Annotated in this window: 56 protein-coding genes and 4 tRNA genes (2 of these 60 cut by a window edge); 34 read left to right on the plus strand and 26 right to left on the minus strand. The window is 61.4% G+C overall.

Annotation, left to right across the window (positions count from 1 at the left end; translation table 11 throughout):
* The 3 genes from ACTJKM_RS12805 to tgt form a co-directional block, all read left to right on the plus strand.
* Positions 1–344, plus strand: the 3' portion of a protein-coding gene (locus ACTJKM_RS12805; protein WP_057250311.1) for a peptidylprolyl isomerase. Its footprint begins 166 nt before the window's first position; 344 of the gene's 510 nt are visible here — the last part of the coding sequence; its start codon lies off the left edge, out of view; its stop codon occupies positions 342–344.
* A gap of 73 nt (positions 345–417) precedes the next feature.
* Entirely contained in the window at positions 418–1500 is a 1083-nt protein-coding gene (gene queA, locus ACTJKM_RS12810; RefSeq protein ID WP_057250312.1) for a tRNA preQ1(34) S-adenosylmethionine ribosyltransferase-isomerase QueA, read from the plus strand.
* Positions 1501–2631 (plus strand): tRNA guanosine(34) transglycosylase Tgt, encoded by a 1131-nt coding sequence (gene tgt, locus ACTJKM_RS12815; protein WP_057250314.1) that lies wholly within the window; start codon positions 1501–1503, stop codon positions 2629–2631. It begins immediately after the preceding gene.
* Positions 2632–2664: 33 nt separating this feature from the next.
* Here the strand turns inward: tgt and ACTJKM_RS12820 are convergent, their stop codons facing one another.
* Positions 2665–3087: a DUF4864 domain-containing protein gene (locus ACTJKM_RS12820; protein WP_057250316.1), complete on the minus strand. Its 423-nt coding sequence runs from the start codon at positions 3085–3087 to the stop codon at positions 2665–2667.
* A gap of 419 nt (positions 3088–3506) precedes the next feature.
* Here ACTJKM_RS12820 and ACTJKM_RS12825 point away from each other — a divergent pair, with 419 nt between their 5' ends.
* Both ACTJKM_RS12825 and ACTJKM_RS12830 read left to right on the plus strand, forming a co-directional pair.
* Complete coding sequence (locus tag ACTJKM_RS12825; protein ID WP_058328305.1) at positions 3507–4235, plus strand: sulfite exporter TauE/SafE family protein; 729 nt, start codon at positions 3507–3509, stop codon at positions 4233–4235.
* Positions 4236–4472: 237 nt separating this feature from the next.
* The gene (locus ACTJKM_RS12830) at positions 4473–5420 is read left to right on the plus strand and encodes a phosphoribosylaminoimidazolesuccinocarboxamide synthase (RefSeq protein WP_057256106.1); all 948 of its coding nucleotides are present in this window, start codon (positions 4473–4475) and stop codon (positions 5418–5420) included.
* Between the two features lie 32 nt (positions 5421–5452).
* On the opposite strand, the gene ACTJKM_RS12835 is transcribed toward ACTJKM_RS12830, so the two are convergent.
* The 3 genes from ACTJKM_RS12835 to metG are packed head-to-tail and all read right to left on the minus strand — an operon-like array spanning position 5453 to position 8636.
* The gene (locus tag ACTJKM_RS12835) at positions 5453–6289 is read right to left on the minus strand and encodes an MBL fold metallo-hydrolase (protein ID WP_057256049.1); all 837 of its coding nucleotides are present in this window, start codon (positions 6287–6289) and stop codon (positions 5453–5455) included.
* A gap of 1 nt (position 6290) precedes the next feature.
* Entirely contained in the window at positions 6291–7070 is a 780-nt protein-coding gene (locus tag ACTJKM_RS12840; RefSeq protein ID WP_058328207.1) for a TatD family hydrolase, read from the minus strand.
* A 12-nt stretch (positions 7071–7082) separates the two neighbouring features.
* Positions 7083–8636: a methionine--tRNA ligase gene (gene metG / locus ACTJKM_RS12845; RefSeq protein WP_058328206.1), complete on the minus strand. Its 1554-nt coding sequence runs from the start codon at positions 8634–8636 to the stop codon at positions 7083–7085.
* 179 nt (positions 8637–8815) lie between these two features.
* On the opposite strand from metG, the gene ACTJKM_RS12850 reads away from it, so the two are divergent.
* A complete protein-coding gene (locus ACTJKM_RS12850; RefSeq protein WP_058328205.1) occupies positions 8816–9121 on the plus strand; it encodes a hypothetical protein in 306 nt (101 codons plus the stop codon).
* Here the strand turns inward: ACTJKM_RS12850 and ACTJKM_RS12855 are convergent.
* From ACTJKM_RS12855 to ACTJKM_RS12870, 4 genes are all read right to left on the minus strand, one after another.
* Positions 9116–10147, minus strand: coding sequence for a DNA polymerase III subunit delta' (locus ACTJKM_RS12855; protein WP_058328204.1), 1032 nt, complete (start codon positions 10145–10147; stop codon positions 9116–9118). The two genes, ACTJKM_RS12850 and ACTJKM_RS12855, sit on opposite strands and share 6 nt — an antisense overlap.
* On the minus strand, positions 10144–10824 hold the full coding sequence (gene tmk / locus ACTJKM_RS12860; RefSeq protein ID WP_440660437.1) for a dTMP kinase: 681 nt from the start codon (positions 10822–10824) through the stop codon (positions 10144–10146). The genes ACTJKM_RS12855 and tmk overlap by 4 nt, the downstream gene beginning before the upstream one ends.
* A gap of 222 nt (positions 10825–11046) precedes the next feature.
* Positions 11047–12207: a D-alanyl-D-alanine carboxypeptidase family protein gene (locus tag ACTJKM_RS12865; protein WP_440660439.1), complete on the minus strand. Its 1161-nt coding sequence runs from the start codon at positions 12205–12207 to the stop codon at positions 11047–11049.
* A gap of 37 nt (positions 12208–12244) precedes the next feature.
* Entirely contained in the window at positions 12245–13300 is a 1056-nt protein-coding gene (locus tag ACTJKM_RS12870; RefSeq protein WP_440660441.1) for a septal ring lytic transglycosylase RlpA family protein, read from the minus strand.
* A 313-nt stretch (positions 13301–13613) separates the two neighbouring features.
* Between ACTJKM_RS12870 and ACTJKM_RS12875 the strand changes: the two genes are divergently transcribed.
* Positions 13614–13703, plus strand: a tRNA-Ser gene (locus ACTJKM_RS12875).
* A 146-nt stretch (positions 13704–13849) separates the two neighbouring features.
* Here the strand turns inward: ACTJKM_RS12875 and ACTJKM_RS12880 are convergent.
* Positions 13850–14416 carry a hypothetical protein gene (locus tag ACTJKM_RS12880; RefSeq protein WP_058328203.1) on the minus strand — a complete coding sequence of 189 codons (567 nt, stop codon included), beginning with the start codon at positions 14414–14416 and terminating at the stop codon, positions 13850–13852.
* Positions 14417–14578: 162 nt separating this feature from the next.
* A complete protein-coding gene (locus ACTJKM_RS12885; RefSeq protein ID WP_156436915.1) occupies positions 14579–15211 on the minus strand; it encodes a hypothetical protein in 633 nt (210 codons plus the stop codon).
* A 323-nt stretch (positions 15212–15534) separates the two neighbouring features.
* Between ACTJKM_RS12885 and ACTJKM_RS12890 the strand changes: the two genes are divergently transcribed.
* Together ACTJKM_RS12890 and lexA are read left to right on the plus strand one after the other, a co-directional pair.
* Complete coding sequence (locus tag ACTJKM_RS12890) at positions 15535–15831, plus strand: hypothetical protein (protein WP_093232472.1); 297 nt, start codon at positions 15535–15537, stop codon at positions 15829–15831.
* A gap of 246 nt (positions 15832–16077) precedes the next feature.
* Complete coding sequence (lexA, locus tag ACTJKM_RS12895) at positions 16078–16803, plus strand: transcriptional repressor LexA (protein ID WP_058328201.1); 726 nt, start codon at positions 16078–16080, stop codon at positions 16801–16803.
* Between the two features lie 90 nt (positions 16804–16893).
* Here lexA and ACTJKM_RS12900 read toward each other — a convergent pair whose 3' ends face one another.
* The 4 genes from ACTJKM_RS12900 to ACTJKM_RS12915 form a co-directional block, all read right to left on the minus strand.
* On the minus strand, positions 16894–17226 hold the full coding sequence (locus ACTJKM_RS12900; protein ID WP_058328303.1) for a hypothetical protein: 333 nt from the start codon (positions 17224–17226) through the stop codon (positions 16894–16896).
* Positions 17227–17438: 212 nt separating this feature from the next.
* A tRNA-Cys gene (locus tag ACTJKM_RS12905) sits at positions 17439–17512 on the minus strand.
* Positions 17513–17664: 152 nt separating this feature from the next.
* Entirely contained in the window at positions 17665–18387 is a 723-nt protein-coding gene (locus ACTJKM_RS12910; RefSeq protein ID WP_058328200.1) for a thermonuclease family protein, read from the minus strand.
* Positions 18388–18512: 125 nt separating this feature from the next.
* Entirely contained in the window at positions 18513–18809 is a 297-nt protein-coding gene (locus ACTJKM_RS12915; RefSeq protein WP_375293108.1) for a hypothetical protein, read from the minus strand.
* A 156-nt stretch (positions 18810–18965) separates the two neighbouring features.
* On the opposite strand from ACTJKM_RS12915, the gene ACTJKM_RS12920 reads away from it, so the two are divergent.
* From ACTJKM_RS12920 to ACTJKM_RS12940, 5 genes are all read left to right on the plus strand, one after another.
* Positions 18966–19040: transfer RNA gene (locus ACTJKM_RS12920), tRNA-Asn, on the plus strand.
* Positions 19041–19136: 96 nt separating this feature from the next.
* Positions 19137–20585: a cryptochrome/photolyase family protein gene (locus ACTJKM_RS12925; protein WP_058328199.1), complete on the plus strand. Its 1449-nt coding sequence runs from the start codon at positions 19137–19139 to the stop codon at positions 20583–20585.
* A gap of 93 nt (positions 20586–20678) precedes the next feature.
* The gene (locus tag ACTJKM_RS12930; protein ID WP_113512759.1) at positions 20679–21932 is read left to right on the plus strand and encodes an SAM-dependent methyltransferase; all 1254 of its coding nucleotides are present in this window, start codon (positions 20679–20681) and stop codon (positions 21930–21932) included.
* Positions 21933–22012: 80 nt separating this feature from the next.
* Entirely contained in the window at positions 22013–22384 is a 372-nt protein-coding gene (locus ACTJKM_RS12935) for an SMR family transporter (RefSeq protein ID WP_440660446.1), read from the plus strand.
* Positions 22371–22697, plus strand: coding sequence for an SMR family transporter (locus ACTJKM_RS12940; protein WP_057255992.1), 327 nt, complete (start codon positions 22371–22373; stop codon positions 22695–22697). The genes ACTJKM_RS12935 and ACTJKM_RS12940 overlap by 14 nt, the downstream gene beginning before the upstream one ends.
* Here ACTJKM_RS12940 and ACTJKM_RS12945 read toward each other — a convergent pair.
* Positions 22685–23524, minus strand: coding sequence for an SDR family NAD(P)-dependent oxidoreductase (locus ACTJKM_RS12945; protein WP_058328197.1), 840 nt, complete (start codon positions 23522–23524; stop codon positions 22685–22687). The two genes, ACTJKM_RS12940 and ACTJKM_RS12945, sit on opposite strands and share 13 nt — an antisense overlap.
* A gap of 304 nt (positions 23525–23828) precedes the next feature.
* Here ACTJKM_RS12945 and ACTJKM_RS12950 point away from each other — a divergent pair, with 304 nt between their 5' ends.
* The 5 genes from ACTJKM_RS12950 (at position 23829) to ACTJKM_RS12970 (ending at position 27624) form a co-directional block, all read left to right on the plus strand.
* Positions 23829–24869 carry a cysteine synthase A gene (locus ACTJKM_RS12950; RefSeq protein WP_057255987.1) on the plus strand — a complete coding sequence of 347 codons (1041 nt, stop codon included), beginning with the start codon at positions 23829–23831 and terminating at the stop codon, positions 24867–24869.
* Positions 24870–24876: 7 nt separating this feature from the next.
* Positions 24877–25626 carry an alanyl-tRNA editing protein gene (locus ACTJKM_RS12955; protein ID WP_058328196.1) on the plus strand — a complete coding sequence of 250 codons (750 nt, stop codon included), beginning with the start codon at positions 24877–24879 and terminating at the stop codon, positions 25624–25626.
* Between the two features lie 16 nt (positions 25627–25642).
* Positions 25643–26497, plus strand: coding sequence for a 3-mercaptopyruvate sulfurtransferase (sseA, locus tag ACTJKM_RS12960; RefSeq protein ID WP_057255981.1), 855 nt, complete (start codon positions 25643–25645; stop codon positions 26495–26497).
* Between the two features lie 4 nt (positions 26498–26501).
* The gene (locus ACTJKM_RS12965; protein ID WP_057255979.1) at positions 26502–27065 is read left to right on the plus strand and encodes a GNAT family N-acetyltransferase; all 564 of its coding nucleotides are present in this window, start codon (positions 26502–26504) and stop codon (positions 27063–27065) included.
* 91 nt (positions 27066–27156) lie between these two features.
* Positions 27157–27624: a DUF1203 domain-containing protein gene (locus ACTJKM_RS12970; RefSeq protein WP_057255977.1), complete on the plus strand. Its 468-nt coding sequence runs from the start codon at positions 27157–27159 to the stop codon at positions 27622–27624.
* A 48-nt stretch (positions 27625–27672) separates the two neighbouring features.
* On the opposite strand, the gene ald is transcribed toward ACTJKM_RS12970, so the two are convergent.
* A complete protein-coding gene (gene ald, locus ACTJKM_RS12975) occupies positions 27673–28791 on the minus strand; it encodes an alanine dehydrogenase (RefSeq protein ID WP_057255974.1) in 1119 nt (372 codons plus the stop codon).
* A 156-nt stretch (positions 28792–28947) separates the two neighbouring features.
* Here ald and ACTJKM_RS12980 point away from each other — a divergent pair, with 156 nt between their 5' ends.
* Positions 28948–29409, plus strand: coding sequence for an Lrp/AsnC family transcriptional regulator (locus ACTJKM_RS12980; protein WP_057255972.1), 462 nt, complete (start codon positions 28948–28950; stop codon positions 29407–29409).
* A gap of 15 nt (positions 29410–29424) precedes the next feature.
* Here ACTJKM_RS12980 and ACTJKM_RS12985 read toward each other — a convergent pair whose 3' ends face one another.
* Complete coding sequence (locus ACTJKM_RS12985) at positions 29425–30672, minus strand: GGDEF domain-containing protein (RefSeq protein ID WP_058328195.1); 1248 nt, start codon at positions 30670–30672, stop codon at positions 29425–29427.
* A 239-nt stretch (positions 30673–30911) separates the two neighbouring features.
* Between ACTJKM_RS12985 and ACTJKM_RS12990 the strand changes: the two genes are divergently transcribed.
* On the plus strand, positions 30912–32885 hold the full coding sequence (locus tag ACTJKM_RS12990; RefSeq protein WP_058328302.1) for a bifunctional 2',3'-cyclic-nucleotide 2'-phosphodiesterase/3'-nucleotidase: 1974 nt from the start codon (positions 30912–30914) through the stop codon (positions 32883–32885).
* A 176-nt stretch (positions 32886–33061) separates the two neighbouring features.
* On the opposite strand, the gene ACTJKM_RS12995 is transcribed toward ACTJKM_RS12990, so the two are convergent.
* Both ACTJKM_RS12995 and ilvA read right to left on the minus strand, forming a co-directional pair.
* Positions 33062–33382, minus strand: a complete 321-nt coding sequence (locus ACTJKM_RS12995) for an HlyU family transcriptional regulator (RefSeq protein ID WP_058328194.1) — start codon at positions 33380–33382, stop codon at positions 33062–33064.
* Between the two features lie 76 nt (positions 33383–33458).
* Entirely contained in the window at positions 33459–34706 is a 1248-nt protein-coding gene (gene ilvA, locus ACTJKM_RS13000) for a threonine ammonia-lyase (RefSeq protein ID WP_058328193.1), read from the minus strand.
* A gap of 258 nt (positions 34707–34964) precedes the next feature.
* On the opposite strand from ilvA, the gene ACTJKM_RS13005 reads away from it, so the two are divergent.
* From ACTJKM_RS13005 to ACTJKM_RS13025, 5 genes are all read left to right on the plus strand, one after another.
* On the plus strand, positions 34965–36419 hold the full coding sequence (locus ACTJKM_RS13005) for a TrkH family potassium uptake protein (protein WP_058328192.1): 1455 nt from the start codon (positions 34965–34967) through the stop codon (positions 36417–36419).
* A gap of 81 nt (positions 36420–36500) precedes the next feature.
* Positions 36501–37091: a hypothetical protein gene (locus ACTJKM_RS13010; protein ID WP_058328301.1), complete on the plus strand. Its 591-nt coding sequence runs from the start codon at positions 36501–36503 to the stop codon at positions 37089–37091.
* A gap of 4 nt (positions 37092–37095) precedes the next feature.
* Positions 37096–37800 (plus strand): HAD family hydrolase, encoded by a 705-nt coding sequence (locus ACTJKM_RS13015; RefSeq protein WP_058328300.1) that lies wholly within the window; start codon positions 37096–37098, stop codon positions 37798–37800.
* A 180-nt stretch (positions 37801–37980) separates the two neighbouring features.
* A complete protein-coding gene (locus ACTJKM_RS13020; RefSeq protein ID WP_156436913.1) occupies positions 37981–38238 on the plus strand; it encodes a hypothetical protein in 258 nt (85 codons plus the stop codon).
* Between the two features lie 70 nt (positions 38239–38308).
* A tRNA-Leu gene (locus ACTJKM_RS13025) sits at positions 38309–38393 on the plus strand.
* 82 nt (positions 38394–38475) lie between these two features.
* On the opposite strand, the gene ACTJKM_RS13030 is transcribed toward ACTJKM_RS13025, so the two are convergent.
* From ACTJKM_RS13030 to wrbA, 3 genes are all read right to left on the minus strand, one after another.
* On the minus strand, positions 38476–38694 hold the full coding sequence (locus ACTJKM_RS13030; protein ID WP_057255959.1) for a hypothetical protein: 219 nt from the start codon (positions 38692–38694) through the stop codon (positions 38476–38478).
* A gap of 80 nt (positions 38695–38774) precedes the next feature.
* Complete coding sequence (locus ACTJKM_RS13035) at positions 38775–39017, minus strand: DUF2188 domain-containing protein (RefSeq protein WP_057255956.1); 243 nt, start codon at positions 39015–39017, stop codon at positions 38775–38777.
* A 228-nt stretch (positions 39018–39245) separates the two neighbouring features.
* Positions 39246–39845: an NAD(P)H:quinone oxidoreductase gene (gene wrbA, locus ACTJKM_RS13040; protein WP_057255954.1), complete on the minus strand. Its 600-nt coding sequence runs from the start codon at positions 39843–39845 to the stop codon at positions 39246–39248.
* Between the two features lie 166 nt (positions 39846–40011).
* On the opposite strand from wrbA, the gene ACTJKM_RS13045 reads away from it, so the two are divergent.
* Positions 40012–40764, plus strand: coding sequence for a competence/damage-inducible protein A (locus ACTJKM_RS13045; protein WP_058328190.1), 753 nt, complete (start codon positions 40012–40014; stop codon positions 40762–40764).
* Between the two features lie 174 nt (positions 40765–40938).
* Positions 40939–41436, plus strand: a complete 498-nt coding sequence (gene gpt, locus ACTJKM_RS13050; RefSeq protein WP_058328189.1) for a xanthine phosphoribosyltransferase — start codon at positions 40939–40941, stop codon at positions 41434–41436.
* A gap of 79 nt (positions 41437–41515) precedes the next feature.
* Here gpt and ACTJKM_RS13055 read toward each other — a convergent pair whose 3' ends face one another.
* Complete coding sequence (locus tag ACTJKM_RS13055; RefSeq protein ID WP_058328188.1) at positions 41516–42991, minus strand: bifunctional ADP-dependent NAD(P)H-hydrate dehydratase/NAD(P)H-hydrate epimerase; 1476 nt, start codon at positions 42989–42991, stop codon at positions 41516–41518.
* Between the two features lie 344 nt (positions 42992–43335).
* Between ACTJKM_RS13055 and ACTJKM_RS13060 the strand changes: the two genes are divergently transcribed.
* The 3 genes from ACTJKM_RS13060 to hspQ all read left to right on the plus strand — a co-directional run bounded on the left by ACTJKM_RS13060 (position 43336) and on the right by hspQ (position 45770).
* Entirely contained in the window at positions 43336–43674 is a 339-nt protein-coding gene (locus ACTJKM_RS13060) for a P-II family nitrogen regulator (protein WP_003528058.1), read from the plus strand.
* A 64-nt stretch (positions 43675–43738) separates the two neighbouring features.
* Complete coding sequence (gene glnA, locus ACTJKM_RS13065; protein ID WP_057255946.1) at positions 43739–45148, plus strand: type I glutamate--ammonia ligase; 1410 nt, start codon at positions 43739–43741, stop codon at positions 45146–45148.
* Between the two features lie 292 nt (positions 45149–45440).
* On the plus strand, positions 45441–45770 hold the full coding sequence (gene hspQ, locus ACTJKM_RS13070; RefSeq protein ID WP_057255944.1) for a heat shock protein HspQ: 330 nt from the start codon (positions 45441–45443) through the stop codon (positions 45768–45770).
* Positions 45771–45846: 76 nt separating this feature from the next.
* On the opposite strand, the gene ACTJKM_RS13075 is transcribed toward hspQ, so the two are convergent.
* Positions 45847–46476, minus strand: a complete 630-nt coding sequence (locus ACTJKM_RS13075; protein ID WP_058328187.1) for an invasion associated locus B family protein — start codon at positions 46474–46476, stop codon at positions 45847–45849.
* A 307-nt stretch (positions 46477–46783) separates the two neighbouring features.
* Between ACTJKM_RS13075 and ACTJKM_RS13080 the strand changes: the two genes are divergently transcribed.
* Complete coding sequence (locus tag ACTJKM_RS13080; protein ID WP_058328299.1) at positions 46784–48565, plus strand: extracellular solute-binding protein; 1782 nt, start codon at positions 46784–46786, stop codon at positions 48563–48565.
* A gap of 90 nt (positions 48566–48655) precedes the next feature.
* Positions 48656–49318 (plus strand): DsbA family oxidoreductase, encoded by a 663-nt coding sequence (locus tag ACTJKM_RS13085; RefSeq protein WP_058322468.1) that lies wholly within the window; start codon positions 48656–48658, stop codon positions 49316–49318.
* Between the two features lie 52 nt (positions 49319–49370).
* Here the strand turns inward: ACTJKM_RS13085 and mfd are convergent, their stop codons facing one another.
* Together mfd and ACTJKM_RS13095 are read right to left on the minus strand one after the other, a co-directional pair.
* The gene (gene mfd / locus ACTJKM_RS13090) at positions 49371–52874 is read right to left on the minus strand and encodes a transcription-repair coupling factor (protein ID WP_058328298.1); all 3504 of its coding nucleotides are present in this window, start codon (positions 52872–52874) and stop codon (positions 49371–49373) included.
* Positions 52875–52881: 7 nt separating this feature from the next.
* Positions 52882–53187 carry an FAD assembly factor SdhE gene (locus ACTJKM_RS13095; protein ID WP_058328186.1) on the minus strand — a complete coding sequence of 102 codons (306 nt, stop codon included), beginning with the start codon at positions 53185–53187 and terminating at the stop codon, positions 52882–52884.
* 330 nt (positions 53188–53517) lie between these two features.
* Here ACTJKM_RS13095 and recG point away from each other — a divergent pair, with 330 nt between their 5' ends.
* Positions 53518–55283: the 5' portion of an ATP-dependent DNA helicase RecG gene (recG, locus tag ACTJKM_RS13100; RefSeq protein ID WP_058328185.1), read on the plus strand. It continues 340 nt past the right edge of the window; 1766 of the gene's 2106 nt are visible here — the first part of the coding sequence; its start codon is at positions 53518–53520; its stop codon lies off the right edge, out of view.

Below are 55283 nucleotides of genomic sequence, written 5' to 3' on the forward strand. Positions count from 1 at the left end.
ACTTCATGGCGCAGACCGGCGACGTTCAGTACGGCAAGACCGGCGGCGAGCACTTCAACCCGGCGCGTGCCGGCATGGGCGGCTCCTCCAAGCCGGATCTGAAGGCCGAATTCTCGAACGTCAGCCACGTTCGCGGCACCTGCTCGATGGCCCGCAGCCAGATGCCGAACTCGGCAAACTCGCAGTTCTTCATCTGCTTCACCGATGCCCCCTGGCTCAACAAGCAGTACTCCGTTTGGGGCCAGGTCATCGAAGGCATGGACAATGTCGACAAGATCAAGCGCGGCGAACCCGTGCGCGATCCCGACTCGATCGTCACGATGCGGGTTGCCGCAGACGCCTGATTTGCGCTAATGCACGGACCCGCCCCGGTCGCCAACTGCGCCGGGGCGGGTTTGCTTTTGTCTGAAGATAACAATGCGCGTAGACCTGTTCGACTTCGACCTTCCGGAAACCTCGATTGCGCTTCGGCCCGCAAGCCCGCGCGACAGCGCCCGCATGCTTGTCGTTCGCCCTGATGGCGCGGAAGTTCTGTCCGACAAAGGTGTGCTCGATCTGCCGTCGTTCCTCAGGGAAGGCGACGCACTGGTCTTCAACGACACCAAGGTGATTCCGGCGCAACTGGAAGGCATCCGCCGCCGCGGCGAGGAGATCACCACACCGGTTTCGCTGACGCTGCACATGCGCACGGCACCCGATTGCTGGAAGGCTTTTGCCCGCCCGGCGCGGCGCCTCAAGGTCGGCGACCGCATCGCCTTCGGCCATGGCGGTTCGAGTTGCCTGCTGGGCACACTCGACGCGACGGTCGAGGAAAAGGGCGATGCCGGCGAGGTGACGCTGCGCTTCGACCTCTCGGGCCCGTCGCTCGACGAGGCGATCATGGCGGTCGGCCACATTCCCCTGCCGCCCTACATCGCCTCCAAGCGCGCCGAGGACGCCCAGGATCGCGCCGATTACCAGACGATGTATGCCCGGGAGGAGGGCGCCGTAGCCGCGCCCACCGCCGGACTGCACTTCACCGACCGTCTCTTCACCAAGCTCGACGAGGCCGGCATCGAACGGCATTTTGTGACGCTGCATGTCGGGGCGGGCACGTTCCTGCCGGTCAAGGCCGACGACACCGACGACCATGTGATGCACCAGGAGATCGGCCACGTCGACGCCCGCACCGCCGAGCGGCTGAACGCCGTGAAGGCGAGGGGTGGCCGCATCGTCTGCGTCGGCACGACTTCGCTCCGGCTGATCGAAAGCGCGACCTCGGCAGAGGGTATCGTCAAGCCGTGGTCCGGGCCGACCGGCATCTTCATCACGCCCGGCTACCGCTTTCGCGCCGTCGACATGCTGATGACCAATTTCCATCTGCCGAAATCGACGCTGTTCATGCTGGTTTCGGCCTTCTCAGGCCTGGAAACTATGCGCGCGGCTTACGCACATGCGATCGAAACCGGCTACCGCTTCTATTCCTATGGCGACGCCAGCCTGCTTTTCCGGAAAGACTAGATGACCGAGACCTTCCAGTTCAAGCTTCACAAGACCGACGGCAAGGCCCGTCGCGGCGAAGTGTCCATGCCGCGCGGCACGATCCGCACGCCGGCCTTCATGCCGGTTGGCACGGTCGGCACGGTCAAGGCGATGTATCTCGACCAAGTGAAGGATCTCGGCGCCGACATCATTCTCGGCAATACCTACCACCTGATGCTACGCCCCGGCGCCGAGCGCGTCGCACGGCTCGGCGGTCTGCACGGCCTGATCCGTTGGCAGGGACCGATCCTCACAGACAGCGGCGGCTTCCAGGTCATGTCGCTTGCGGGCCTTCGCAAGCTCGACGAGCAGGGCGTCACTTTCAAGAGCCATGTCGACGGCGCGCTCTTCCACATGTCGCCGGAACGCTCGATCGAGATCCAGGGCCTGCTCGACAGCGATATCCAGATGCAGCTCGACGAATGCGTGGCGCTGCCGGCCGAGCCCAAGGAAATCGAGCGCGCGATGGAAATGTCGCTGCGCTGGGCAGAGCGTTGCAAGGTGGCCTTCGGCGACCAGCCAGGCAAGGCGATGTTCGGTATCGTGCAGGGCGGCGACATTCCAAAGCTGCGCGAACGCTCGGCCGAGGCGCTGAAGGGGCTCGATCTCAAGGGCTACGCTGTCGGCGGTCTGGCCGTCGGCGAGCCGCAGGAAGTGATGCTGCGCATGCTCGACATTACCTGCCCGATCATGCCGGTGGACAAGCCGCGTTACCTCATGGGGGTCGGCACGCCCGATGATATCCTGCGGTCGGTGGCCGAGGGCATCGACATGTTCGACTGCGTGATGCCGACCCGCTCGGGGCGCCATGGCCTCGCGTTCACGCGTCATGGCCGCATCAACCTGCGCAATGCGCGGCACGCCGAAGACATGCGCCCGCTCGACGAAGAATCCTCGTGCCCGGCGGCGCGCGACTATTCGCGCGCCTATCTGCATCACTTGATCCGTTCGAACGAGTCGCTCGGCGGCATGCTCTTGAGCTGGAATAACCTGGCCTATTACCAGGAGCTCATGGCCGGCATCCGTCTGGCGATCGACGAAGGTCGCTTCGCCGACTTCATGGCGGAAACCCAGGAAACCTGGCGGCGAGGGGACCTTCCGCCGGTCTGACGGTTGGAGGACGCTTGGCGCTTTGTGCAGGGCCTAGATCGCCGGCCCCGGTGCTGCCTGCAGCATCATGACGCCGTTGATCTTGTAGCTCCCGTCCGGTTGCTTCACCAGTTGGTAGATTGCCGTCCAGTCCTTGCCATCAGGGGCCGAGATCAACACCTCCTGCAGGACCTGATCGCCGACGACCTTCGACCGGCCAAAGGCGAAGTTGCCGGGCCGGTAGACGGGCTGGTAGCCGCGTTTGACCATGTCGAAGAATGTGGTCTTGTCGGGAAACTTGCCGCGGACCGCCGGTGAGGCGAAGAAATAGGCGGTTTCTGCATCATCATGCAGAAAGGCTGCGATCTGCTCCTGAATGATCGCGCGCGCGGTATCGACAGGTTCATCGGCGCGGACCGCACTTGCAGTGAAAAGTTGGGTCGTCAGTCCGAGGGCAATGGCAAAGGTCCTGAACATCGCCGATCTCTCCATCCAAGCCAGCTAAGATGAGCATAGGATAGCCGAGCGCTTTGGAAATGGTCGTGCCGGCCAGGCATGGGCCATTCAATCCAAATTCCGTTCGGTATTTACCATGAAAATCAATTGATTAAAAAGCATTTCGAATAATATACTTTGTATATCATAAGTTGGTGATTTGCAGCATTGGCCGATCGGGCAGGGCTGCCCGATCACCAAAATGGCGTTGGAAGTGGCGCAAGCTTCATCGCTCTCGGCTTTCAGCATGCGGGAAAGGTGGCGACTGAGTTCGGGTCTGCTGAGCGCCTCACCAAGAAACTGGAATGACAGCAACGCAGAGCAGCCCGCCGCCGGGCATTCTGCAAACCACCGGCGAGGGTGGCGTTCGCGCTTTTCTATCCGCGATGGGTCGGAAACTGATGGAGCCTGAATTGCTTCTTGTCCTCATCGTTGGTCTTGTTGCCGGGGTCATTAGTGGCATCATCGGGACGGGGTCCTCGATCATGCTTTTGCCAATCTTGACGTACGTCTATGGCCCGAAGGAAGCGATCCCGATCATGGCGGTGGCGGCGGTGATGGCAAATGTCTCGCGCATTCTTGTATGGTCGCGCTCCGTCGATTGGCGCGCGGTTGCGGCCTATGCAGCAACCGGGATACCGGCGGCGGCATTGGGCGCGCGGACCATGCTTGTTCTGCCTCCACACGTGGTGGATGCAACCATTGGAATTTTCTTCCTGGCCATGATCCCGATGCGTCGACGGTGTGCCGCATATTTGCGGCAACTGAGCTTGCGGCACCTGGCCTTTGCCGGAGCCATCATCGGCTTCCTGACGGGTATCGTTGTTTCTACCGGCCCCATATCCGTTCCGGTGTTCCTGGGGTATGGATTGACGAAGGGGAGCTTCATTGGCACCGAAGCCGCAGCCTCGCTGACGATCTACATCACCAAGACGCTCACATTCCAGAGTTTCGGCGCGCTGCCGTTTGCCACGCTGGCAAAGGGATTGACGGTCGGCGGATCGTTGATGGTTGGTTCGCTGCTGGCCAAGCCGTTTCTTCTTCGCCTCACACCTGAAACGTTCAGGCACGTTATGGACGCGCTTTTGCTTGGCACGGGCGCAAGCCTGCTATGGGGCGCCGCAAGCTGAAATCTCCCAGGTCAGCAAAACCCGGGGAGAGTGACATTCCAACTTTGCAGGATCAGGACACTTTAACTTTGCGGCTACACACAAGGATCGCATAAGATAGATTATGGAACTACCGGATATGCCGGAAAACATGGATTGCGGCTGATCCTTGCCTTGCCGCGCTTGACCCGGCCTTTCCGGCCTGCTTAGCGTTCCAGCACCGAAGCACCACTTTCAAGGCCAGATGTGATGAGCGAATTGCGCGTTCTTTCAGATGCTTTCATTCCAGAACTGCCAAACCGCTACAAAGGCAAGGTTCGCGAAAACTACGATCTGCCCGATGGCAACCGTATCATCATCGCCACGGATCGGCTGAGCGCCTTCGACGTCATCCTGACCTCGATCCCGAACAAAGGTCACGTGCTGACGCAGACCGCGCGCTACTGGTTCGAGGAAACCGCCGACATTTGCCCTAACCATGTGGTCAGCTATCCGGACCCCAATGTCGTCATCGGCAAGCGGCTCGACATTCTGCCGGTTGAGGTCGTCGTGCGCGGTTATCTTGCCGGCACCACCAGCACCTCGATCCTGACCAAGTACCGCAATGGCGAACGTGAGATGTACGGCATCACCTTGCCGGACGGCATGCGCGACAACGAGAAGCTGCCGCAGCCGATCATCACGCCCACCAGCAAGGCTTTCGACGGCGGTCACGACGAGCCGCTCTCGGCCGAAGCGATCCTCGAGCAAGGACTGCTGACGAAAGAGCAGCTGGATACGGTCTGGCAATATGCGCTGGCTCTGTTTGCCCGTGGCCAGCAGCGCGCCGCCGAACGTGGCCTGATCCTCGTTGACACCAAATACGAGTTCGGTACCGACGAAAACGGCACGATCATTCTTGCCGACGAGATCCATACGCCCGATAGCAGCCGCTATTGGATCGCCGACAGCTACCAGCAGAGCTTCGAACGCGGCGAGCGCCCGAAAAGCTTCGACAAGGATTTCGTGCGCGCCTGGGTCACCGCGCGCTGCGACCCTTACAAGGATCCGATCCCAGAAATTCCAGTCGATCTCATCGAGCAGACATCTGCGGTCTATATCGAGGCTTTCGAGACGATCACCGGTCAGCGCTTTGTCCCGGACCTTTCAGGCGCATCGGTTCTGGAGCGTATCCGCACCAATCTGGCGCCCTATTTCTCCAAGTGAATCCGTATATTAGATAAGAATGCTAATCTGATTTACGCGTCACCAGACGTCGGATCGCCGACGTCGAATTCGAGCCGCATCATGTCGTAGGCCGGCTCGATATGATCGGGCGTTTCGCCCTGAACCGTGTCGTAATCCAGCGGCACATGCATGTGCGTCAGTACCGCCCGCTTCGGCTGCAGTCTGGCGATCCAGCCGAGCGACTGCACTAGCGACAGATGGCTCGGGTGGAACTTATACTGCAGGGTGTCGAGAACCAGCAGATCGAGACCGTCGAGCTTGGCGACGGTTTCGGCGGGAAAGTCGCTGACATCGCTGCAATAGGCAAAGTCGCCGACTCGGAACCCGAGCGAATGGATGTTGCCGTGAAACTGCATCAGCGGCCGGAACGGGATCGGCCCGCCGGCACCGTTGATCACCACAGGCGATAGATCGTCGGGAATGATCCGCGGCTCTACGATCGGTGGGTAACCGCTGCCGGGCGGTGATTCCAGGCAATAGCCGAATCCCTCGCGGATTCGCCCCATCGTATAGGCATCGGCCCAGATCGGCACCCGCCTCCGGTTTTCAATGACATAACCGCGCAGATCGTCGATGCCATGCAGATGATCGGCATGGGAATGGGTGTAGAGCACCGCATCGATGTGGTGCACCCCTGCTGCAACCATCTGCGCGCGAAAATCCGGACCAGTGTCGATGACGACGGTCGTCTTGCCACCATCGGGCGCGGTCTGCTCGACCAGCAAAGCGGCGCGCATGCGCCGGTTCTTCGGATTGTCCGGATTGCAGGCGCCCCAGTCACCGGTGATGCGCGGCACGCCCGGCGACGAGCCGCAGCCGAGAATGGTGAAGGCGCGCCGGAACGCCACGTCAGACCCTCGGCATCTTGGAGAAGATGCGGAAGGCGTTTTCCGTGGTGATCCTAGCGATCTCCTCGTTGCTCACACCGATCGTTTCGGCGAGCACGGCAGCCGTATGGGCGACATAGGCCGGCTCGTTGCGCTTGCCGCGGAACGGCTTCGGCGCGAGATAAGGCGCGTCGGTCTCGACGATCATCCGGTCGTGCGGCACGGTCTTGGCGATCTCGCGCAACTCTTCGGATTTCGGAAAGGTCAGGATGCCCGAGAAGGAGACGTAGCCGCCGAGCTCGACGCCGATACGCGCGAGGTCAGGGCCGGACGAGAAGCAGTGCAGAAGGAAAGGGAAGGCCCCCTTCCCTGTTTCCTCGGTCAGGATCGCCGCCATGTCTTCGTCGGCCGAGCGGCTATGAATGACGAGCGGCAAACCGGTTTCGCGCGCTGCGGCAATGTGCCGGCGCAGGCCTTCGACCTGGGCGTCACGCGGAGCGTTGTCATAGAAATAGTCGAGACCCGCCTCGCCAATCGCGACCACCTTCGGATGCACCGACAGCCGGACAAGATCTTCAGTCGTGATGTCCAGTTCCTCATCCGCATTGTGCGGATGCGTGCCGACGGAACAGAAGACATTCGGATAGGCCTCAGCGATCGCAAGGATCGTCTCGAACCGCTTCACGCGGGTCGAGATCGTGATCATCTGCTCGACACCCGCCTCATGCGCCCGCGCGACGATGGCGTCACGCTCCGCTTCGAAATCGGGAAAATCCAGATGGCAATGGGTATCGATCAGCATGCTCAAAGTGCCTTATTGCGCTTCCGGTGCAATGTAGCGCGGGAACACCGGCTTCGGCGCTTCAAGCGGCGTGCCCGACACGAGACGTCCCGCCTCGCCGAGGGCTGCGAAATCGCGCTTGTCGGCGGGCGCCGCCACCAGGTCGAGCAGCTTTGCCGACGAGTCCGGCATGAAGGGCTGCAAGAGGATGGCGATCTGGCGCACCACTTCCGCCGTTACATAGAGCACGGTTCCCATGCGGGCCGGATCGGTCTTCTTCAGGGCCCAGGGCTCCTGGCCGGCGAAGTAGCGGTCCGTCTCGGAGACGACGGCGATGATCGCGGCCAGCGCCCGGTGGATCATCTGCTTGCCCATCTCGTCGCGCGTGATCTCGTGCAGCGCATCTGCGGCCGCCAGCATCGCCTTGTCCTCGTCGGTCAGGGTACCGCAGACCGGGACCTGGCCGTCGCAATTCTTGACGATCATCGACAGCGAGCGGCTCGCCAGGTTGCCGATGCCGTTGGCGAGATCGGAGTTGATGCGGGTCGCGATCCCCTCCTCGCTGTAGCTGCCGTCCTGACCGAAGGAGACTTCACGCAGGAAGAAGTAGCGGATCTGGTCGAGGCCGAAATGCTCGACGAGGTTGAACGGGTCGACAACGTTGCCGAGCGACTTCGACATCTTCTCGCCCTTGTTGAGCAGGAAGCCATGTGCAAAGACGCGCTTGGGCAGCGGCAGCCCGGCCGACATCAGGAAAGCCGGCCAATAGACTGCGTGGAAGCGGATGATGTCCTTGCCGATCACATGGATGTTGGCTGGCCAGAACTTGGCGCGCGGACCCTTGGGATCGTCGAGATAGCCGGTCGCGGTGATGTAGTTGGTGAGCGCATCGACCCAGACGTACATCACGTGCGCCGGGTCGTTCGGGACCTTGATGCCCCAGTCGAAGGTCGTCCGCGAAACCGAGAGATCCTTGAGACCCGATTTCACGAAGGAAATCACTTCGTTGCGGCGCTCGGCGGGACCGATGAAGTCAGGGTTTTCCTCATAGTGCTTCAGGAGCTTGTCCTGATAGGCGGAGAGGCGGAAGAAGTAGCTCTGCTCCTCGACCCATTCGACGGGCGTTCCCTGCGGGCCGTAGCGGACGCCATCGTCGCGCAGTTCGGTCTCGTTCTCCTGGTAGTAGGCTTCGTCCCGCACAGAGTACCAGCCGGCGTAGGAATCCTTGTAGAGGTCGCCCGCCTCGCCCATGCGAATCCAGATGTCCTGCGACGCATCGTGATGGCGCTTCTCGGTCGTGCGGATGAAGTCGTCGTTGGACGCATTCAATAGCACGGCCATCTTCTGGAATTCCGCGGAGTTGCGGTCGGCCAGTTCCTGCGGCGTCACGCCTTCCTTGCGCGCCGTCTGCTGCATCTTCTGGCCGTGCTCATCGGTGCCGGTCAGGAAGAACACGTCACGTCCATCAAGGCGCTGGTAGCGCGCCATGGCATCCGTCGCGATCAACTCATAGGCGTGGCCGATATGCGGCCGGCCGTTCGGGTAGGAAATCGCGGTGGTGATGTAGAAAGGGGACGTGTCTCTCATAGGCGGATTCGATCTATCTCGGATTAAGCTACGCACGCTCTTAGCGCATACGCCGCAAGGAAGAAACATGCGATCCATGAAAAGCCCCGCAGGCGAAAGCGGCCGCCGGGGCTGCCAGCCTTGCGCAATCAGCATGCGCGACCTAGAACAAAACAGAAACAAACGGAAGAGGGTGAATCATGCTGGATCGACTTGGCAGCCAATTTGAAACCGCCTCCGCCGGCTATGCCGGCGCGCACGGCATCGAGCGCGACCCCGACTGGTTCATCCTGAAGATGCAGGAGGAATTGGGCGAGCTAACCCAGATCTGGAACAAGCTCAGCGGTCGCGGCCGGCGCCACGGAATATCAACGGACGAACTCAGGTCCCTGATGGCCGACGAGACCGCCGACCTGCTCGGGCATGTGCTGCTTTTCGCGCACCACCACAAGCTCGATCTGCAGGCGGCAATCGAGCACAAGTGGCGCTTCCAGGCGGCGCTATAGCGCCGCCTTTATATCGTCGAGCAGCGACAGGATGGTCTGCTTGCGGTCGAGATTATAAGCATCGCTGACGGTCAGCCGCTCGGTCACGGAGGCCGAAAGCCGCGCGAAGCGCTCGGCGCGCACGATGTCTCCCGCAATCGCGGCCTCCCGCGCGTCGCGCATGATGCGGTCACTTGCGAGAGCCTGGAAGAATTCGAAGATCGTTTCGCTGTCCTTGCCCGAGAGCACGTCGGCCAGCTTGTGCATGTCCTTCCGGACTGCTGGGCCCTGCCCCGCGAGGATCCCCTCGAATGTCGCGGCGATCTCCAGCCCACCATAATTGATGAGCTTCAGCGCTTCGGCGACGCTGCCATTGGAGGCCGCGACGATGCGCTCGGCGTTCTCGCCCTCGAGATCGAAACCGAGATGCGCCAGAGCCTGACTGAGCGGCGCGACGTCGAGCGGCTTCAGCCGCAGCGGCAGGCAGCGCGAGCGGATCGTCGGCAACAGTTTTCCGGGCGCATGCGTCAGCACCAGGAAGAGCGAGCGGCGCGGCGGCTCCTCGAGGATCTTCAGGATGGCGTTGGCCGCATTACGATTGAGATCGTCGGCCGGGTCGATGATGACGATGCGCCAGTTGCCGGTGCCGGATGTCTGGCTGAAGAATTTGCCGGCGCGCCTGACCTCGTCGACGGTGATCGCGCCCTTCGCCCTGCCGGTCTTCTCATCGATCGGGCGGCTCAGGTGCAAGAGATTGTGCGAGGCGCCCGAGGCGAGCTGCCGCCCGATGGCCGAAGCCGGATCGGGATCGGAAATCGCTTCAGGCGCTTCCGCAGGTTCCGGATGTTTCAGGATGTGATGCGCAAAGCGAAAGGCAAGCGTCGCCTTACCAATCCCCTCCGGCCCTTCGATCAGTATCGCGTGGTGTCCCTTGCCGGAGCGATAGCTCTGCGCCAGGAAGTTTTCCGCCTGTTCGTGGCCGAACAGTCGATTGTTCTCGGCGGGCGCGATGGCGCCATCCAGGACGCCGCCTCTTTCCGCGCTCATGACACGACTTCCTCGGCCGACGCGCCGGTGCCGTCGCCGTGCGGCAGGAGGGCCTCGACGAGGGAAAGTACTTCTGCGGAGATGGCCTCGACAGGCTGCGTCGCGTCGACGATCCGGCATCGCTCGGAATCGCGCCTGGCGATATCGAGAAAGGCGTCCCGCCGTTTCTCATGCGTCTCCAGCTGCTCCTTCTCGAAACGATCAGGATTGTCGTCCCCGGCACGGCGTTGCGCCCGCTCGAGGCCGATGCTGGCCGGCAGATCGAAAATCACGGTCCGATCCGGCACGACGCCGTTGATCGCCACACGCTCCAGACTTTCGACGAAGCTTTGCTCCAGGTTGCCGGTGATGCCCTGATAAACGCGCGAGGAATCCATGAAACGGTCGCACAGCACGATCGTACCCTTGTCGAGCGCCGGCCGGATGACCTCTTCGACATGATCGCTGCGGGCCGCTGCAAAGAGGATCGCCTCCATCCTGACCCCGAAGGCCTCCGCGGCTCCCGAAAGCAGCACGTGGCGCACCGCTTCGGCGCCGGCCGAACCGCCAGGCTCGCGTGTCGTCAACACCTCGTAGCCGCGCGCACGCAGGGATTCGGCGAGAAGACGGAGCTGCGTCGACTTGCCGGCGCCCTCCCCGCCTTCGAATGTTACGAACAGACCTTTTTTCAGCGACACCATGCGTTCCCATATCGGCATGCGACCCAGGTCACGATGCTTTCAGGTCGATTCGACCTGAAAGCATCGTGACCTGTTCTTAGCTAGAGCGGACTGCGGGCGGAAAACCGCGCGCACTTTTCCTCATTCCGCTCCGGCCCTGTTTAGCCGATTGGTCCGCGGTGTGAAACCGTCAGGTGGCGATGAATTGGCGGGAACCGCCCTCGCCGCAACCAGCTGCGGCTAAATCCAGAAGAACAGCAGTTCCTGCAGCGCATCAAGAGCGCGACTGGTCAGCGTGCCCTGCCCGACGGCGCTGGCAGTCTTGACCGGTACCTCGCGCAGCAGCTTCTCGCCGTTCCACAATTTGACAACACCGACTTCCGTCCCCGCCGTCACCGGCGCCCGCAACGGCCACTTGTAGACGATGCGTGCGGTCAGCCGTTCCGGATTGTCGACCGGCAACAGCACGTCGACCGGGCCGCCGGCGACCAAGGCCACATCGGCGGCATCGCCGCCATAGACGGCCGCTTCGCCAATCGCCTCCCCGTCGGCAAAAATCCGTTTCTTCTCGAAGGCGGTCATTGCCCAGTCGAGTACCTTGCGGCTCTCCTCGATGCGCTCCTTCTCGGTTTCGAGACCGCCCATGGCGAGATAGACCCGGCGGTCGCCGCGCTGCAGCGAAGCGGCCAGGGAGAAACCGAAGCCTTCGGCAAAACCGGTCGCCAGGCCGTCCACGCCTATGTTGGCCGAGATCAGCGGGTTCTTGTTGCGTTGCAGGATCTTGTTCCATTCGAACTCCGGCTGCGAATAGAGCCGGTAGAGATCCGGATGTGCCTCATGGAGGTGCCGAATGAGCGTTACCAGTTCGCTCATGGTGATCTGGTTGCCGGGATCCGGAAGCCCCGTGGCATTGCGGAACGTCGCAACCGGCATGCCAAGCTCGCGAGCGCGCGCCGTCATGCGCTCGGCAAAGGCGCCCTCACTACCGGTCATGCCTTCGGCAAGGATGATGCAGGCATCGTTGGCAAGCTGGACCGCGACGCCCTGCAGGAGATCGGCGACGCGGATGCGGGATTTCAATGCGGCAAACATCGTCGAAGTGCCGGCGGGCGCACCGCCGGTGCGCCAGGCGTGCTCGGAGACGTCGAAGGTGGTTTCGGCGGAAAGCGCGCCCTTGCCGAGTGCTTCGGCCACGACCTCCATCGTCATCAATTTGGCGAGCGATGCAGGCGGTATCGGTTGGTTTTCGGCGCGGGAAAAAAGCACGGTGCCGGTTTCGGCATCGACAAGCAGGATCTGCTTTGCCTTGGTGTCGAAAGTGGGCGCCGGTGTCTGCGCGAATACGGCGCCTGTAAACAGCGCAACGCCGAAAAACACTGCCGAGAACATCTTCATGCGCATGGGAAACTCCGGTTTCCCCTTGGGCATAGCAGCGAGGTCATTTTGGCACAACGCCGCCTGCGGTTATCGGACAGAACCGCTTGCTTTCTGGCGTTTGGCGTAATCGACAATCACTTGGGGTAAGCTGCTTCCGGTCGACCATAATCGCTTCAAACGGCGATTCGGCGTCGCTGACGCGGACTTCGACGTAAGCTGCAGCATAGGCCATGTTGCCGTCGGGCATCGGGATGAACTCGGGCCGCTCACGCGGGATCGGGCCGATTTCCGGCAGCATCACGAACTCGTTCAGCGATTGCGGCTGGGCGGACTGCGGCACGGGGGCTGCGAGCGCCGTCACCGGTTCGCCAACATCGAGCGAGGCCTTTGCGGGGACGGTGATCGTGCCAAGGGTCTGATTGCGGAACGGCTCGTTGGAGGCGACCATTACGCCGGTCGCGATCTGGCCTTCCGGCATCACGCTCGGGCCACGTTCGCCCTTCTGGACGTAGGACGCCATCAGATAGGGCATGTCGTTGCCTTCAAGCGGCGCGCGGCCGACATATTGCACGCGCACCTGCGCGCTGCCCTTGCGCTTGATATCGAGCATGTCGGCCGTCTTCGAGGAAACGTCGATGATCCGGCCGAATTCATAGGGGCCGCGATCGTTGACGCGCACGATGACCGACGTACCGTTTTCCATGTTGGTGACGCGCGCGTAGCTCGGCAGCGGGAACGTCGGATGGGCGGCCGACAGATGGGCCTTGTCATAGACCTCACCGTTGGCGGTCAGGCGACCATGAAAGGCCGAGCCGTACCAGGAAGCCGTACCGGTCTTGTTGTAGCCGAAGTCTTCCTTCGGCTGATACCACTTGCCCTTGACCTGATAGGCCTTGCCGACCTGATAGCGTCCGCCGCCCTTGGGGATGTTGTTACCGGTGGCAACGCGCGGGCTCGCCTTCACGCCGTAAACGGATTCGGCGAAGTATTCCTTGCTCCGCGGCTTCTTTTTGATGCTCGACGTGGATCCGCAGGCCGCGAGCGTTACGCACAGCGCAGGAATTGCCGCAAGGCGCAGTCCCTTGACCAGATATGCCGCATTTTTACTGGATGTCATCTGTCCCACAACATCGATCGAATAAGCCGTACTCGAAACCTTCCGCTCGTGCCCCCAGCGGAAATCTCGGCGTCCCGAAACGGAACAGTCGAGTAAACATGACAGCAACAAGGCGAAAATGCGAACTCATCCACAGATCAGCGCCGGATTTCATGCGTTATGGTTTACAGATGATTACCGGCAAAGCGTGCCCGCGCACTCCAGTCCGGCCATCGAGAAAATCTTTCAGCGACGCATGTTAAATCTTGCAAAGCGACGGGGCTTTGCGCAATAACGCCGTGCCCGGTAAGCAGTTGACTGCGAGCTCAGGCAAGGACAGGTGGCCGAGTGGTTTAAGGCTCTGGTCTTGAAAACCAGCGTACGGGAAACCGTACCGTGGGTTCGAATCCCACCCTGTCCGCCATTTTCCCAAGAAATATAGTCCGACGATGGACCGCCATCCCTGGCGGTGCTTCATTTTAACGAGCGCTTGTCGGCAGGCGTCAGCGCCGTGTGGTTCGCCTCGGGCAGACGACGACTGGGCCCTCCGCCTTTCACTCAAGCCGCGGGTTAGAGGCTGAACGGATCACGCGCTGAGCGTTTCTCGTTTGGCGCGTTGAACGGATCGGACTTCTTCTCCTTGGATTTGCGGCCCTCGTCGGCGATGATCTCATCCACGGCTCGCTGGCATTTCAGGAGTTCTTCCGCCGCCGGGCCGGTGCCGCGCAGACTGAGGTTTGCGACAACGCGATCGTCAAAGGCGATCGCCAACGTCCTTTTGCGCACGAACCCCGTCAGGAATTCCGCATCGGTGACGTTCACGAACAGGAACTTGCCGCTCTCGTCGCCGGCGGCGGTCGCCGCCGCACTCCAGGGATCGCTCTTGTCGAAGCGGAACGTCAGGTCATAGTCCTTGCCGACCTCGAGCGACTTCCAATCGTCGCTGGCGAAACTCATGTAGAGTGGCGATTCGGAGCCCTTGGGATAGAACCCCAGGCGCAGCCTGATTCCGCCTTCGAATATCGACGTGATGAAACACGAGCCTTCCATCGACGTGTCGGAAGCAACGGTCCAGCCGCCGACTTCCTTCCATTTGATGATCTCGGACTCCTCAGCCACGGCCGGTCCCGTGGCCATCAGACAGCTCACCAACCCGAACAGCAATCTACGCATGCAAAACCCCCGTTTGCCCGCATTTTGATAGGTCGCCGCGTGACTGTCGAGGGTGGGTGACCCGCAACCCATGCAAAATCTTAGGAATATTCACCTCTCGCAGCGGAACGACGCTCACGCCAAAGATCACATGGCAAAGGGATCTTTCGACGACTTGGTCTGGCCGCCACCAGCAAAGGGGTCATTGTTTGGCGCATTCCCGCCGGCGCCCGCAAACGGATCGGCGGCCGCCCCCTGCCCGCCGTTTGGCATCAACGCAATCACCGCCTCCTGGCATTTGAACATCTCGCTGACGGCCTTCATCGAATCGCGCAGACTGAGGCTCGCCACGACGCGCCCTTCGAACGCCAGCGCCAGCGTGTTCTTGCGCACGAATTCGGTGAAGAAGTCGGTGTTGGAGAAGTTGACGACCAGAGCCTTCGAGCCTGTGAGGTCCACGCCGAACGCGACAGCCGGCCACTGGCGGCCACGGTCGAGCTGCAAGGCGACGTCATACTCCCGCTGCGGCTCGATCGATTTCCAGTCGGCATTGCCGATCGAAAGAAACGCCAGGTTCGCCGATCCTCTCGGATAGAAGCCGATTCGAAGGATCATTCCGCCGTCGTAGCTCGTCGCCGCATAGCACGAGCCGCCCAAGGACGGATCGGAGCCCACCGTCCAGGCATTGACCTCTTTCCAGATATTCGAACGCCCTTCTTCAGCTGAGGCCGCTCCGGCCGCCACCAACAGACCGAGAACCGCCAACGACAATCTACGCATGCAACCACCCCATTTTTCCCGCAAAGTTATCGTTTTTTTACAACCTGTCGAGACGGTGCGACATCTTCACAACACGGATTTGTGCACGCCGGCAGCGAGGCCGCGACTTGGCGCAACCCAAGCGATTGCGGCAAGGACGGCGCGCCAGGCTGAGGCGGCTTTGCCGCTGTGTGCCCCTGGCGCAAAACGGCCACAGCCTGCACTCAAAGAGCTGTTGAACACATGACAGTGATCGCCAAGCTTGCTGGACTTCGGAACGAAAGCGCGGTTCACATCGTTAACCGCCCCGTAGTCCCACCCTTGCATCAAAGTGGACGATCACCGTGCTTGCCGCCCTGCTTCTCGCTTCGATAGTCGCATCGCCCAATATGCCTGACGTCAAGCTCAGCGCCGCCACGGTGGACGAACTTCAGACCGATTTCGAGAGCGCCGTGCCGTGCCATCAGATCGATGGACGCAAGGTGTGGAAGGGTGCGATCGCGTTCTACATCCAGTCGTTCGTCTATGATGGCGACAGGCCGGTCGCGACCGATGCGGCGGACGCCGTACTTCCAGAAGACAACAGCGCCGAGACGGTGAAGGAATTCGAAGACGCCTGCGCCGCCACGCAGCCGGCCTAGCCTCTTTGCACGAAAACGCTCGCGATTCGTTCGAATCGCCGTGCCGTCGCGCAATGCGCTACGCCGCCGCCCTCCGTTTGGGCACGATCATCGCCCAAACCCGCTCTGCTCCCGTAAAAGTGACCAATCGACACGCACAGACGCGCCAATTGTCTGAATTCACGGAATTTTAGGCACTTGCGGAACACATATGGAACAGATAGTGTCTGTTCTTGATTTGTTTCACGCCTCTGGGAGCGACGTGCCATGCTGACCCGCAAGCAACAGGAATTGCTTCTCTTCATTCACGAACGCATGAAGGAGTCAGGCGTCCCACCATCATTCGATGAAATGAAGGATGCGCTCGACCTGGCGTCGAAGTCCGGCATTCACCGTCTGATCACGGCACTCGAAGAACGCGGGTTCATTCGCCGTCTGCCGAACCGAGCCCGCGCGCTCGAGGTCATCAAGCTTCCGGAGGCTTACGCATCCAGCCAGCAGCAGCCCCGCCGCGGCTTCTCGCCCAGCGTGATCGAGGGCAGCCTCGGCAAGGCGCCAGCGGCCGCTCCTGCCGCACCGCCGAAGCCCACGCCCGTGGCCGACAACACATCGGTTTCCGTGCCGGTCATGGGCCGCATCGCTGCCGGTGTGCCGATCTCGGCCATCCAGAACAACACGCACGACATTACCGTTCCGCTCGACATGATCGGCAACGGCGAACACTACGCTCTCGAAGTCAAGGGCGACTCGATGATCGAAGCCGGCATCTTCGACGGCGACACCGTGATCATCCGCAATGGCAATACGGCCAATCCCGGCGATATCATCGTGGCGCTCGTGGATGATGAGGAAGCGACGCTGAAGCGCTTCCGGCGCAAGGGCGCATCGATCGCGCTCGAAGCCGCGAACCCTGCCTACGAAACGCGGATTTTTGGGCCCGATCGGGTGAAGATCCAGGGCAAGCTCGTCGGGCTGATGCGCCGCTACCACTGATTCCGAGGTAAATCTGGCATCCGACCGAGCCTCGCCACCGCTTGCGGTGGCGAGGCTCTGTTTATTGATGGCGACCTGAAGGCGCGCCTCTTATTCGTGGATGGTGTACTCGCCGAGCTCGCAGAGGTCCTGCATGTCTTCGGTCGTATCGAGGTCGGAGCCTTCTTCGAACTCGAAGCGCATGTCGTACTTGCAGACCTCCCGGCCGTCGGCGATGGTGATCTCCATGTCTTCTCCGGGGTTCAGCACCTGCCGGCCGAAAACATCGTCTTCCCACTCATTGACACCCACAGGCGACGTATAGAAGTTCGTCAGCACTGCGTTGGTGTTGTTCTTCAGCTTGAAAACCAGATCCTCCGCCCGCGCCTCGAATGTGGTCGCAGCGAAGAGGGCCAAGGCCGTCAGGACAAGTTTCGTCTTCATATATGCCATTGCCTCCGTTTTGATGATGACGGACGCTACCGATGCGGCTGATGTCAGCGGAGTCATCGTTCCCCCTCTACCGATTTCACCGAAGCGATAAGATCCAACGGATAGCTAATGGACGTGGCTTGCGCGGGCGTGGGGAGGCAACCATGCAATCGCTCTGCCCCGAGGCAGAACGTCTATCCACACTAAAATGAGGTGAGAGTTTTTGGAGGCCTCGCCCGGAATTGAACCGGGGTACAAGGATTTGCAGTCCTCTGCGTCACCACTCCGCCACGAGGCCTCACAGCTCGGATAACCGAGCGTTGGCGCGGATTTAGAATGATTGCAGAAAAACCGCAAGAGGCATTTTCCGAAAAACGCGCCGTCGATTTGTAAGACGGATACTTTCCACAGAGCGATCGCGAACCTCCGCCGATCGCATCTGGGGTGGCCTCAACACCAGGGCGTCGCGTGTCCTGTCCACGGCCGCACCAGTCCCTCGGATACGAGCACACGCCCGATAGACTGGTCGCCGCGGGTGACCAGCCGCAGCTTTTCACCGGCCTTGGCATCCTGACGGCCGCTCGCCGTTTCCAGCCTGAAGTCACCCGCATTCAACAATTCGCGCAGGCGCTGCTTGGCATAGAAGCCGCGCGAACGTTCCTTGTCGCAGCTTGCCTGGCGAATACGCGGCGCATCGACGTCTGCCACGCGGATCGTTTCGCCGTGGTACAGGAAGGTGGCGCCGTCGATCACGCAGTTGTCGTTGCGAATCCCGCAGAAATAAAACTGATCCGTGCGAACGGATGCCGTCTTCACTTCCTCATTGGGCCGCACCACGGGTGTCGGCGCCTTGGCGCCGACGTCGACGGACGGCACCGGAGCGGCGAGGGCAACTCTTGTCATCGGATTCGGCTTCTGCTTCTCCGCCTGCTGCGCGGGACGCGCGTCCGATTTCTGCGCGACACGAACGGGCTTCGGCCTCGACTCGTGTCGGGACGTGAACGCGACCACGTCCGATACCACCGGCCAATGCTGCAGTTCGGCGCGATGATCGTAAGCGACCACGCCGCCGACAGTGAGTGCGGCGGCCAGATACCACGGCGCCATACCGCCTTGTTTGCCCCTGCTCCGACCGGAATTCCGGCTTCGACGTTTCGTAGTGGCTTTGGCCATGCGTCCCCATCCTGATTCGCGACTGCATTATGCGTTTGATGGGTTGCCGAAAAGTTTTCGGCGGCCTCCCTCAACAAAGGGTTCAGCCGCTTCGGGGCGGGTGCTTTGACCGCAATAGCTCCGGTTCACGAGCCGTTCGAAGAATCGGCTCGTCCGCGCCAGCGCGCCCACCAAACAGCCAGGCGACGCCGGCGACGGCGGACGGATGGGATATCGTGCGAAAGCACGATGAGGCCCAGCGGTATCATCCAGAAGCCGAGCACCGGCAGAAAGCCAAGAAAACCAAAGAACACCAGAAGCGAGCCCAACAGGATACGCAGCAGTGGCGATTCCGGCAGCGTGATGCGCCACTTCCCGAGCACGATCTGACGCGTCTGCGGATCAATCCCGAAATGCGGCTGCTTCCTGTTTTTATTCATCATTCCCTATCCGGCATCTTTTCCCACAATTGGGGACTTCTCCACAGCCTCGCAACCGAACTTGTCATTTTTTTTGAAAAAACCGCTTGGCAAATCGGAAAAGCATGCGTATTAGCAGCCTCACTTCTGAAGCGCACAGCGAAACAGCGGCGCGGATGATCCCTGGTAGCTCAGCGGTAGAGCATTCGACTGTTAATCGACAGGTCGCCGGTTCGAATCCGGCCCGGGGAGCCAGTTTCAAAAAGAGCCATTTGCAGAAAATGCGAATGGCTCTTTTTCATTTTGCACCTAAGTTCCCCCGGTGATCAATCCCAGTCCTAGACGGCACCTATGACAAACGCGGCGCCCATCATCGTCTGGTTCCGCAAGGACCTGCGCCTTGGCGACAACAGGGCCCTTGCGGCTGCGGCCAATGAGGCTGCCGTCATTCCGCTCTATATCCGGGAGCCGAACGAAAGCGGCAACGGTCCGCTGGGCACGGCGCAGCAATGGTGGCTGCACCATTCGCTGGAAGCGTTAGGGGCTCGACTGGGCCGGATCGGCTCGCGACTCATTCTCCGCTCCGGCGACCCACTGGACGTCCTCAGCGAAGTGTCGCGCCTATCGGGAGCGAAGCGTGTCCATTGGAATCGCCGCTACGACCCGTGTAGCATTGCCACCGATACGGCCCTGAAGAAAGCACTCGCAGCTCAGGGCATCGCGGCCGAGAGCTTTGCCGGGCAATTGCTGCACGAGCCCATGCGCTTGTTGACGACGACCGGTGGGCCCTATCGCGTGTTCACGCCTTTCTGGCGCGCGCTCGAAGCGAAGGTTGAGCCGGCTCCACCGATCGACGAGCCGCAAAAGATCGCGACGCCGGAAAGCTGGCCCCCTTCAGAACAGCTTGACGCGTGGTCGCTTCTGCCAACGAAACCGAACTGGGCAGCGACGTTCAGCGAAATATGGGCGCCGGGGGAAAAAGGCGCGACCACTCGCCTCGACGAATTTATCGACGAAAAGCTTGCAGACTACAAAGTGCGCCGGGACCGTCCAGAGGCTGACGGCACATCCCTGCTCTCTCCCCACCTCGCCTTCGGAGAAATCTCGCCGGCGCAGGTCTGGCACGCGACGCAGGGAATCGAGACCGATGGCGGTGAAGGTGTTGCCACCTTTCGCAAGGAGATCGCCTGGCGCGAATTCTCCTACCATCTGTTGTTTCACTATCCCGAACTCCCGCGTCGCAATCTCGATCGCCGGTTCGATCGTTTCCGCTGGCTGGACCATGACGGCGATTTTTCCCGCTGGACCAAGGGCTTGACCGGTTTCCCGATCGTCGACGCCGGCATGCGACAGCTCTGGCGGCATGGCTACATGCACAATCGCGTGCGCATGATCGCCGCCTCGTTCCTCATCAAGGACCTGCTGATCGACTGGCGGAAAGGCGAGCAATGGTTTCGCGACACCCTCGTGGATGCGGATCCGGCCAACAACGCCGCAAGCTGGCAATGGGTCGCGGGGTCGGGCGCGGATGCGGCGCCGTTCTTCCGGATCTTCAATCCTGTTCTCCAGGGCGAAAAGTTCGACCCGGATGGAGCCTATGTGAAGCGATTCGTCCCGGAACTTGGTCGGCTGGAGCCACGCTACATCCATCGCCCCTTTGCGGCTCCGGCTGCCGTGCTTTCGGGCGCCGGCATCGAGCTTGGCGCAACCTATCCAAAGCCGATCGTCGACCACGCCCTTGCGCGGGATCGGGCGCTTGCAGCGTTCCGCGAGATCACAAGCCCGCCGAGAGAACCGTAACGGATACAGGCCCCCGGTAGAAATCCATGGTTGGCGTCTCGGGCGATTGCCGCTAGGCTCACCTTACGGATGCAACAGCTGAGGGGGTGGTGTATGCGTGAGCTGGAAGCAAGTCTCGCCGCGTTCAACGGCGCACAGGAGCTTTCCGCCGAGAATCTCTCGATGGTCCTGCGGGATTTCCCATTGAAGGCACGCATGGTGCTCAGCGCGCTCGTGCATCTTCAGGCCGGGACATTGATGCTCACGGTGCCGGATGGCCGCAAACTGGTGATGAGGGGCAAGAGAGCGGGCCCAAGCGCGATCCTCACCTTGAACAACTGGAACCTGCCGCAACGCGCCGTGACAGGCGGCACGATCGGGGCGGCCGAAAGCTATATCGACGGCGACTGGGACAGTCCCGATGTCGGCGCTTTTCTCGAGCTCTTCCTCGTCAATGCCGAGATCGGCAAGCACTTCCCGAACCGGGCGCGTGGCCTGCTTCATCTTGTCGAAAAGTTCCTGCACTGGCGCAACGCGAATACGAAAACCGGCGCACGCCGCAACATCTCAGCTCACTACGACCTCGGCAACGCCTTCTACAGCGAATGGCTGGATCCGAGCATGACCTATTCGTCCGCACTCTACGCCACCGGCGCCAACGACCTTCGCTCCGCGCAGGCGGCCAAATATCGCGCACTGGCGGAAGCCACCAACCTGCGCGCTGGCGACCACGTGCTGGAGATCGGCTGCGGCTGGGGCGGCTTTGCGGAATTTGCAGCGAGCGAGATAGGCTGCAAGGTGACCGGGTTGACGATCAGCCGCGAGCAACTGGCCTTCGCCCGCGAACGCATCCACCGGGCCGGCCTTGCCGACCGCGTCGAACTGAAATTCCAGGACTACCGCGAGGAAAGAGGCACCTATGACCGCATCGTCTCGATCGAAATGTTCGAGGCGGTCGGCGAAAAGTTCTGGGCGACCTATTTCTCGCAGCTCAAGCAATGCCTGAAGCCCGGCGGCAAGGCCGGCCTGCAGATCATCACCATCAAGCCCGAAGCCTATGAGGAGTACCGCTCCAATCCGGACTTCATCCAGAAATACGTTTTCCCGGGCGGAATGCTGCCTACGCGCGAACATCTCATCGACCTTGGCCGCCATGTCGGCCTGCGCATGATCAACGATTTCGGCTTCGGCATCGATTACGCCCGGACACTCGGCGAATGGCGCGAGCGCTTCTGGTCGGTCTGGAACAGGATCGAGCCGTTGGGCTTCGACTTGCGCTTCAAGCGGCTGTGGGAGTTCTATTTCTATTACTGCGAAGCCGGCTTTCGCGCCCGCAACATCGACGTCCGCCAGATCGTCTTCGAATAGGAACGCGCATGGCGCGTCTTTACCGCGTCACGCGTAGCGCTTAAGAGGCGGTCGTTCCAATTCTCTTTTGAAGGTTCCGCATGCGCCTTGCATGGTTTTTCCTCGCGCTCGCCATCGCGACCGAAGTGGTGGGCCTGACGGTGATGAAAGCCGCCTCTTCGAGCGGCTCTTATCTCGGCCACATCGTCATGTATGTCTCGATCGCGCTTTCCTACATCTTCCTGGCCAAGGCCGTGAAGACGATCTCCGTTGGTGTCGCCTATGCGATATGGGAAGGTTCTGGCGTCGCAATCATCACGCTGGTTTCCGTCTTCGTCTTCGGCCATGTGTTGACCGGACGCGAAATGCTGGGGCTTTCGATGGCGATCGTCGGCATATTGCTCGTCAATGCCGGCGAGCGCCACGACGAGGACGAAGCCGCGGTGGAAGGTGCAGCCAATGAGCGCGCCTAGCATCTACTTCGCCTTGGCCGTGATGGCAGGCATCCTCGATGTCGCCGCCAACCTCGCCTCGACGAAATCGGAAGGGTTTGCCCGCCGCGGCTGGGGCGCCCTCTCCATCCTGCTGGTGCTTGCCGCCTTCGCGCTGCTTGCCGAGGCGATCAAGGGCATGGAACTCGCTATCGCCTATGCCGTGCTTGGCGCGACCGGGATCTTCGGAACGGCCATCTGCGGACGGCTGCTCTTCGGACAGAAACTGAAGCCGATCGGCTGGGTCGGGCTTGGCCTCATCTTCGGCGCCGTGCTGGTGCTTCACACGGCCTGACGCCGACGCTCGCCGGAGCCGGCGTGCTTCTTCGCTTCTCTTGCCTCGGTCACGACACCCGTCAGCCGCCTGATAAGAGCGAAATAGAGGCTATAGGGCAGCAGACGCATGAGCTTCACCGCATAGGTGAAATGCCGCGGAAAGGTGATTTCGAAGCGTCGGGACTTCAAACCCGCGATGATGCGATCCGCCGCCTGTTCGGAGCTGACGAGAGCCGGGCGCGGAAAGCGGATTCGTGCGGTGCCGGGCGTATCGACAAAGCCGGGGCAGATGATCTGCAGGCGGATGCCGATCCGATCGAGATCAAACTTCAGGCTTTCGGCCATATTGATCAGCGCCGCCTTGGAGGCACCGTAGGCGGCGCTGGTGGGCAATCCGCCATAGCCGGCGACGGAAGACACGATGGCGATGTGGCCGAAGCCCTGCGCCTTCATATGCGCGACGGCCGGCAGCAGGCAGTTGACCACCCCATTGAGATTGACTGCGAAACTCTTCTCGAAGGCTTCGCGATGGAGATCATCGCCTCGCACCGGGACGGCCACTCCGGCATTGAGGATCACCAATGACAGATGGCCATGATCGTACTCGATCGCAGCCAACACGCGCTCCATGTCCTTTGGGTCGGTGACGTCGCCGTCGAGAACCGTGATCCTTCCGTCACCCGCCGCCTCATGCTGCAGGTCCACCAGCTTCTCGTGACTTCTGGCGGTGACGACCACCGAATAGCCTTCGCGCACCAACTTGAGCGCCAGCGCCCGCCCGATACCCGCGCTCGCGCCGGTAACCCAAGCCAGTTTATGTTCGGATTTCGCAGACTGAATACTCATCACTCACTCCTCGGCACGCGCCGGGAAACACGCACGCATCTCCTTGTGGGCGAAAAAGACTTGCCCGGCCCTTCATCGCGGCAACGCTCCTTGTCGCTGAGCCCCACATGCCTTGGAGACGATTTTTGTTCGGGACAGAGCGGCGGCGAAACGCTATTTCTTGCCTGAAGTGCAGGCTGAGCCGAAAACACGCCAACATTTCGGCGGTCCGGGATCGTTGTTGATTTTCGTCAGCCGCCGTTCGTATTTCCCTGGTACGTGTCGCCCTGCCCCGGCGCCTGTCCTCAAACACGAGGTTCTGAAAATGGCCATCCTACCGTCCGTCCTCGAAGCGATCGGCAACACACCCTTGATTCGGCTGAAGGCCGTGTCGGAGGCCACGGGCTGCGACATCCTCGGCAAGGCCGAGTTCCTCAATCCGGGGCAATCGGTGAAAGACCGCGCCGCACTCTGGATCATCCGGCAAGCGGAACGGAGCGGACAGTTGCGCCCGGGCGGGGTCATCGTCGAAGGCACGGCCGGCAACACCGGCATCGGGCTGGCGCTGGTCGGCCAGGCACTTGGCTATCGCACCGTCATCGTCATTCCGGAAACCCAGAGCCAGGAAAAGAAGGACGCCTTGCGGCTGCTTGGCGCCGAGCTCGTCGAAGTGCCGGCCGTTCCCTACAAGAACCCCAACAACTACGTGAAGATCTCCGGCCGGCTCGCCGAGCAACTGGCGAAGACCGAGCCGAACGGCGCCATCTGGGCCAACCAGTTCGACAACGTCGCCAACCGTGACGCGCATGTGGAAACCACGGCGCCGGAGATCTGGCGCGACACGGACGGCAAGGTCGATGGCTTCATCTGCGCCGTCGGCTCCGGCGGCACGCTCGCCGGCGTTGCACAGGGGCTGAAGGCGAAGAACCCGGCGATCAAGATCGGCCTTGCGGATCCGCAAGGGGCGGCACTCTACAACTTCTATACCAACGGCGAACTGAAGTCCGAGGGCAGCTCGATCACCGAGGGCATCGGCCAGGGCCGCATCACCGCCAATCTCGAGGGCTTCACGCCGGATTTCTCCTACCAGATTCCCGATTCGGAAGCGGTCCCCTATGTCTTCGACCTGATCGAGCGCGAAGGCATTTGCGTCGGCGGTTCGACGGGCATCAACATCGCCGGTGCCGTTCGTCTCGCCAGGGAGCTCGGCCCGGGACATACGATCGTGACGATCCTCTGCGACTATGGTAACCGCTATCAGTCGAAGCTCTTCAATCCGGACTTCCTGGCCTCCAAGGGGCTGCCGGTGCCGACCTGGTTGAAGACGTCTTCCCACATTGCGGTGCCATACGAATCAGTTGGATAGGAATGCGATGACCAGGACCGTGACCGCCCTTTTCCGAGACGATTTCTACCTCTCGACCTGCGAAGCAAGCGTCACCGGAATTCTGGAAGATGGCGGGATCGAACTGGATCAAACCTGCTTCTACGCAACCTCCGGCGGCCAGCCCGGCGACACCGGCTTTCTGGAGCGGGCCGATGGCAGCCAGATCGACATCGCGGTCGCCCGTCACGGCGAAACCAAGGACATCATCGTCCATGTGCCGGCCGAAGGGCAGCCGGCACCCGCCGTTGGCGAGAAACTCGTTCTGCATATCGACTGGCCCCGCCGCTATCGCTTGATGCGCATGCACACCGCCTGCCATCTGCTCTCGGTCGTCTGCCCCTTCCCGATTACCGGAGCCTCGGTCGGCGAAGACGAGAGCCGTGTCGATTTCGACATGAGCGAGACGATCGACAGGGACGACGTCACCACGGCGCTGATGAAGCTCGTCGAAGAAAACCATCCTGTCTACGTCCAGTGGATCACCGACGAGGAACTCGCCGCCAATCCCGGCGTCGTCAAATCGAAGAATGTGCGTCCGCCTGTTGGCCTTGGGCGCGTCAGCCTTGTCTGTATCGGCGAAAACTCGGCGATCGACAGCCAACCCTGCGGCGGTACCCATGTGTCGGAAACGCAGGAAGTGGGCGCCATCCACATCGCCAAGATCGAGAAAAAGGGTAAGGAGAACCGTCGGTTCCGTATCCGCTTCGGCATGCCCGAAGATCGCGCATCAGTTTGAGTAGGGAGTTGCGACTGTGACCAACAACAAAAGCGCCTTTGTCGTATCGGCCGATTGGCTGCAGGAGCGCCTCGGCGATCCCTCGATCCGGATCCTCGACGCCGCCTGGTATCTGCCGGCTCAGAACCGCAACCCGAAGACGGAATACGATGCCGGGCATATTCCCGGTGCCGTCTTCTTCGATCAGGACGTTATTGCCGACCACACGAGTGGCCTGCCCCACACCCTGCCCTCGCCTGAAGCCTTTGCCTCGGCGGTTGGTGCGCTGGGCGTCAGCGAAAAGGACACGATCGTCGTCTACGACGGTCCCGGCATCATGACCGCTCCGCGCGTGTGGTGGATGCTGCGCATCATGGGCGCCAAGAACGTCTACGTGCTCGACGGCGGCATGGACGGCTGGAACACGGAGGGGCGCCCCGTCAGCACCGAGGTACCCTCACCCAAGCCGGCGACGTTCAACGTCAATTTCACCCCGGCGGCCGTGACCTCCTTCGCGCGGATGACGGAAATCGTTGCGGATGGCTCGATCCAGATCGCCGATGCCCGCGGTGCCGGACGTTTCTATGGCGAGGAGCCGGAGCCGCGTGCCGGCATGCGCTCGGGCCATATGCCCGGCGCGCACAGCCTTCCCTCCGGTACTTTCTCGGAAAACGGAAAGTTCAAGGATCTCGCGACGCTTCGCCAAACCTTCGCCGACGCCGGCGTCGATCTTTCCAAACCTGTCGTTACGACCTGCGGCTCCGGTGTCACCGCCGCCATCATCACGCTGGCGCTGCAATCGCTCGGCCACACGGACAACACGCTCTATGACGGTTCCTGGTCGGAGTGGGGTGGTCGCGCAGACACGATGATCGTAACCGGTCGAGAGTGATATCATGCGTTCGCCGAAGCTCGCCTCCCTGACAGCACATGTAACCGAACTCGAGATGACGGCGCCGCCGAAGCAGAGCCTGCCGATGCCCGTCAATATCCAGACCGCCATCCTGCGCGTCTCCGACATTCCGCTCAGCTACTATCGCTTCTTGTACCTGCGTGTCGGCCGCCGCTGGCACTGGACCGAGCGGCTGCGGATGAACGACGAGGAACTCGCCGCCGTGCTCGGCGACAAGCGCACGAGTGTCACGGTGCTCTATGTGAACGGCGCGCCGGCCGGTTTCTTCGAGCTGCACCAGGACGAGGACGACGTCGTCGTGCTCGTCCATTTCGGACTGATGGAACATGCGCTCGGGCTTGGCCTCGGCAAGTGGTTCCTGCTCCAGACGCTGTTTGCCGCCTGGGCGCTGAACCCGAGCAAGCTGACGGTAACGACCAACAATCTGGATCACCCCCGCGCACTGCAGCTTTACCAGCAATTCGGCTTCTCGCCGGTCGCCACCCGTGAGACCACGGTGGAACCTCTGACCGACGATGAACTGCTGACCCTGGCGAAAAATCTCTGACACATTTCGCCCGGCAAGTTCCGGGTGTCGAAACGATCGCGACCGGTGCAATCTCCTGATCGAACAATCGAACCCATCAAGGAGATGCGCCATGACGTTGCGCTACATTCCGATGTCCGACGACGAAGCGCGGCGGATCCGCGAGGGCGGGCCGGATGCCTATGGCAACCGGCCGGAGCGAGAGATATCCGATGGTGATGGCGTGCCCTGTCGGTACTGCCTGCGCAATGTCGCAGCCGGCGAGCCCTATCTGATCTTCGCCCTGCGGCCGTTTTCGTCGTTGCAGCCCTATGCGGAGACCGGCCCTGTGTTCATGCACGCCGAGGAATGTCCGGCGCATGACGGCGATACGCTTCCGCCGATCTTGGCTTCGAGTGTCAGTTATCTGCTGCGCGGTTATGGCGAGAACGAACGGATCGTCTACGGGACCGGCGGTGTCGTTCCGGCGGAGCAGTTACAGGCGCGAGCGGAAGAACTGCTGGCCCGACCGGACGTTTCCTCCGTGCATGTGCGTTCGGCCAAGAACAATTGTTACCAGTGCCGGATCGAGCTGACCTGACCACCAAATTCGGCCCGGCATTGATGCCGGGCCGAAAGCATCGTTCCGTCAGGCGACGCTCAGCACCGCCTCGGGCGCAAAGGCATCATAACCGAGCGCTTCGGCCACCGGCGCGTTGGTGACGCGTCCGCGATGAACGTTGAGGCCGGCACGCAGATGCCGATCCTCGGCAATCGCCTTCAGGCCCTTATCCGCGAGCTGCAGGCCGTAGTGCAGCGTGGCGTTGTTGAGCGCATGCGCAGAGGTCACCGGCACGGCGCCCGGCATGTTCGCCACGCAATAATGCACGATGCCATCGACCTCGTAGGTCGGGTCGGAATGCGTCGTCGCGTGGGACGTCTCGAAGCAGCCGCCCTGGTCGATCGCGACGTCAACGATGACGGCCCCCTTCTTCATGCCGGTCAGCATTTCGCGGGTCACGAGCTTCGGCGCCGCAGCACCCGGAATGAGCACTGCCCCGATTACCAGATCGGCGGAGAAGACTTCCTCTTCCAGTGCGTCGATGGTCGAGTAGCGTGTGTGCACGCGGCCGGCGAAGAGATCGTCGAGTTGGCGCAGGCGCGGGATCGAGCGATCGATAATGGAGACGTCGGCGCCAAGCCCGGCCGCCATGCGCGCCGCATGCAGGCCGACGACGCCGCCGCCGATGACGGCCACCTTCGCCGGCAGTACACCCGGCACGCCGCCGAGCAGGATACCGCGGCCGCCATTGGCCTTCTGCAGCGACGTGGCGCCCGCCTGGATGGCCAGGCGTCCGGCAACCTCGGACATCGGCGCAAGCAGCGGCAGGCCGCCGCGATCGTCGGTGACGGTTTCATAGGCGATCGCCGTGACGCCGGAATTGAGCAGACCCTTGGTCTGTTCCGGATCGGGCGCAAGATGCAGGTAGGTGTAGAGAATCTGGCCTTCGCGGAGCTGCACCCATTCGGAGGGCTGCGGCTCCTTGACCTTGACGATCATGTCCGACTTTTCGAACACTTCCTTTGCCGTCGCGACAATCTTCGCGCCAGCGGCACGGTAAGCATCGTCATCCGCGCCGATCCCTGCCCCGGCCTTGGTTTCCACGATCACCTCGTGGCCATGGGCAACATATTCACGCACCGAGCCGGGCGTCAGGCCGACTCTATATTCATGGTTTTTGATTTCCTTCGGGCAACCGACACGCATCCTCGCGTTCCTCTCCTGTTATGGGCTTTTCGCCACTTTGACGAGGCATTCAGCAAAACACGCAGTGAATCGAATGTCCTTGCAAAGACGAAACCCGGGGCGCATTGATTTCGAAGAATATTGCGTGAAGTGACGCATGATTGGGGGAAAACACGAATGAGTGAACTCGATGCCATCGATCATGCGATTCTGCGCATTCTCCAGCAGAACGGCCGCATCTCGAATGCCGACCTGGCGGCGAAGGTCGGGCTCTCTCCGTCCGCCTGTTCGCGACGAGTCGATATCCTGGAAAAATCAGGAACGATTGCCGGCTATCATGCCCGCATCGCCCATAAGGCGCTCGACTACCAGATCATGGTGATCGTCCATATTTCGCTGTCGGGCCAGTTCGCCAAGACGCTCGCCGAGTTCGAAGCGGCGGTGAAGCTCTGTCCGAACGTACTCGTCTGCTACCTGATGTCAGGCGAGTACGACTACATCCTGAGGGTCGCCGCCAAGGACCTACAGGACTACGAGCGTATCCACCGCGACTGGCTCTCGGCGCTGCCCCATGTGGTCAAGATCAATTCCAGCTTCTCGCTGCGGGAAGTGATCGACCGGCCGAATGTCGGCATTTGAAGGAATGAATGCAGCCTAACGGCCGACGACGCAGTCGCGGCCCCGTCCCTTGGCGGCGTAGAGCCGAAGATCTGCCTCCGACAACAGGCTCTCGATCGCCGCCCCGTCGTCCGGCGTCGACGATAGACCGATGCTTGCGGTCACCGGCCGTCCGTCCGGGGTCGAGACGCGATCCGACACGGCAACGCGAATCTCGTCCGCGCGCCGCAAGGCATCGCCATGAGCCATTGCCGGGCAAAGGATCACGAATTCCTCGCCACCATATCGAAACAGTCGGTCGACCGGACGCAACTTCGACTTCACCGTCTCGACCAGCCGCTGCAGGACGCGGTCGCCCTCCTGGTGGCCGAAGCGGTCGTTGACGCCCTTGAAATGGTCGACGTCGATGATCATCAAGGTGACGGCCGCATTGTCAGCGCTCGCCGCGCGCAGCATTGCCGGCGCTTCGATCTCGAACCGGCTGCGATCGAGCGAACCCGTCAGCGTATCCTGTCCGGACCGGGACAGCAGGTCCTCGTAGCGTTCGCGGAACGTCAATGCATTGAAGATGTCGCCAAGCGGCCGGTCCGACATCGCCAGGAACGGATGGCGCGAGGCATTGAGATAAAGTCCGATCGCGATCGCATAGAAGGGTGCTGCCAGCATCTTCGCCATCCAACCACCCCAGAAGACCTCGAAGGGTGCACCGTTCCACCAGCGAAGTGCCGCGTAGAAGGCAGCCTGATCGAATGTCAGCACGACGACGCCGCAGATGAAAAATCGGAGCGTCACCAAGCGCCGCAACCACCGGCCCAGTCGCTCGTAAAGCAGAATGATCATCAGCGAATCGAAATAGAGGATCGTCGTGCCCCAGACCATCAGCCACCCCATCTCGTCGATGAAGGCGAGGTCGGCGGACCGCTCCGCCACGATCGCTACGGTGTCGTGCTGGCGCAACAGAAGGCTCAGTGCCACCGTCAGGAAGTTGCCGGCGAGCAGCCCGTAGATCGGCTGGCGAACAGTTGCCGCGTCTTCCTTCACATAAAGCAGCAGGATCATCATCAGCTTGCCGGAGAAAAGCACAGCAGAGCCTGGCGAGATCACGCCGAACGGCAATTGCACATAGAAGACTGCGGCGAGATAGGTCTCGATGAAGTGCATGACGCCGAGTGCGGCGACGAAGGCGCCAAGCCCCAAACGGGCGCGAAGATGCAGCAGCCCGATCATCGCCGTAACGTAGACCAGCGCCTCGCCGACGAAGAGAAGAAGGTTGGCGTTTGGCATGTGCTTGAAAAAGTTCCGTTTCCCGAAGCACGGTTAAACAGGAAGTTTGAAGAAAACTTTAGCGGAAGCCGCGGTTGTCAGCCGCCGGAATGCGAAAATCTGCCGCTTTCGGAAATGTCGCCTTTCCGGCATAGTCGCCGCCAACCCACCGTGGTTCGCGTATCTGCGAACAAAACTCCGGATTGCACTCGTCTCGGAAAAACCGGGATCCTTGATAAATGGAGGACCGCATGCCATCGATGACATCCCCGCTCCACCTTACGCGCCGTTCGCTTCTCGCGGGGGCCGCGGCTTCTTCGGCGCTTGTCATGCTGCACCCCTTCTCCGTCCGCGCCGCCGCCAACCAGGCACATCTCAGAATCATGGAAACGACGGACCTGCACGTTCACGTCTTTCCCTACGACTATTACGGCGACAAGCCCAACGATACGGTCGGCCTTGCGCGCACCGCCTCGATCATCGACGCCATCCGCGCCGAAGCGACAAACTCCATCCTGATCGACAATGGCGATTTCCTCCAGGGCAACCCGATGGGCGACTATATTGCCTATCAGCGCGGCATGAAGGACGGCGATATCCACCCTGTCATCGCCGCCATGAACGTGCTTGGCTATGATTGCGGCACGCTTGGCAACCACGAATTCAACTATGGCCTGGACTTCATGTTCAAGGTCCTGAACGGCGCGAACTTCCCGCTCGTCTGCGCCAACCTGACGAAGGGTACGCTTGCCGCCAACGGGCGTCAGGATGAGCTGTTTCTCAAGCCCTACGTCATTCTCGACCGCAAAGTGAAAGACGGCTCCGGCGCGGAACATCAGGTCCGCATCGGGCTCATCGGCTTCGTTCCGCCGCAGATCATGACCTGGGACGCCAAGAACCTCGAAGGCAAGGCCAATGCCCGAGACATCGTCAAGGCCGCCGAAGCCTGGGTGCCGCAGATGCGCGAGGAAGGTGCTGATATCGTCGTCGCTCTCTCGCATTCGGGCATCGGCCAGCAGGGCTATGTCGAGAACCTGGAGAACGCTTCGGTGCCGCTTGCGGCGGTCGCAGGCATCGATGCGATCGTGACCGGCCATAGCCACCTGGATTTCCCCGGGCCGAAGTTCGACGGCATCGCGGGGGTCGATAACACGAAGGGCCTGATCTCCGGCAAGCCCGGCGTCATGGGTGGCTTCTGGGGCTCGCATCTCGGCCTGATCGACCTGCTGATCGAACGGGAGGGTGGCGCCTGGCGTGTCGTCAGTTCAACCAGCGAGGCGCGGCCGATCTACCGTCGCGAAGAGAAGAAGGTGATCGCCGAGGTCGCCGACAAGCCGGAGGTGCTGGCCGCCGCGAAGAAGGACCACGAGGCAACACTCGCCTATGTGCGCACGCCTGTCGGCAAGACCAGTGCGCCGCTCTATTCCTACTTCGCCCTGGTCGCCGACGACCCGTCCGTGCAGATCGTCAGCCAGGCGCAGACCTGGTACATCAAGGACATGTTGAAGGAGACCGAGTACCGCGACCTGCCGGTGCTGTCGGCAGCGGCCCCCTTCAAGGCCGGCGGCCGTGGCGGCGCGGACTACTACACCGACGTCCCCGCCGGCGACATCGCGATCAAGAACGTCGCCGACCTCTATCTCTATCCGAATACGGTGCAGGCCGTCGTCATAACCGGCGACCAGGTGCGCAACTGGCTGGAAATGTCTGCCGGCATCTTCAACGAAGTCAAACCTGGCGCCTCGGACGCGCCGCTGATCAACGGCGGTTTCCCGTCCTATAATTTCGACGTCATCGACGGCGTCACCTATCAGATCGACCTTTCCGTGCCGCCGAAGTTCGACAAGGACGGCAACACGATCAATGCGTCGTCGAACCGTATCAAGAACCTGCAGTTCAACGGGCAACCGATTGATGCAGCGCAGAAATTCGTGGTCGCGACCAACAACTACCGGGCCGGCGGCGGCGGCAATTTCCCCGACATCGCCGCCGACAAAGTGGTATTCGTCGCCCCCGACACCAACCGCGACGTCGTGGTGCGCTACATCATCGATCAGGGCACGATCAATCCATCTGCCGACGCCAACTGGACCTTCGTGCCGCTCGCCAATACGACCGTCACCTTCGACAGTGGCCCGAAGGCCCGGCAGTTCCTGGCGCAAGTGAAGGGTGTGACCATCGAGGATGCCGGTGACGCCGCCGAAGGCTTTGCCCGCTTCCGGATCAAGCTCTGAGCTTCAGGCGAACCAGGGTCGGGCCGCCCGTCTCGAGGCGGCCCATCATTTTGACCGGACGATGAAGATTCAACTCGTCCGGCGATCCGTACGCAGGCCGATAAAAATTAGCGCGAGACATTAAGAATGTCCGCTAACCATCTGAGACAATTTAGCTACGCCGCAGGCGCGACTGATCAAACCTGACGCGACTGGGCGTCGTCGGAAAACAGCGACGGGCCAGTCTGGTCGATGATCTGGCGTCCCTTGCGCAGAGCGGCATCGATCGCGTCCTGCTCCGAGGTGAAGAGATCGGCGCGGATGAAGCTGCGGGTCTTGGTGCCGCCATCCGCCGAGGCCTTCTCGATGCTGCCAGCCAGACGAAACTGCGAGCCTTCGCGCTTCGGCGTCGCGCGGATGGTGCATTCGGCATAGGCCTCAGTCTTTCCAGGCGCAGCCTGCGTCTGGTTTTCAGAGGAGCCCGAACGGCCGAACAATTTCGAGAAAAACGATGCCATGCCCAAGACTTAGACGCCGCGGCCGACACTGTCAAAGCCTAAGTGCCGATAATCAACCGCAGCTCCCTGATGCCGATTAAATGATGAGATTGGAGAGGATTTCGTTCTCGGTGATGTCCTGGTAGCGAAGCCCCGCGGCGTCGAAGCGAGCCTTCAACACCGGGAAGTTCTCGGCGTGTTTGGTCTCGATGCCGATCAGAATGGAGCCGAAGTTGCGCGCCGATTTCTTCAGGTATTCGAAGCGCGAGATGTCGTCCTCGTCGCCGAGCAGATTGAGGAAGTCGCGAAGCGCGCCGGGCCGTTGCGCCATGCGCAGAATGAAGTACTTCTTGAGCCCGGCATGGCGCATCGCGCGCTCCTTGACATCGGGCAGGCGATCGAAATCGAAATTACCCCCGGAAACGACGGCAACCACCGTCTTGCCCGCCAGTTTCTCGGGGCCGAGTACTTCCAGGGCCGCAACCGAAAGGGCGCCTGCCGGTTCCAGCACCACACCTTCGACATTCAGCATCTCGACGATCGTCAGGCAGATCGCATTCTCGGCCAAAAGCATCACCTGATCGGCGGAAAAGCGACGGAGCGCTGCAAAATTGAGATCGCCGATCCGTCCGACTGCGGCACCGTCGACGAAGTTGTCGACCTGGTCGAGGGTCACGACGCTGCCGGTTTCGAGGCTCTCGCGCAGGCTGGGTGCACCGGCGGGTTCGCAAAAGATGAAATGATCCGCTGCAATCACGTCCTTGAAATATCCCGTCACGCCGGCAGCAAGGCCGCCGCCGCCAACGGGCAGGACAACGAGATCGGGCGTGACACCGTCAGGCAGCTGCCAGGAAATTTCGGCGGCAACGCTTGCCTGGCCTTCGATGATATCGGCATGATCGAAGGGCGGCACCATGACGCCGCCGATCGCTTCGACGTGATCGCGGGCCGCCTTGTAGCACTGGTCGAAGATATCGCCGACGAGGCGGATGGTGATGAATTCGCCACCGAACATGCGGGTCTTGTCGATCTTCTGCTGCGGCGTGGTCACCGGCATGAAAACGACGCCCGGCACGCCGAAATGACGGCAGACAAAGGCAAAACCCTGGGCGTGGTTACCGGCCGAGGCGCAGACGAAGGTCTTGCCGGATGCGTCGGCGCCCAGCGCCTTGCGGAAGAAGTTGAAGGCGCCGCGGATCTTGTAGGAACGGACGGGCGACAGGTCTTCGCGCTTGAGGTAGATGTTGGCGCCGTAGCGCGCGCTCAAGTGCTCGTTGAGCTGCAGCGGCGTCGGCGGGAAGATCTCCCGCAAGGCTTCGGTTGCGGCTTCAACATCCTGCTTCATCGCGTGCGGTCTTCCGTTGAGTTGGCTAGAGCATCCCGCTCTCAAGTGGAATCACTTGAGGCGGACAGATGCTCTAGAATCAAAATGCTAGAGCGTCCTTAGTGCGTTCATCTGAACGCACGGCGCTCTAGTGGCTGTGGCTATTGCATATTGCAACGCCCGAAGCCATCGCTTTGACTCGAATCGGACCGCCGTGAACAATGCAACCGCATCCCCAACGGCTGGGACGTCCGCAACGCTTTCCGGGAAATTGAACGCTTGAACGCAACTCTGATCCGGCATGCTATGCACATCGCGGCAATCCTCGGCATCTATCTCGCATGCGCGATGCTGGTGCCGGCGATGGTCGATCTCTACTACGGCCATCCCGATTGGCAGATCTTCGTCGCTTCGGCCTTCATGGTCGGCGGGTTTTCGCTTGCGACCTTCATGGCGACCCGCATGGGGCCGCCGCCCTTCTCCAAGAAGTTCGGCTTCGTCCTCGTCAACCTGCTGTGGGCCGTGTTTTCGGTGGTTGGCGCGATCCCGCTCTGGCTGTCGTCGCTCAATCTTGATTTTGCCCAGGCGCTGTTTGAGTCCGTATCGGCAATCACCACGACCGGCGGCACCGTCATCGTCGGGCTCGACGACGCGCCGCCCGGCCTGCTCGTCTGGCGCTCGCTGCTCTGCTGGCTCGGCGGCATCGGCATCGTCGTGCTCGGCCTCTTCATCATCCCCTATCTCAGGGTCGGCGGCATGTCCTTCTTCAAGATGGAATCCTCCGATACCAGCGACAAGCCGTTTGCACGCCTCGCCAGCTTCAGCCGCGCGTTTCTGATCGTCTATGTCGTCATCACGCTCCTCTGCACCATCGGCTACTTCCTGACCGGTATGAACCGCTTCGACGCCATCAACCACGCGATGTCGACGGTGGCGACCGGCGGCTTTTCCACCCATGATGCATCCTTCGCCTATTTCGGCAGTATTCCACTGCTCTGGACGGCGACCTTCTTCATGGCGCTTTGCAGCCTGCCGTTCTCGATCCTGATCGTGCTGGTGGCGCGCGGCCGGCTTGACGCGCTGCGCGATCCGCAGATCATCGTCTTTCTCGGCTATCTCTCTGCCTTTTCGGTCGCAGTGGCGGTCTATCACCGCCTGGCGAATGGTGTGGAATTTCACCTGGCGCTGGCGCATTCCTTCTTCAACATCACCTCGATCCTCTCGACCAGCGGCTATGCCAGCCAAGACTACAGCCTCTGGGGGCCCTTCGTCGTCATGGCCGCATTCATCGCGACCTTCATGGGCGGTTGTTCCGGATCGACGGCAGGCGGCATCAAGGCCTATCGGTTCATCGTGCTCTTCAACGCGATCCGCTCGGGGCTCAACAAGCTCGTCTATCCCAATGCGATCTACGCCGTGCGCTATGGCAACAACACCGTCGATGCCGACACGCAGCGGGCCATCTTCCTGTTCTTCATCACCTATATCCTGCTCTGGGTCTTCGGTAGCCTCGCCATGGGTGCGCTCGGCTACGACCTGGTCACTGCGACCTCGGCAGTCATCACCTGCCTTTCGAATGTCGGCCCCGGACTTGGCCCCATCATCGGGCCGGCCGGCAACTTCTCGACGCTCGGCGATTCCGAGCTCTATCTGCTGTCGCTGATGATGCTTCTCGGCCGTCTGGAAGTGCTGACCGTGCTCGTGATCCTAACGCCGGTGTTCTGGAAGCATTGACCATTGGCCGGCCAGCCCTATCGTCTTGACTTGATGCGGCAGATACCGAAAGTCGGTGTCATCCGGCGATGGGGGAACGTCATGGTGAAACATATGCTTCTTCTGGCGACGCTGAGCGCCGCCACGACACTATCCGGAAACTCCATCGCCCTCGCCGGTCCGCTCACCGATGCGGCGGCGCAGGCGGAGAAACTTGCCGCTTCGGGCGATGCGGCAAAGGCGCGAGACCTGCTTCTCAAGGCGATGAGCGACTTTTCGCAAACGCTGCCCTTCGCGATCGGCAAGGCGATCTTCGTCTCCAAGCAGCCGACTGGTTATGCGATGTACCAGCCGCGAGACGGCTCTGTCTTCAAGGAGGGAGAGTCGCTGATCTCCTACATCGAGCCGATCGGACTTTCCTGGAAGGATGCGGCAGAGAAGGGCAAGCTCGAGAGCCATTTCACCGTCGACTTCGATATCCTCAATCCGAAGGGTGACGTGCTCGCCGGCCAGAAGGCCTTCGGCGACTTCACCTTCACCGGTTACCTCAGGAACCAGGAAATCTACTCGACGCTGACCATCGATGTTTCCGGCGCGCCGGCCGGCGACTACGTGCTGCGTTTCCATTTCAATGACGTCAACAGCGGCAAGACCGCCAGCGTCGACCAGCCCTTCAAGATTGCCGGACCGTAAGATCATGCCCCATGCAATAACGACTGTTGGTTTCGATGCCGACGATACGCTTTGGCAGAACGAACAGTTCTTTCGCCTGACCGAGGCGCGCTTCGCCGAACTTCTGACCCCCCACACCGACACCGAGCATCTGTCCGAACGGCTGCTTGCCGCGGAAAAACGCAATCTCGGTCTCTACGGTTTCGGCATCAAAGGCTTCGTTCTGTCGATGGTCGAGACCGCGGTGGACGTGACGGATGGGAAAGTCCCCTCATCCGTCATCGCCGAAATCCTGGCGACCGGCCGCGACATGCTTGTCCATCCGGTCGAACCCCTGCCCCATGTCCAAGAAACACTCAGTGCCCTACACGGCACCTTCCGCCTTGTCATGATCACGAAAGGCGATCTCTTCGACCAGGAACGCAAGCTCGCTGCCTCCGGCCTTGGCGATTATTTCGACGCCGTCGAGATCGTCAGCGACAAGAATGCAAGCACCTACGAACGTCTCTTCAAGCGCCATGGCGACGGGCCGCTGAAAAGCCTGATGGTCGGCAACTCTCTGAAATCCGACATCGTTCCAGCCCTTGATGCGGGAAGCTGGGGTGTTTACGTCCCACATGCACTGACTTGGGCATTCGAGCATCACGACAAGCCGGAGAACCATCCGAGATTTCGCGAGATCGACGATCTCGGCGGATTGCCGCCGATCCTGGAACGCTTGCCGCTCTAGGCACGCGGGCGAATTGTCCTCCTGCGGCCACACCACCAAAAGGCTGCTAGCGAGGCGTCGGAGGCTATCGCGACCGCATCCGCGCTAGCGCGTCCAACGAAATCCGCGGTTGTACCCCCTATTCACCGCACCCCGAATCAGCGCGATATACCATCGCGATTTCGTCAGCGGAGAGAGACAATGGCTCAAATATTCGGTGCAACAATTTCAATGCTACTGCTCGGCACGCTGATCGGGTGGCTGCTGCGCAAGGTCTCCGCTCTCAGCGTGCTTTCGTCCCGTCTGGCGGGGTTGGTCGTCTTGGCGTTCGTGGCTCCTGCCATCTACGCGTTCAATTCGGGCCGCCCCTATTCCGAAATGTTCATCCTCTGCGGCATCGCCGCGCTCATCGCAGCTGTCGTCTTCTACTTTCTGAAGCCTAAGCAACAGAACGCCTGAGTGGCAATCCACCTTTCACCAGTCTGATGCACTTGACTGTTCCCCTTGAGTGTTTGATCTAGGGGGCAGAGCGGGCGTGGCGAAACTGGTAGACGCAAGAGACTTAAAATCTCTCGGCCTTGGCTGTGCGGGTTCGATCCCCGCCGCCCGCACCAGACATCCGGCTTTCAATGATTATTCCGCGCACGTGTAGCCGCTCGCTGAGAAGCGAGAGGTTGCTTCAGAGAGCGCGACCGCTCAGCTGTTGTAGTAGTAGCAATCGCATTCGGCCCGGTAAGCATCGTCGTGCCATACCCGGACGGCGAGCTTCGTTGCGCATCCCTGGTTTTCCAGCCTGAGGCCGAGAAGGGAGACCGCTGCCGCCTTCGAATTGGGGGCGTCCACCTCGATTGCCGATCCGACCTGGTGGACTCCCTGCCGCGGGGTCCAGGTGAAGATCTGAACGTTATAGTGCATCGAATATCCTCCGTGGGAGAGATGGTGTGCACGCAATACTCACGCTTGTGTTCGGATTGAGCCGGCTGCCTTGAAGCGTACTAGCCGTCTTCTACGGTCGCTTCCGGCCTATCGCCGCCGTCTGTGTGCTCGAAGTGCCAGTGGCCTTCGTCATCCTGGAAACTGATATCTTCGTCGTCGCCGCCGACTTGTTGTTCGGCGGCGGCAGCCTTGGCGGCGGCTAGCGCCATTTCGCGGCTGGGAAAGGGCTCCGAATATGCTTCGGCGGCCTTATAGGCCCATCCTCCGTCATGAGGAACGATGGTGTAAGTGATCCGCGCCATACTTCCCTCCCAATCGTCCGAAAACGCTTCGGTCTTCGGCGGGCCGTTGCCGCACGGCCGTTCTTTCCTCCTCGTCAAAGGCATGTTCATGCCGAACGCCGCGGATATTACCACAGGTGCGGTGCGAATTGCCACCTTCGCGAATCACTCCGAAACGGCGTGTCGCGAATCAAAAGAGCGGCCCCTTTCGGAGCCGCCCTTGATCAAGAAATCCAATATCTTGAGCGATCAATCGGCGAGCTTCGCGGCGATCTTGGCGACATGTGCGCCCTGGAAACGAGCAGCTTCGAGTTCAACCTCGGAGGGCTGGCGCGAACCGTCGCCGCCGGTGATCGTCGAGGCGCCGTAGGGCGAGCCGCCCTTGATCTCGTCGAGGCCCATCTGGCCCTGGAAGGCATAGGGAAGACCGACGACGACCATGCCGTGGTGCATCAGGGTCGGGATAAAGCCGAGGATCGTCGACTCCTGGCCACCATGCTGCGTCGCAGAGGATGTGAAGACCGAGCCGACCTTGCCGACCAGCTTGCCCTTGGCCCACAGGCTGCCCGTCTGGTCGATGAAGTTGCGCATCTGCGAGGCAACGGTGCCGTAGCGCGTGCCTGCGCCGAAGATGATCGCGTCATACTGCGCAAGTTCTTCGACGGTGGCGATTGGCGCTGCCTGGTCCAGCTTGTAGTACGAGGCCTTGGCGACTTCTTCCGACACAAGTTCGGGCACGCGCTTCACGTCCACTTCGGCGCCGGCCGATTTCGCGCCTTCGGCCACCGCATAGGCCATCGTTTCGACGTGTCCGTATGCCGAATAATAGAGAACAAGAACCTTGGCCATAAAATGCTCCTTTGGATTCAAGCGATCCCACTTGATCACTGCTGCCGGGAAGATTTATCAAAATGCGGCCGCTTGCCAGGAGCTGTCCGGGAAACAGACTGTTCTCGCCCGTCGAACAATAAACAATCACTGTTAAATGATTGGCTTATATAAATAGGAATTACCGATGAGCACAAAAATCGTCACTGCCGCGATGGTCGCTATCGGCGACGAACTTCTGTCGGGTCGCACCAAAGACAAGAACATCGGCCATCTCGCCGACATGATGACCATGGTGGGCATTGATCTGCGCGAAGTGCGGATCGTCGCCGATGACGAAGCCGCCATCGTCGAAGCGATCAACGCCGTACGCAGCCGCTACGATTACGTCTTTACATCGGGCGGCATCGGCCCCACCCATGACGACATCACCGCCGATGCCATATCTCGCGCCTTCGGCGTCGAGTGCGTCTACGAGCCCGAGGCGATGGCCCTGCTCGGCGCCATGTACGAACGCCGCAGCATGGAGTTCACCGACGCCCGCAAGCGCATGGCGCGCATGCCGCTTGGCGCACGCCACATCCCGAACCCCGTCTCCACCGCGCCGGGCTTCACGATCGGCAACGTGCATGTCATGGCCGGTGTACCGCAGGTGTTTCAGGCCATGCTCGACGCCTTGCTGCCCGGCCTTCAGGTCGGTTCGCCTCTCCTCTCGCGCACGGTGCGCTCGCCATTCGGCGAAGGCGATATCGGCAGTCCGCTGACGGAGGTGCAGAAGAACCATCCGGAGACGAGCATCGGCTCCTACCCAAAGTTCGACGGCAAGAACTTCTCGACCGATATTGTCGTGCGTGCCCGCGATCCGCAGGCGCTGGCTGCGGCCGAAGCCGATGTACAGGCGATGATCCAGGCAATCACCGAAGCACGCGCAAAAGCGTGATTGCCCCGCAGAGCACCCTTAGCGCATCTTAAAGGACGCGCGGCGCTGTAGAGCCTTGCACTTTGACCGCTATTGCCGTTATTGCATGTCGGCAAATCAGGATGACGCGTTCCCGCCTGCCCGATCTGCCGGACGCTTCGTCTTTACCAAGCACAGACAAGCCGGAGCCCACTGATGTCGCTGCCCGATAAAGCCTTTCCTGTCTCCTGGGACCAGTTCCACCGTGACGCGCGCGCGCTTGCGTGGCGCCTTGCCGACAACGGCCAGGAATGGCGCGCCATGGTCTGTATCACCCGCGGCGGCCTGGTGCCGGCCGCCATCATTTCCCGCGAACTCAACATCCGGATGATCGAAACCGTCTGCGTCGCCTCCTATCATGACTATGACACGCAGGGTCAGATGAAGGTGCTGAAGGGTATCGCACCTGAGATCATCAAGGACGGCGGCGAAGGCGTGCTGATCGTCGATGACCTGACCGATACCGGCAAGACCGCTGCCGAAGTGCGCGCGATGCTGCCGAAAGCACATTTCGCCGCCGTCTACGCCAAGCCGAAGGGCCGGCCGCTGGTCGATACCTTCGTCACCGAGGTCAGCCAGGACACCTGGATCTATTTCCCCTGGGATTTGGGCTTCACCTACCAGGAGCCGATTGCCAAGGGCACGCGCGGTTAAGAGCCGGGCAAACAGGCAAAAGCGCCTCGAGCGGTCCCTTCCATGAAGTCCGGCTGCTCGAGGCGTTGCATTTCCGGCCTCACGCCATTGGCGGTATGACGCCAATCAATGTCTCGGCGGTGAGCCCCCGCCCCGCTTGGCTGCCGGCCGCGCCATGTCGCCACACGGCGGCCGCCGCTGCCTCGAAGGCCGGCATCCCTTGAGCAAGATGGGCGCCGATGATGCCGGCGAGAACGTCTCCCGAACCGGCCGTCGCCAGCCATGCTGGGGCATTGTTATTGACCACGGCCCGACCGTCCGGTGCAGCGATCACCGTGTCTGCTCCCTTGTAGACGATGACCGCATGGCTCTCGCGAGCCGCCTTCTGCGCCCTTTCGATCTTGGAGAGTGCGCCGTCGCCGGCAATTTGAGGAAAGAGGCGGGCGAACTCGCCCTCGTGCGGCGTCATGACCATCTGGCCCCCGCCTCTTGCAAGCGCGGCGAAGAGTTCGTCGCGGTTCGCCTGAAACGACGTGATCCCGTCTGCGTCGAGCACCAGCGACCGATCGCACAAAGCAAGCGCAAAGTCCCTCGCCTTCTTGCCGACACCGAAGCCGGGCCCGAGGACGAAGCTGCCCAAGCGACGATCCTGCAGCCATTTCGTCAGGTCTCGCTTACCTTCCACTTCGTTGACCATCACAGCGGTCAATTGCGACGCATTGATGCCGAGCGCAGCCTTTCCCGTTGCCACCGTGACCAGTCCGGCGCCGGCCGCGAGCCCTGCCGTGGCCGCCAGGCGCGCGGCCCCCGTTGCTTGCCGGTCGCCTGAAAAGACGACGAGGTGACCACGCCTGAACTTGTGCGTTGACGGCGCGAGATCTCCACCCCAGCCGGACCAGACCGTCGGCGAATTCAGACGCAGCGGGCCGGCCTCGGCCAGCACGATGCGCGGCGGGATTCCGATATCGAACACGTCGAGCGTTCCGCACAGGGATCGACCGGGCAAAAGCCAGTGGCCCGGCTTCGGCGCCATGAAGGTTACCGTGTGGCGGGCTGCGAAGGCGGCGCCACGGACTTCACCAGTCCGCCCATCGATGCCGCTCGGCAGATCGACCGCGATGACCGGGAGCCCGCTCGCGTTGATCCGTTCAATGGGCTGAACGACGTCCCCCGAGAGATCGCGCGAGAGCCCGGCCCCGAACAGCGCGTCGATGACGACATCGCCGGCCCGGAGTTCGATTGCGTCAAGCGACGCCACCGGTCCCTTCCATTCCGACCGTGCGCGTGCGGCGTCGCCTTGAAGTGCCGCGGGATTGCCGAGTGTAAAAACCGCGACATCCGCCCCACTTTCCGCAAGACCGCATGCCGCGACATAACCATCGCCGCCATTGTTGCCCGGCCCGCAGAGCACGAGGAAACGGAGGGCATCCGGGAAGTGTCGCAAGGCCGCCGCGGTCACGGCCAGGCCGGCATTGCGCATCAGCGTGAAGCTTTCGATGCCGGATTGGGCGGCCGCCTGATCGATCGCCGTCATTTCCGAGGGCGTGATCAACAAGTGCTGAAGTTCGGAGCGCATGTCGCAGACTTATCCACGCCCGGCGGCATGACGCAAGGCCTCACACCCAGCGCGCCATTTGCCCCATAATTATGCATTTGCACATATTTGTTGCTCAAATAACGTGCTTCACCCTGTTGATGACCGAAAGCATCGACCGATACCGGGCAACTTTCGATCGATAATCATAAAAATTAGGCAGATCCCAGCCAGGAAATGGCATGGAAACCCCGCAATCCGCGTCGCGGCAGTAGATTTTTTGTCGTTCTGACAGATTTTCGCAGAAAAACTGGCATGCAACGTGCATATTCAGGGCGAGCGGGCATGATCCTGCTTTAAAGGGAGAAGCGGAGAGACATTTTCTCATGAAAAAGATCGAAGCGATCATTAAGCCCTTCAAGCTCGACGAAGTGAAGGAAGCCCTTCAGGAAGTCGGCCTGCAGGGCATCACCGTCACGGAAGCCAAGGGCTTCGGGCGGCAGAAGGGTCACACGGAGCTGTATCGCGGCGCCGAATACGTGGTGGACTTTCTGCCGAAGGTTAAGGTCGAAGTCGTGCTGGCGGACGAAAACGCGGAGGCCGTCATCGAGGCGATCCGCAATGCCGCGCAAACCGGCCGCATTGGTGACGGAAAGATTTTCGTTTCCAATGTGGAAGAAGTCATCCGAATTCGCACGGGCGAAACCGGCCTCGACGCCATCTGATATCACGGGCCGTCCGGCCCGGTTCTTTTCAAACCTCGTCATCTCACACAGGGAATAACGGCAAATGACGACTGCAAGCGATATTCTGAAGCAAATCAAGGACAACGACGTCAAGTTCGTCGACCTGCGCTTTACCGATCCCAAGGGCAAGCTGCAGCACGTAACGATGGATGTGGTCTGCGTCGACGAAGACATGTTCGCCGATGGCGTCATGTTCGACGGCTCCTCGATTGGCGGCTGGAAGGCCATCAACGAGTCCGACATGGTGCTGATGCCCGATCCGGAAACAGCGCATATGGACCCGTTCTTCGCGCAGTCGACGATGGTCATCATCTGCGACATTCTCGATCCGGTTTCGGGCGAATCCTATAACCGCGACCCGCGCGGCACGGCCAAGAAGGCGGAAGCCTACCTCAAGGCATCGGGTATCGGCGACACCGTCTTCGTCGGCCCGGAAGCCGAATTCTTCGTCTTCGACGACGTCAAGTACAAGGCCGATCCGTACAACACCGGCTTCAAGCTCGACTCCTCGGAACTGCCGTCGAACGACGACACCGACTATGAGACCGGCAACCTCGGCCACCGCCCGCGCGTCAAGGGTGGCTATTTCCCGGTTCCGCCGATCGACAGCTGCCAGGACATGCGCTCGGAAATGCTGACGGTTCTGTCCGAAATGGGCGTAACGGTCGAAAAGCATCACCACGAAGTGGCCGCCGCCCAGCACGAGCTCGGCGTCAAGTTCGACGCGCTGGTGCGCAACGCCGACAAGATGCAGATCTACAAGTACGTCGTGCACCAAGTCGCCAACGCCTACGGCAAGACGGCAACCTTCATGCCGAAACCGATCTTCGGCGACAACGGTTCGGGCATGCACGTACACCTGTCGATCTGGAAGGACGGCAAGCCGACCTTCGCAGGCGACGAATATGCCGGCCTGTCGGAAACCTGCCTCTACTTCATCGGCGGCATCATCAAGCACGCCAAGTCGCTGAATGCCTTCACCAACCCGTCGACGAACTCCTACAAGCGTCTCGTCCCGGGCTACGAAGCACCGGTTCTGCTCGCCTATTCGGCACGCAACCGCTCGGCTTCCTGCCGCATTCCGTTCGGCACGAACCCGAAGGCCAAGCGCGTTGAAGTCCGCTTCCCGGACCCGACCGCGAACCCCTACCTCGCCTTCGCAGCCATGCTGATGGCCGGCCTCGACGGCATCAAGAACAAGCTGCATCCGGGCAAGGCCATGGACAAGGACCTCTACGACCTGCCGCCGAAGGAGCTGAAGAAGATCCCGACGGTTTGCGGCTCGCTGCGCGAAGCGCTCGAAAGCCTCGACAAGGACCGCAAGTACCTGACGGCCGGCGGCGTGTTCGACGACGACCAGATCGATTCCTTCATCGAACTGAAGATGCAGGAAGTGATGCGCTTCGAAATGACGCCGCATCCGGTCGAGTACGACATGTACTACTCGGTCTAAGACCATGCAGGCCGGTAGCAACACCTCTTCCGGCTAAGCACCCAATGCAGAAGGCCGGCGCCTCGCTCGAGGTCGCCGGCCTTTCTTTTTCGACTGATGCTCGCGCTCGTGGAAACGCCGCACCTTTGCGGTGGGCGGCACGCTTTGCCGAATTGTGTGATATTATGTTGACGGCAACTTGTGCGCGTCTATCTCAGCTAGCGCGATTGTCCAGCGCCGGGCGGAAGGGAGATCCCTATTGATGTTTTGGGTTCGCCAACCCAGATAATCTCCTGAAAGGATGTGTTGCGTCATGAAACAAAGAAACGCCAAATTCGAGATCGGACAGGTGGTTCGCCATCGGATTTTCCCGTTCCGAGGCGTCATTTTCGACGTCGATCCGGAATACGCCAACACCGAAGAATGGTGGAACGCCATTCCGCAGGAGATCCGCCCGAGCAAGGATCAACCCTTCTACCATCTGTTCGCCGAAAACGACGATAGCGAGTATGTCGCCTACGTTTCCGAGCAGAACCTGGAGTTCGACGACAGCGACCGGCCGATGCGCCACGCCCAAGTCGATGCCCTGTTCGACAAGGACGGCGTCGGCCACTACAGGCCCAAGGCGGCTTTCCGTCACTAGGGCTTTTCGCCCCGGACAAATAAAAACGCCCGGACGCTAGGTCCGGGCGTTTCTTTTAGGGATAGCGAGAGATCGCTTAGTTCTTCTTGGCAGCCTTCTGGGCTTCTTCGAGCTTCTTGCGGGCGTCTTCCGCCTTCTTCTGCATTTCTTCCTGCAGAAGGCGCTGACGCTCTTCGAGCTGCGACTGCTCGATCGGCTCGCCGTCGAAGATACCGGTGAAGCCCGTGAGGGCCATCTTGATCGGGTTCGGAGCGCGCTGGAAGTTGACCGAGGTGAAGACCACCTCGTTGCCCTTCTTCAGGCTGGCGATCAGCTGGTCGGACAGCGGCGCTTCGGCGACGCACTTGTCCGGCATGCAGATTGCGTAGTCGAGCTTCACCGGCTTGCCGCCGTCGATCTGCATCTGGACGCCCGTCGGGATGAGGCGTGCGGACGGTACGGAAACCTGCAGGACCTTGCGGTTGACCTTGCCGCTTACGGTGATGAGGCCGACAGCAGTCACGAGCTGGCCGTTGTTTGCGGTCAGGAGGTTCTGGACGATGCAGACGTCATTGTCTTCCTGCTTGGTGCAGATCTTGAACCAGCCCTGCGGCGGCTTGCCACCCGCCTGCTGGGCGGATGCAACACTCGGTACGCCCGCAGCAGCTACAGAGAGCGCCAGCGCTACCATACCCGAGCGTTTGGTAAAATTCGACTTGAAGATCATTGTGATTCCGTCTCCTGAAATCCGGTAACGGAACAGTTCGTTCCGCAGGTGAGTATCGTCAGCCGCCGTTGTCCTGTTGGCCAAATAAGGCAAATGCATGACCCCGTTTCCGGAAACACCTGTTACATTGGCTCGCTTCGATTATCCAGTGTTTCCTGTCATTTTTTGACTTACTACTGGGCGGAATTTGGGCGGCTGATCGGTTGGATTCATCGGTCTCCATTGGTAACGTTCAGGGAATCGGCCTGTTGATACCCCTTCACGGGAGGTGACTTTGCGTGCATTTCTTTCCGGTCTGGCTTTGCTCATGACCGTCACTTCGTTCGGCAATGGTGCGGTAGCCGCGCCCGTGCATGCCATTGCCATGCACGGCGAGCCGGCGCTGCCGGCCGATTTCAAGAACTTCCCCTACGTCAATCCGAACGTGAAAAAGGGCGGGAAGATCGCCTACGGCGTCGTCGGCAGCTTCGACAGCCTCAATCCCTTCATTCTGAAAAGCATGCGCACGACAGCGCGCGGCATGTGGGACCCGGAATACGGCAACCTCGTCTACGAATCGCTGATGCAGCGCTCGCGCGACGAAGCCTTCACCATGTACGGCCTGCTCGCCGAATCGGCTGAATGGGATGACGACCGGACCTTCATCCAGTTCAACCTCAACCCCAACGCCCGCTGGGCCGATGGGCAGCCGGTCACCGCTGAAGACGTGATCTTCAGCTTCGAACTGATGCGCGACAAGGGACGTGTCCCCTTCAGCAACCGCCTGGCCAAGGTGGCGAAGATGGAGAAGGTCGGTGACCGCAGCGTACGCTTCACCTTCACCGAAGAAGCCGACCGCGAGCTTCCGCTGCTGCTCGGCCTCTCGCCGGTCCTGCCGAAACACGCCATCGACGTTGCAAGCTTCGACCAGACGAGCTTGAAACCGCCGCTCGGCTCCGGCCCCTATCGTGTCGCTGAAGTGAAGCCCGGCGAACGCATCGTCTACAAGAGAAACCCGGATTACTGGGCGAAGGACCTGCCGTCGAAGGTCGGCCAAGATAATTACGACGAAATCTCGGTCGAATACTTCCTCCAGGAAAATTCGCTGTTCGAGGCGTTCAAGAAGGGCGAGATCGACATCTATCCGGAAGGCAGCGCCACCAAGTGGGCACGCGGCTACGATTTCCCCGCTGTCCGCTCCGGCGAAGTCGTCAAGGAAACCTTCAAGCCGAAAACGCCCTCGGGCATGCTCGGCATCGTGTTCAATACCCGCAAGCCGATGTTCGACAATCTCAAGCTCCGCCAGGGTCTGGCGCTGGTGTTCGACTTCGAGTGGGTCAACAAGAACCTCTTCGATGGTGCCTATACGCGCACCCAGAGCTATTGGCAGAACTCGACGCTGAGTTTCCTCGGCGCACCGGCAGACGACCGTGAACTCGGCCTCATCGGCGATGCGCGCGATCGCATCAATCCGGCAATCCTCGATGGCACCTACCGGCTGCCGGTGACCGACGCCTCCGGGCGTGATCGCAACGTGCTGCGCGTCGCCGTCTCGCTGATGCGAGAGGCGGGCTTCCAGATCAAGGACGGCAAGATGGTGGACGCCAAGGGCGCGCCGCTCGCCTTCGAGATCATGAGCCAGAACGCGGGCCAGGAAAAGATCGCCCTCGCCTACCAGCGCTTCCTCGCGCCGCTGGGCATCCAGGTGTCGGTGCGCACCGTCGACGATTCGCAATACCAGCAGCGCAGCCAGTCCTTCGACTATGACGTGATCATCAAGTCCTTCCCGTCGACGTTGTCACCCGGCATCGAACAGGCCGGGCGCTGGTCCTCCCAGGCCAGGGATCGGCAGGGCAGCGACAACTTTGCCGGCGTTGCCGACAAGGATGTCGACCGCATGATCAACAATATTCTCCAGGCCCGCACGACCGAGGATTTCACGGCTGCCGTGCGCGCCCACGACCGGCTGCTGATCAACAATTCCTACCTGGTTCCGCTCTATCATCTGGACGCACAGTGGGTGGCCCGGCGCAAGCATATCGGCCGCCCCGATGTGTTGCCGCTTTATGGCTATCAGCTTCCGGCCTGGTGGGATCAAAACGCCCAATAGAGGGTTGGTTCCCTTTTGGTAACGCATTGAAAGCCGGATAAAACCGGCTTATCTCGCCGACATACCAAAACAAGGAAAGGCACCCGCACCATGCAAACCGTCAGCATCGATATCGTCTCGGACGTCGTCTGCCCCTGGTGCTATCTGGGCAAGGCAAGGCTGGATCAGGCGATCGCCAATGTCCCGGACGTGCTCGTCACCGTCAACTGGCGTCCCTATCAGCTCAATCCCGACCTGCCGCCGGAAGGCGTCGACCACAAGCAGCACCTGGCGGCAAAGCTCGGCGGTCAGGCGGCCGTCGATCGCGCCCATGATATGCTGCGCGAACTCGGAAACGCCGAGGGCATCGCCTTCGACTTTGACGCCGTGAAGATCAGCCCGAACACGCTCGACGCGCATCGGCTCGTCCGCTGGGCTGCAACCAACGGCGAGGCAGCGCAGACGGCCGTCGTCGGCATGTTATTCAAGGCGAACTTCGAGGAGGGCCGAAATGTCGGCGATCACGCCGTGCTGCTGGATATCGCCGAGAAGGCCGGTCTCGACCGTCCCGTCATCGCTGCGCTGCTGACCTCCGACGCCGATAAGGACGCGGTCAAGGAAGAGGTCGGCATGGCCCGCGAGATGGGCGTGACCGGTGTCCCCTGCTTCATCCTCGAAGGGCAATATGCCGTGATGGGAGCGCAATCCGTCGACGTGTTGACGAATGCGCTGCGCGAAATCGCAGAGATGAAGGCAAGCGGCAAGCCGAACTGATCCGCTGCTGGCGCTGCCGCATCACGCGGCAGCGCTCGATGCCTGGCATAGACTATTTCGCCAACCCGGCGAGCTGCGTCATCACCATCGCAGCGCCCGAAAGACGCTTCTCCGGCGTTGCCAGTTCCCTTTGGAAGAAGATGCTGTGGTCCGGCCGGATCTTCGCAAGCGTACCCTGCTTGGCGATGTAACCGACGAGTGCGGCCGGGTTCGGGAACTCCTTGTTGCGGAACTGCACGACGACACCCTTCGGCCCGGCATCGAGCTTCTCGACATTCGCCGTACGGCACAGCGACTTGATGTAGACGATCTTCAAGAGGTGCTGCACCTCGATCGGCAACGGGCCGAAGCGGTCGATCATCTCGGCGCCGAAGCCGTCGATCTCCTTGAGATCCGTCAGTTCGCCGAGGCGGCGATAGAGACCGAGCCTCAAATGCAGATCCGGCACATAGTGTTCCGGGATCATGACCGGGGTTCCGACCGAGATCTGCGGCGACCAACCGGTATCGTGGATTTCTTCTTCACCCTTGAGCTCGGCGACCGCTTCTTCCAGCATCTGCTGGTAGAGCTCGAAGCCGACCTCCTTGATATGGCCCGACTGTTCCTCGCCGAGCAGGTTGCCGGCGCCGCGGATATCGAGGTCGTGGCTCGCCAGCTGGAAGCCGGCACCGAGCGTGTCGAGCGACTGCAGCACCTTCAGCCGTCGTTCGGCGGTTCCCGTCAGCGTCTTGTTGACCGGCAGGGTGAACAGCGCGAAGGCGCGCACCTTCGAGCGACCGACGCGGCCGCGCAGCTGGTAGAGCTGGGCAAGTCCGAACATGTCGGCGCGGTGCACGATCAGCGTATTGGCCGTCGGGACGTCGAGACCGGATTCGACGATCGTCGTCGACAGCAGCACGTCGTAACGCCCGTCATAGAAGGCGTTCATGATGTCTTCGAGCTCGGTTGCCGGCATCTGGCCGTGAGCAACCGCCACCTTCAGCTCCGGAACGTCGGATTTCAGGAAGTCGTGGATCTCCGAGAGGTCACTCAGGCGCGGGCAGACGTAGAAGCTCTGGCCGCCGCGATAGTGCTCACGCATCAGCGTTTCGCGGATCACCAGCGCATCGAAGGGAGAAATGAAGGTGCGAACCGCCATGCGGTCGACCGGCGGCGTGGTGATCAGCGACAGTTCGCGCACGCCGGTTAGCGCCAGTTGCAGCGTGCGCGGGATCGGCGTTGCCGAAAGCGTCAGCACGTGGACATCCGACTTCAGCTCCTTCAGCCGCTCCTTGTGCTTGACGCCAAAGTGCTGCTCTTCGTCGATGATCAGAAGGCCGAGATTGGCGAAGTTGACCGACGTGCCAAGCAGCGCGTGAGTGCCGACGACGACGTCGGTCTTTCCGTCCGCCACCTCCTTCTTGGTCAACGCCAACTCCTTCGATCCAACGAGGCGGGATGCCTGCTGGATGCGGATCGGCAGACCGCGGAAACGCTCGGAGAAGGTCTTGAAATGCTGGCGCGCCAGCAGCGTCGTCGGCACGACGACGGCGACCTGTACGCCGTTCATCGCCGCGATAAAGGCGGCACGCAGCGCGACTTCCGTCTTGCCGAAGCCGACGTCGCCGCAGACGAGGCGGTCCATCGGGCGGCCGCTGCCGAGATCGTCGCGCACGGCCTCGATCGAGTTCAGCTGGTCCTCGGTCTCGTCATAGGGGAAGCGCGCGGCGAATTCGTCATAGACGCCATCCTGAGCGGCAAGAACCGGCGCCCGACGCGTGTGGCGTTCGGCGGCGATGCGGATGAGACCGCCTGCCATGTCCAGCAGGCGCTTCTTGAGCTTGGCCTTGCGTGCCTGCCAGGCAACGCCACCAAGCTTGTCGAGGATCGCATCGGTCCCTTCTGCTCCATAGCGCGACAGAAGCTCGATGTTTTCGACCGGCAGGAACAGCTTGGCATTGTCGGCATAGACGAGCTCGAGGCAATCATGCGGTGCGCCGACGGCTTCGATGGTGCGCAAGCCGACAAACCGGCCAATGCCGTGTTCGGCATGCACGACGTAACTGCCCTCGTCGAGGCCCGCGACTTCGGCGATGAAGTCGGCCCCGCGCTTGCGGCGCCTCGAACGACGTACCATGCGGTCGCCCAGGATATCCTGTTCGCCTATGATCACGAGATCACCTGTCTCGAAACCGGCCTCGATGCTGAGGACGGTCGATCCCGCCTCGCCCGGCTTCAGGCTCTTGACCTCGGCCAGCGCCTTGATCGGCTTGATGTTGCCGAGTCCGTGCTCGGCAAGCACCTGCAACAGGCGGTCCAGCGATCCCTCGCTCCAGCCCGAAATGACCACCTTGGCGCCCTTCGAGCGCCGCTCGGCAATGTACTTGACCGCCTGGTCGAAGACGTTGACGCGTTCGCTGTCCGTCTCGCCCTCGCCGGCCGACTTGGCCCAGCGCATGCCCTGGCGCGCGTCGACCGATATCACCTGCCGGGCCTCGCCTTCATGCTCGTTGAACGGCGACAGACGAATGGCGTCGCGCGAGGTCAGTGCAGCATTGAAGCCCTGCGAATTCAGATAGAGCAGTTCCGGCGGAACCGGCTTATAGGGCGTGCCCTGGGTCGTCTGCGACTTGCCGGGAGAGGCCGATGCCAGACGGGCATCGTAATAGTCGAGAATGAGCTTCGAGCGTTCGGCCGCAGCTTCGCGCGCCAGATGATCCGTGACGATGCGGAAACCATGGAGATAGTCGAAGACCGTCTCCAGCCCGTCATAAAAGAGCGGCAGCCAATGCTCCATGCCGGCGTAGCGCCGCCCTTCGGATACGGCCTGGTAGAGCGCATCGTCGCGGGTCGTCGCGCCGAAAAGCGACAGATACTGCTTGCGGAAATGGCTGATCGTCTCCGGCGTCAGCGATACCTCGCTCATCGGGTTGAGATCGAGGGAGCGGACCTGGCCGGTGGTGCGCTGGCTTGCGGGATCGAAGGAGCGGATGGACTCCAACGTATCGCCGAAGAAGTCGAGGCGCAGCGGCTCGCCGCTGCCGGGCACGAAGACATCGAGGATGCCGCCACGCACGGCATATTCACCGACTTCGCGCACCGTCGCGACCCGCTCGAAACCATTGCGCTCGAGCCGCATCGCGATGTCATCCATGCGCACCTGGTTGCCCGGGCGGGCCGAAAACGCCAGACTCTCGATCACATTCTGCGGCGAGATCTTCTGCAGGGCAGCGTTGACCGTCACCAGCACGATCGCTGCATGCGGTTTCTTCTTGTGCGCGATGAGCGCACTGAGCGCCGCGAGACGCCGCGCTGACGTGTCGGCGCTTGGCGACACGCGGTCATAGGGAAGGCAGTCCCAGCCCGGTAGTGTCAGCACCGGAATATCCGGCGCCACGAAGCCGAGAACCTGCTCAAGATCCGCGATCCGTTGACCATCCGAGAGAATATAGGCGACCGGCTGGCCCGCCCGCGCGAGCTCCGCGAGAACCAGTGCCTCGGCGCCGGCGGGAACCGGGCCGATCGTGATCTCTCGTTGTGCTTCGACAATCTTCTTCGGATCAAGGCCAACCAGCATCATCGCTCTATTTCATCCCTTCGGGAAGCTTGTCGAAATCCGGACGATAGGCGGCAATGCGCTCGAACATCGGCGTCTGATAGCGAGCGGGCAGAGGTTGTTCACCGGTGATCCACCTGACGAGATCATTGTCCTCTTCGCGCATGATCGTCTCGAGTTCATCGAGCTCCACTTCGGAAAGCACCGAAAGCTCGGCCTCTGCAAACTGCCCGAGGATCAGGTCCATCTCGCGGATGCCGCGATGCCAGGCGCGGAACAGGATCCGCCGTCGCCGCGGATCGAGATCGGCGCTGGTGCGTGAGATGCCAGTCATGGAAATTCCTTCCTGCCGCCCGCTACCCGCGCCGCGCGTCTTCCAAGGCGCACGAAAGTCGCTGTAGCACTTTAGATTGCTGCATGTTTTTGCCCCTAAACCGGATTGGATTTAGGGAGAAAGGAAACATGCAGGAGAGCGCCGCGCATTCGGACGAACACGCGAGGGACGCTCCAGCGCTTTGATTCCAGAGCACCTTGTCGCCTTCAGTGATACCACTTGAAAGCGGGACGCTCTAGGCTACGGTTTGTCGTCAATGGGCTCTATAAACTCTGAATTGGTGATTGTCAGCCTTGCCAAAGCCCGATTTATCATCGCAATTTCATCACCATGCGTCCCGCCCTGCTCGACCCGCTCTTCTCACCGCTCGACACGCTTCCCGGCATCGGCCCGAAGATCGGCGAGCTCTATGCCAAGCTGCTCGGCCGCGAAACGATCGAGGATTGCCGTGTCGTCGATCTTGTCTTCCATGCGCCGCATTCGCTGATCGACCGTCGCCAGCAGCCCGGCATTGCCCATGCGCCGCAAGGGGTAATCGTCACCATTACCGGCCGGGTCGATCGCCATCAGCCACCGCCGCGCGGCAAACCAAACCTGCCCTACCGCGTCTTCCTGCATGACGAATCCGGCGAACTGGCGCTCACCTACTTCCGGGTCAAAGGCAATTGGCTGGAGAAATCGCTGCCGGTGGATGAGACGGTGATCGTCAGCGGCAAGGTCGACTGGTTCAACGGCCGGCCTTCGATGGTCCATCCGGACTACACGGTCCGCGCAAGCGAGGCGGAAAACCTGCCGCTGGTCGAACCGGTCTATGGTCTGACCGCCGGACTTTCGCCCCGGACCTTGCGCAAGTCGATCGAGGCGGCCGTCGCCCGCGTCCCGGAAATGCCGGAATGGGGGGACGATGCGCTGCTCGCCAAGCAGGGCTTCGCCAGTGTGGCCGAGAGTTTCCGAGCGCTGCATGATCCCCGGGACGCAACGGATATCGATCCCCAGGCACCCGCGCGCCGCCGCCTGGCGTATGACGAATTTCTTGCCGGGCAACTGTCATTGGCACTGGTCCGACAACGTCTGCGCAAGGTCGCAGGCATTCCGGTCCATGCTACCGGCGCGCTCTCCCGCCCGGTCATCGACGCCCTTCCCTTTTCGCTGACGGCGAGCCAGTCCACGGCTATTGCCGATATCCTCAAGGACATGGCAGGCACCGAACGCATGCTGCGGCTGCTGCAGGGCGACGTCGGCTCCGGCAAGACGATGGCGGCGCTGATGGCGATGCTCGCAGCGGTCGAATCCGGCGGCCAGGCCGTGCTGATGGCACCGACGGAAATCCTTGCCCGGCAACACCATGCGACCCTTGCCAGGATGGCCGCTCCGGCCGGCATCACGATTGACGTCCTGACCGGCCGCACCAAGGGCAAGGAACGCGATGCCATTCTTGATCGCATCGCATCCGGCGAGACGCGGATGGTGATCGGCACGCACGCACTTTTCCAGGATACGGTGAACTATAAAGAATTGACGCTGGCGGTGGTGGACGAACAGCATCGCTTCGGCGTTCACCAGCGTCTGCGCCTGACCGCCAAGGGAATCTCGCCGCATATGCTCGTCATGACGGCAACCCCGATCCCGCGTACGTTGGTGCTCGCGGCCTTTGGCGACATGGATGTCTCGAAGCTCACTGAGAAGCCTGCCGGGCGTAAGCCGATCCAGACCGTGACGATCCCGACGGAGCGTACCGGCGATATCGTCGATCGGCTGGATGCAGCGCTTCGCGAAGGCAAGAAGGCCTATTGGATCTGCCCGCTTGTCGAGGAGTCGGAAGCAGTCGACGTCATGTCGGCGGAAGAGAGGTACGAAGGCCTCGCCAAACGCTTCGGCAACACTGTCGGCCTCGTACACGGTCGCATGAATGGGGCGGAGAAAGATGCCGTCATGCTCGCCTTCAAGAATGGCGAGATCCGCTTGCTGGTCGCCACCACCGTCGTGGAAGTCGGCGTCGACGTGCCCGATGCGACGATCATGGTGATCGAACACGCGGAACGCTTCGGCCTTGCCCAGCTTCATCAATTGCGCGGCCGCGTTGGCCGGGGCGATGA

Source organism: Ensifer sp. 22460 (assembly GCF_052044935.1).
In the GTDB taxonomy this organism is placed as follows: Bacteria; Pseudomonadota; Alphaproteobacteria; order Rhizobiales; family Rhizobiaceae; genus Ensifer.

Bases quoted from the DNA above. Each gene is read 5' to 3' on its own strand.
- ACTJKM_RS12955 (WP_058328196.1), top strand. From the start codon at position 24,877: ATGACCAGGACCGTGACCGCCCTTTTCCGAGACGATTTCTACCTCTCG.
- metG (WP_058328206.1), bottom strand. From the start codon at position 8,636: ATGAGAGACACGTCCCCTTTCTACATCACCACCGCGATTTCCTACCCG.
- gpt (WP_058328189.1), top strand. From the start codon at position 40,939: ATGTCGCTGCCCGATAAAGCCTTTCCTGTCTCCTGGGACCAGTTCCAC.
- mfd (WP_058328298.1), bottom strand. From the start codon at position 52,874: ATGCTGGTTGGCCTTGATCCGAAGAAGATTGTCGAAGCACAACGAGAG.
- ACTJKM_RS13075 (WP_058328187.1), bottom strand. From the start codon at position 46,476: ATGATCTTCAAGTCGAATTTTACCAAACGCTCGGGTATGGTAGCGCTG.
- ACTJKM_RS12930 (WP_113512759.1), top strand. From the start codon at position 20,679: ATGCGTGAGCTGGAAGCAAGTCTCGCCGCGTTCAACGGCGCACAGGAG.
- ACTJKM_RS12850 (WP_058328205.1), top strand. From the start codon at position 8,816: ATGCTGGATCGACTTGGCAGCCAATTTGAAACCGCCTCCGCCGGCTAT.
- ACTJKM_RS12985 (WP_058328195.1), bottom strand. From the start codon at position 30,672: ATGCCAAACGCCAACCTTCTTCTCTTCGTCGGCGAGGCGCTGGTCTAC.
- ACTJKM_RS12900 (WP_058328303.1), bottom strand. From the start codon at position 17,226: ATGAAGACGAAACTTGTCCTGACGGCCTTGGCCCTCTTCGCTGCGACC.
- ACTJKM_RS12865 (WP_440660439.1), bottom strand. From the start codon at position 12,207: ATGCGCATGAAGATGTTCTCGGCAGTGTTTTTCGGCGTTGCGCTGTTT.
- tgt (WP_057250314.1), top strand. From the start codon at position 1,501: ATGACCGAGACCTTCCAGTTCAAGCTTCACAAGACCGACGGCAAGGCC.
- ACTJKM_RS13055 (WP_058328188.1), bottom strand. From the start codon at position 42,991: ATGCGCTCCGAACTTCAGCACTTGTTGATCACGCCCTCGGAAATGACG.
- ACTJKM_RS13095 (WP_058328186.1), bottom strand. From the start codon at position 53,187: ATGACTGGCATCTCACGCACCAGCGCCGATCTCGATCCGCGGCGACGG.
- ACTJKM_RS12910 (WP_058328200.1), bottom strand. From the start codon at position 18,387: ATGGCCAAAGCCACTACGAAACGTCGAAGCCGGAATTCCGGTCGGAGC.
- wrbA (WP_057255954.1), bottom strand. From the start codon at position 39,845: ATGGCCAAGGTTCTTGTTCTCTATTATTCGGCATACGGACACGTCGAA.
- ACTJKM_RS12970 (WP_057255977.1), top strand. From the start codon at position 27,157: ATGACGTTGCGCTACATTCCGATGTCCGACGACGAAGCGCGGCGGATC.
- ACTJKM_RS13035 (WP_057255956.1), bottom strand. From the start codon at position 39,017: ATGGCGCGGATCACTTACACCATCGTTCCTCATGACGGAGGATGGGCC.
- ilvA (WP_058328193.1), bottom strand. From the start codon at position 34,706: ATGAAGCAGGATGTTGAAGCCGCAACCGAAGCCTTGCGGGAGATCTTC.
- ACTJKM_RS12980 (WP_057255972.1), top strand. From the start codon at position 28,948: ATGAGTGAACTCGATGCCATCGATCATGCGATTCTGCGCATTCTCCAG.
- ACTJKM_RS12870 (WP_440660441.1), bottom strand. From the start codon at position 13,300: ATGACATCCAGTAAAAATGCGGCATATCTGGTCAAGGGACTGCGCCTT.
- ACTJKM_RS13085 (WP_058322468.1), top strand. From the start codon at position 48,656: ATGCAAACCGTCAGCATCGATATCGTCTCGGACGTCGTCTGCCCCTGG.
- ACTJKM_RS12935 (WP_440660446.1), top strand. From the start codon at position 22,013: ATGCGCCTTGCATGGTTTTTCCTCGCGCTCGCCATCGCGACCGAAGTG.
- ACTJKM_RS12855 (WP_058328204.1), bottom strand. From the start codon at position 10,147: ATGAGCGCGGAAAGAGGCGGCGTCCTGGATGGCGCCATCGCGCCCGCC.
- ACTJKM_RS13020 (WP_156436913.1), top strand. From the start codon at position 37,981: ATGGCTCAAATATTCGGTGCAACAATTTCAATGCTACTGCTCGGCACG.
- lexA (WP_058328201.1), top strand. From the start codon at position 16,078: ATGCTGACCCGCAAGCAACAGGAATTGCTTCTCTTCATTCACGAACGC.
- ACTJKM_RS12995 (WP_058328194.1), bottom strand. From the start codon at position 33,382: ATGGCATCGTTTTTCTCGAAATTGTTCGGCCGTTCGGGCTCCTCTGAA.
- ACTJKM_RS12840 (WP_058328207.1), bottom strand. From the start codon at position 7,070: ATGCTGATCGATACCCATTGCCATCTGGATTTTCCCGATTTCGAAGCG.
- ald (WP_057255974.1), bottom strand. From the start codon at position 28,791: ATGCGTGTCGGTTGCCCGAAGGAAATCAAAAACCATGAATATAGAGTC.
- queA (WP_057250312.1), top strand. From the start codon at position 418: ATGCGCGTAGACCTGTTCGACTTCGACCTTCCGGAAACCTCGATTGCG.
- ACTJKM_RS13045 (WP_058328190.1), top strand. From the start codon at position 40,012: ATGAGCACAAAAATCGTCACTGCCGCGATGGTCGCTATCGGCGACGAA.
- ACTJKM_RS12990 (WP_058328302.1), top strand. From the start codon at position 30,912: ATGACATCCCCGCTCCACCTTACGCGCCGTTCGCTTCTCGCGGGGGCC.
- ACTJKM_RS13010 (WP_058328301.1), top strand. From the start codon at position 36,501: ATGGTGAAACATATGCTTCTTCTGGCGACGCTGAGCGCCGCCACGACA.
- glnA (WP_057255946.1), top strand. From the start codon at position 43,739: ATGACGACTGCAAGCGATATTCTGAAGCAAATCAAGGACAACGACGTC.
- ACTJKM_RS13060 (WP_003528058.1), top strand. From the start codon at position 43,336: ATGAAAAAGATCGAAGCGATCATTAAGCCCTTCAAGCTCGACGAAGTG.
- ACTJKM_RS12945 (WP_058328197.1), bottom strand. From the start codon at position 23,524: ATGAGTATTCAGTCTGCGAAATCCGAACATAAACTGGCTTGGGTTACC.
- ACTJKM_RS12940 (WP_057255992.1), top strand. From the start codon at position 22,371: ATGAGCGCGCCTAGCATCTACTTCGCCTTGGCCGTGATGGCAGGCATC.
- ACTJKM_RS13015 (WP_058328300.1), top strand. From the start codon at position 37,096: ATGCCCCATGCAATAACGACTGTTGGTTTCGATGCCGACGATACGCTT.
- ACTJKM_RS12825 (WP_058328305.1), top strand. From the start codon at position 3,507: ATGGAGCCTGAATTGCTTCTTGTCCTCATCGTTGGTCTTGTTGCCGGG.
- ACTJKM_RS13030 (WP_057255959.1), bottom strand. From the start codon at position 38,694: ATGCACTATAACGTTCAGATCTTCACCTGGACCCCGCGGCAGGGAGTC.
- ACTJKM_RS12950 (WP_057255987.1), top strand. From the start codon at position 23,829: ATGGCCATCCTACCGTCCGTCCTCGAAGCGATCGGCAACACACCCTTG.
- ACTJKM_RS12885 (WP_156436915.1), bottom strand. From the start codon at position 15,211: ATGCGTAGATTGTCGTTGGCGGTTCTCGGTCTGTTGGTGGCGGCCGGA.
- ACTJKM_RS13080 (WP_058328299.1), top strand. From the start codon at position 46,784: ATGACCGTCACTTCGTTCGGCAATGGTGCGGTAGCCGCGCCCGTGCAT.
- ACTJKM_RS12965 (WP_057255979.1), top strand. From the start codon at position 26,502: ATGCGTTCGCCGAAGCTCGCCTCCCTGACAGCACATGTAACCGAACTC.
- ACTJKM_RS12915 (WP_375293108.1), bottom strand. From the start codon at position 18,809: ATGATGAATAAAAACAGGAAGCAGCCGCATTTCGGGATTGATCCGCAG.
- ACTJKM_RS12820 (WP_057250316.1), bottom strand. From the start codon at position 3,087: ATGTTCAGGACCTTTGCCATTGCCCTCGGACTGACGACCCAACTTTTC.
- ACTJKM_RS12925 (WP_058328199.1), top strand. From the start codon at position 19,137: ATGACAAACGCGGCGCCCATCATCGTCTGGTTCCGCAAGGACCTGCGC.
- ACTJKM_RS12880 (WP_058328203.1), bottom strand. From the start codon at position 14,416: ATGGCCACGGGACCGGCCGTGGCTGAGGAGTCCGAGATCATCAAATGG.
- hspQ (WP_057255944.1), top strand. From the start codon at position 45,441: ATGAAACAAAGAAACGCCAAATTCGAGATCGGACAGGTGGTTCGCCAT.